Raw genomic sequence first — 57,335 nt, forward strand, 5'->3', positions numbered from 1 at the left:
AAAAGGAAATAAAAAAAAGAGTCCTTGCGGACTCTTGGGACAACTACCGGTCTTTCATGGGAGTATACGTGCGCCGCGGTGCCACGCACTTGTAGGCAGGTCTGATAATCCGGCCGCCGTTTACCAGTTCCTCCAGCCGGTGGGCACTCCAGCCGGAAATCCTGGCCACGGCAAAGATCGGCGTGAACAATTCCGTCGGGATGCCCAGCATTTTGTAGACAAAACCGGAATAGAAATCCACGTTGGCGCTAACGCCTTTGTAAATCTTCCTGACTTTACCGATCACCTCAGGGGCCAGCCTTTCCACTGTTTCGTAGAGCTTGAACTCATCTTCCAAGCCCTTGTCCCTGGCCAGCTGCTCGCACATCCCCTTCAGGATAACCGCCCGCGGGTCGGAAATGGAATACACGGCATGTCCAATGCCATAGATGAGGCCGGTGCGGTCAAAAGCTTCTTTGCTCAGGATCTTATTCAGGTAATCGGCAATTTCCCCTTCATCATCCCAGTTCTTAATGTTCTGCTTCAGGTCATCAAACATCTGAATGACCTTGATGTTGGCTCCGCCGTGCCTCGGGCCTTTCAATGCTCCCAGGGCAGCCGCCATGACCGAGTAAGTATCCGTGTGCGTAGAAGTAATCACGTGGGTGGTGAAGCTGGAGTTGTTACCGCCCCCGTGGTCTGCGTGAAGCACGAGAGCCAAGTCCAATAAGGTAGCTTCCAGCTTCGTAAACTGGTTGTCAGGCCGCAGCATGTGCAGGATGTTCTCCGCCGTACTCAGTTCCGGCTTCGGGCTGTGGATGATCAGGCTGCTGTCGCCGTAGTAGTGGTGGTAAGCCTGGTAGCCGTACACCGCCAGCAGGGGAAAACAAGCGATTAAATGCAGGCACTGCCGCAGCACGTTGGGAATGGAAATATCGTCTGCCTTTTCATCATAGCTGTACAGGGCCAGCACGCTTCGCGCCATGGCGTTCATCAAATCCCGGCTGGGAGCTTTCATGATGATGTCCCGCACAAAACTCCTGGGCAAGCTCCGGTAGCCGGCCAAAAGCTCTGTAAACTCTTGTAGTTCGCTCTTACTGGGCAAGTCACCGAAAAGCAAAAGGTACGTCGTCTCTTCAAAACCAGGCCGCCCGTCATCCAAAAAACCTTTCGTCAAATCATTAATGCTAATCCCGCGATAGTAGAGCTCCCCCGGAATGGGCACTACTTCGTTTTCGTCAATGATATAGGCATGCACTTCCGCGATCTCCGTCAGGCCGGCCAGCACACCCCTGCCGCTTTCATCCCGCAGCCCCCGCTTCACCTGGTACTTGTCGTACAATTCGGGATTAATGGGAACACATTTTTCCGCCAGTTGACTGAGTTTTTCTAACATTACGGCATCATACCTTTCTTCCTTAAATAGTATGGTGCTGGAAAGGACTGATTAATATTAACTTTTATTATATCATTAGGGTGCGCTGGAAATAAACAAAAATTTATTTCATTCTAAAAAAAAAAGATCCAGGGAACGATGGTCCCTGGACCGCAGCAGTACTTAGAAAGGGGGGATGGAGTATCTATCTACGCTAAGCCAGGTGCTTAGCTACTAATTCCGCCAAATCCATGGCTTCCACTTTGCCCTCTTCATCCTTGGCCTTCAGCCCGTCAACCAGCATGATCAAGCAGAAGGGGCAGGCCGTGCCCACAACTTGGGCCCCGGTGGATAAGGCTTGATCCGTCCGGGCTTCGTTAATCTTAGTGCCGAGCCGCTCCTCCAGCCACATCCTTCCGCCGCCGGCACCGCAGCAGAAGCTCTTGTCGTGATGGCGCGGCATTTCCACCAGCCTCGCCCCGGGCAGGGCGGACACGATTTGCCGCGGCTCCCCGTAAATGTCGTTGTAACGTCCCAGATAGCAGGAGTCATGGTAGACCACGGTCTTGCCGAAGTCCCCGCTGAGCTTGATCTTACCGGAGGCAATCAGTTCACTGATGAACTGGGTATGGTGGATAACTTCGAATTCCGCACCCAACTGGGCATAGTCCACCTTAAAGGTCTGGTAACAGTGGGGGCACTGGGTGATGATCTTTTTCACCCCGTAGTTCTTCATGGTTTCAATATTTTCTTCCGCCAGCATCTTGAACAGGTATTCGTTACCTAGGCGGCGGGCGGAATCCCCGCAGCATTTCTCCTCAATGCCCAGAATGCCGAAGCTGACGCCGGCGGCTTGCAGGATCTGCACAATAGCTTTTGAAACCCGCTGGTTCCGGTCGTCAAAAGCACCGGCGCAACCGGGCCAGTACAGGTACTCCACTTCGGGATTTTCCTCCAATGTGGTTACGCCCAAACCTTCCGCCCAGTTGGCCCGCTCGGTATAACCGACACCCCATGGGTTGGCGTTGTTTTCCATATTCCGGAAAGCCAGCTGCATCTCGGCCGGGAACTCACTTTCCGTCAAGGTCAGGTACCGCCTCAGTTCGATGGTCTTATGAATATGCTCGATCATGGCAGGGCACTGCTCCTGGCAAGCCCGGCAGGTGGTGCAGGCCCAGATCTCTTCCTCGGAGACCACATCACGGACGAGGTTCTCTTCAAAAGCGGCGATAGCTTCCGCACCGGCGGCTACTTCCAGTTGCGCGCCCTGCTGCCGCAGCGCTTCCCTGGCCGCCACTAAATGCGGTGCCTTGGCATGCAGGTGGGCCCGCATATTCTGCACCATGCGTTTCGGGGACAGGGGTTTGCCGGTGAGATGAGCAGGACAGTTATCCTGGCACCGGCCGCAGCGGACACAGGCTTCCAGGTCAAAGAGATGCTTCCAGGAAAAACTCTCTATCCTGTCCGTCCCGTAAACCTCCACGTCCTCGTCTTCAAAATCAATGGGCGACAAGGTACCGGGAGGCGTAAGGGGGCTGAAAAACTGGTCCGCCGGGATGAGAATAATGTGTACCAGCTTGGAATAGGGAATGTAAGCGATGAAGGCCATGGCAATCATCATGTGGAACCACCAGAGGAACTTGTGCCAGGCCTGCATCTGTTCCACCGTCATCCCGCTAAACAGCAGGGACACCACATAACCCACCGGCTGCCAGGCTACCCAGGGGTCCCCGGTAGCGGCAATCCGCAGCCCTTCCACGATAAAGCCCGTGAACAAGATAGCGCCGATGAGCAGCAAAGCCCACCCGTCGTCCTTACGGTTATCCAACCGGTCCGGCTTTTGCACATAACGCCGCCAGGCAAAGACCACTATGCCCGCCAGGGCGAAAAAGCCGCCCAAATCCATGAGCAGGGACAGGATTAGGTAAAAATTGCCGTAAAAGATCTGGAGCCCAAAGTCAGCCTGTAACGCCACAATAAATGTGCCAAAGAGCATAATCACAAAGCCCCAAAAGATGACAAAGTGGCTCCACCCGGGCAGCTTATCTCTTAGAATACGGCCGTGGCTGAAGGTCTCCTTAATCACCGTTTTTATGCGCCGGCCGATTTGATCCGTGCGAAGCTCCGCTTGCCCTAAACGCCATAAATTGTATTGCTGGTATACCCCGTGGGCGAAGATAGCCACGGCAATAATGAAAACCGCATACAGCCAAAAATGCCCGGAAATATTCCAGTAGATTTCCCTGGTCGGTACACCCACGTTGGCTAAAGTGATCAACGGGTTTCACCCCTCTCAAAAAGTGTCGCATGGAAGCTGTGGTAAGAGGGGTTGCCGCCCTGCCCGGTGCAGCCGGGCCGGCCGGCAACCCCCTGGACTTTAGGCCGGACGCTCGCTTACCACTTTCTTCAGTTCGTCTCTCAGGACCGGCAGCACTTGGAACAAGTCACCGACGATGCCGAAGTCGGCTACTTTGAAGATATTCGCTTCCGGATCCTTGTTAATGGCCACGATATACCTGGAGGAACCCATGCCCGCCAGGTGCTGGATGGCACCGGAAATACCCACGGCGATGTACAGCACCGGCGACACGGTCTTACCCGTTTGGCCTACCTGGTCACTGTGCTCCCGCCAACCGGAATCCACGGCGGCCCGGGAAGCACCAACGGCAGCGCCGAGGATATCGGCAATTTCCTCCAGCATCTTGAAGTTTTCCGGACCTTTCATGCCCCGGCCGCCGCTGATGATGATTTCCGCTTCCGTCAGTTCCGGGCGGCCCGTAGCTTTCTCGATGACCTCTTTCACAATGACCCGCAAAGCATCGGGACTGATTTCCACCGGTACGTCCACGACTTCCGGATTCTTGCTTCCTTCCGCCGGCACACTGCCCAGGGCATTGGGACGGAAAGTGACGAATAAAGCGGCGCCGTTAGGTTTCACGGTGCTGAATGCTTTACCGGCGTAGATGGGTTTGGTCAGCACCAGTTCACCGTTTTCCACTTTGGCAGCGGTACAATCGCTGGCTAAACCGGCTTCCAGCCTTTGGGCCAACCGCGGCGCCAGGTCTTTACCGGTAGCGGTATGGCTCAAGAACACGTAATCGGGCTGCTCTTTCAGCAGTACTTTGCCCACCACGTCAGTATAAGCGGCGGTGCTGTAATCAGCCAGTTTTTGGTCATCACAGACGAAGATTTTATCTACACCGTAGGCGGCCACTTGGTCTACCAATCCTTTCACATTGTGGCCCGGGATAACAGCCATCAGCTCTGCTCCCAGCTCGTTCGCCAAGCGGCGCCCGGCGCCCAAGAGTTCATGGGTGGCTTTTCTCAAAGCCCCCTTCTTTTGTTCTACGATGACAAAGACCTTGCCCATGGTTTCCCCTCCTCTAGATAACCTTCGCTTCATTAGTCAGGAAATCAATCAGCTGCTTGACTGCGTCCGCAGGTTCGGCTTCCACCTTCTTACCTGCCTGCCTGGCTTCCGGCAGCTGGTACCCAACCACCTGAGCTTTGCTGCCTTCAGCAGCCAGGCCCAAATCCTGCAGGCTGAGCACCTTCAGTTCTTTTTTCTTCGCCTGCATAATCCCCTTCAAGGACGGGTAACGAGGCTCATTCAAACCTTTCTGGGCGGCTATTAAAGCCGGCAGGGGAACTTCCAGCACTTCTACCGCACCGTCACCTTCACGGTGGCAAACGGCTTTGCCGTCGCCCAGTTCCAACTTGGTGACTACCGTCGCTTGGGGCAGCCCTAAGACTTCGGCAAGACGGCCGGGCAGCTGGGCACTTTGATCGTCAATGGCCATCCAACCGGTCAGGATCAAATCGTAGGACATGCCTTCCAGTGCTTTGGCCAGCACTTTGGCCACCACGTAATGGTCGGCACCCGCTAAAGCCGGGTCATTGATGAGGACCGCCTTATCGGCCCCCATGGCCAGGGCTTGCCTTAAAGCTTCCTGGGCCTTATCCCCACCCAGGGAAACGACGGTCACCTCGCCCCCCTTGGCTTCTTTGATGCGGATGGCTTCCTCCACCGCAAACTCATCGTAAGGGTTCATGATCAGATTCACGCCTTGATCGCTGATCTTGCCGTCCGCCGTCAATTGAATTTTGGCTTCGGTATCAAAGGTCTGCTTCACTAAAACGACAATGTTCAAAAGGACTCCCTCCTTAAATTTTAATAATCAAAATAAAAGGTATCGTCTGAAATTTTCCACAAAACCCGAGCGAAAACCCCCTTCCTCTTAAGCAAGCAGCTGCTTGGCAATCACCAGCCTTTGAATTTGGTTAGTACCTTCAAAAATTTGCATTATTTTCGCATCCCGCATGTATTTTTCTACGGGATAATCTCTAATGAAACCGTAACCCCCTAACACCTGTACCGCCTGGGTGGTTACCTCCATGGCCACGTCGGAAGCAAACGCTTTCGCCATGGCCGCCTCCTTGGTAAAAGGCAACCCTTGTTCCAAGGTAAATGCCGCTTTGTACACCAGGTGCCGGGCCGCTTCCACTTTCATCGCCATGTCCGCCAGCATCATCTGGATGGTCTGGAAATCGGCGATGGGTTTGCCAAACTGCCGGCGTTCTTTCGCATAGCGCAGGGCCGTTTCAAAAGCCGCCTGGGCAATCCCCACGGACATGGCCCCTACTCCCGGTCGCGCCAGGTCCAACGCCTCCATGGCCAGCACAAATCCCTGCCCTTCGCGCCCCACCAAATGGCTGGCCGGCACTCGCACGTCTTCCAGCACAATTTCCCTGGTATCGGCCGCCCGGATCCCCATCTTCTTCAGTTTCTTACCCACCTGGAGGCCCGGCGTCCCCTTCGGCACCACAAAGGCGGAAATGCCTTTGGACCCTTTGGACCGGTCGGTGGTAGCAAAGACCAGGTAGAACTCTGCCATCCCGCCGTTGGAAACAAAGGCTTTGGCGCCGTTTAACACATACTCCCTGCCCACGCGGACGGCGGTGGAGGCAATAGAGGCGGCATCGGAGCCGGCTTCCGCTTCCGTCAGGCAGAAAGACGCCAACCCCCCTCCCTCCCCAATGGGAGGCAGGAACTTCTTTTTCTGCTCATCGGTACCCGCTAAAAGCAGCGGGTACGCCGCCAGGGCCGTGGCCGCGGCGGCCACGGCCACGCTGGCACACCCTTTAGCCAGTTCTTCCAGCACGATGCAGATGCCCATGGCATCCAGCCCGGAGCCCCCGTACTCAACCGGGGTGTTCAGGCTCTGCAAGCCGTATTCCGCCAGCCGCTTAATCAAGGAGGGCTCGAATTCTTCCTCTTCATCCATTTTATGGGCCAGGGGGACGATCTCCCGCTGGGCGAATTCCCTGGCCATTTTTTGCAGCGCAAGTTGTTCATCGCTTAATCGGTAATCCAATGATCATCCGGCACCCCCTACCCTGTCTGCCTTATAATAAAGCAAAATTCATGCCATCATGCCCGGCCCATGGCTGTGATTTCGCAAAAGCCCCTCGCCAAGCCAGTGCCCGTGCGGTTTCCTGCCGGAACAATATTATTTTTCCAATTCGAAAAAGATGAAATGTTTTTACTACTCTGACCGGGCAGATGTTGCATAAATAGGACACCGGCTGCCCTGGCTGGGCAAAAAGAAAACAGCACCAAACCCTGGTGCTGTTGATATCACTGGGCCCACCTGTACAAATGAAGCGACAAAATCCCTCTCGGACCTCATGTACACAAAATGAGACATGTGTCCTATTTCGTATACACAAGGCGATTTTTCCCGTCAGTAGTCCAACCCCAGCTGTTTCATTTTCCGGTACAGGAGGGAACGGTGGATCCCTAACAGGCGCGCCGCTGCCACCTTGTTGTGGTTGGTATAGGACAAGGCGTTCCTGATGGCCTCCTTCTCCGCCTGGGCTACCGCTTCCGCCAGCGTCCCGACGGTCACCGCTTCCACCCCACGCCGGGCAGGGGCATCGGAACCTGGAAAGCTCTTGAAGTCTTCCACCTCCAATACCTCGTGCATGGTCAAAGCCATGGCTCTTTCCAGGGTATTGCGGAGTTCCCGCACATTCCCGGGCCAGTCGTAGTTGACCAGCAGCTGCTCCGCTTGCGGGGAAATACCTTTGATTTTCCGGCCTAATTCCTGGTTCAAGGTTTTAATGAAATACTCAATTAACATGGGAATGTCTTCCCGGCGGTCTCTTAAAGGGGGCATGTGCAAGTTGATTACGTTCAGGCGGTAATACAAATCCTCCCGGAATTTTTTCTCCTTCACCATTTGCTCCAGGTCTTTATTGGTGGCGGCAATGACCCGCACATCCACCTTGATGGCCCTGGTCCGCCCTATTTTCTCCACTTCCCGCTCCTGCAGCACCCGCAGGAGTTTAGCCTGCATAGCCAGCTGCATATCCCCTATTTCATCCAGGAAAATGGTGCCCCCGTCCGCCAGTTCAAACTTGCCTAACTTGCCGCCTTTTTTGGCGCCGGTAAAGGAGCCTTCTTCGTAACCGAACAGCTCCGACTCCAGCAAGTGCTCCGGTACGGCGGCACAGTTTACTTTAATAAAGGGAGCATTCCGGCGCGGGCTGGCATAGTGAATGGCATGGGCCAGCAGTTCCTTACCGGTACCGCTCTCACCGCTGATCAAAATGGTGGAATTAGTCCGGGCCGCCACCTGGGCTTCCCTTTTCAGCCACTTAATCCGCTCACCCCGGCCGATGAGGTTGTCAAAAGTATACTGGTCATCCCGGGTGCGGGTGAGTTCCTGCTTGTAATAAGAAAGGGAGCGTCTTGTGCTTTTTTCCAGGGCCTGCAGGGCATCATTGCCGGTGACGATACCGATCACCCGCTGGCCTTCATCCACGATGGGCAGCTTGGAAACCCCATGCCGCAGGGCGATGCTGTAGGCCTGTTCCACCGGGGTGTCGGGACCCACCGTCACTACTCGGGTGTGCATGATCCTTTCCACCGGCGCATCCAGGTCCAGGTTTTTTTCAATGATGTCCAGCAGGTGGGATTTGGTAAACAGCCCCTGGATCACCCCCTGGTCATCGGTGACCGGCAGGCTATAAATCTGGTGCCGGCGGAAAATCTGTACTGCTTCTTTGAGCGTGGTGTTTCTCCGGATGGTTATGACAGGTTGGGTCATGATATCGGACACCAGCATACAAAAACCCCCTTTGCTCCGGAGTATTCTCCATAAAGGGGGTGAAAACCTGCTTTTAAGCTTTTTTCCGCATCACCCGGTCCCATAAACGGGCCAAAGGGCCGCGGGAGTTGAACTGCACCTGGGAGCGGTCACCGGTTTCCGGCACCGGGATAATACCCAACTGGCCGTCTGTGGGACACCTGCCCTGGGTACGCCACAGCTTACCCCCTCGCAAGTAATCCACCGACAGGTAAGGGGTGCCTAAAGACAGCAGCCGGGCCACGTCCCATTTGGTATTCACCGGCTCTTCATTGATGCTGAAAAGCACGTCACCGCTGGCCAGGCCCATTCTCGCCGCCGGGGAACCGGGATAAACATCCAGGATCATCACCCCGCGCTCCGGGGCATGGTAGAGCGGCTTTCCCACCAGCTCCTTTTGCTGCCCTCTAATGATTAAATACTCATGTCCTAAAGGCCCGAATAAGGCCGCCGCCCAAGCCAGCCAGGACCAGTGGGAGGCCAGAATGGACAGCAGGAGCAGCAGCAGGCTGTACACCGCCAGTCTTTCCGCGGACCAGCGGCTCTTGCCTTCCGGGGTATCCGTAAGGGCCAGGTCCCCGTAACCCAGGGCGGCCACCACCGGTACCAGGCTGTACAGCACATCGCTCTCCGCCTCCAGGGGGGAACGGATCAGCGGCCACCAATCGGGCATGGGGATGACGCTGTTACCAAAGCTTTGTAACGAGGCTACCGGTATCACATACATGACGACCAGGGGAATGGGCCAAAACCGCTGCAGGTTGAAACCGCCGACGGTTTTGTCACCCTGGCGGGCATATACCGGCAGTGCCCCCAAGTGCCCGCTGGCCAGGATCAACAAGCTTTCCACCAGGTGCAGAATAGCCACTAAGCCCATCAACTGGGGCACTTCGATGCGGGGAAAACCCGTTAACAGGTAGCTAATGGACAAAAGACCCCCGGCATAGGAAAAACAAAGGTAGCGGGGATTGACCAGGAACAGGACCAGGGCCACAAACCACAAATAGCTGATCCCGATGTTATTCACACTTACCCCGCCCAGGACCATCAAAATGCTCCCCAGCACTCCTCCCCCGAATCCCAGGGCCGTGGCTTTCAGCACATCCTGGACAATACCGCCGTAAGCCTTGCCGGCAACGCCGTACAACTGCCGTTTCGTCTTTTCCAGCCGGATATACATGAGGGCCACCACGGCGACGGCAAACAGGAAATAAAGGAGAAACCCCAGGCTGAAAATATGGCGGAAAATCTGAACAATTAAATACAAGAAAAGTTCCATGGCACTCACCGCCATTGATCACCGGTTTACCTGCCCAGCACTTCCAGGGCTTTGGCCAATTGGGGGTCTTTCTCCACATCGGGGGCGCTCATCAGTGCCGCGTGTTCTTCTTCCGGTGTCAGTTTTACTTCCACATCCGGCTGGATGCCTACCTCGTGGATGTCATGTCTGCCGGGAGTTAAATACTTGGAAGTGGTAAGCTTTACCGCCGCCCCGCCGTGCAGGGGGAACACGGTCTGGACTAATCCCTTGCCGAAAGTAGTCTCCCCAACCAGTTTCCCGCTCCCCGTGTCCTTGATGGCTCCGGCCACGATTTCCGAAGCGCTGGCACTGCCGCCGTTCACCAGCACCACCAGGGGCACCTGGATGCGATGGGGATGGACCGTATGCAAGGTATCACTGCTGTTCTTCCCTTCGATGTATACTACCGGGCCTTCCGGGATGAAGTAAGAAGCTACCTCCAAGGCGGCGGACAAGGACCCCCCCGGATTATTGCGCAAATCCAATACCATCCCTTCTAATGCCCGCTCTTGCTGCAGCTCCATAATTAACCGGCCTAACTCGGTACCTGTGTGTTCCGTAAAATTGGAGATGGAGATATAAGCAATGCCGGGATAATCCTCCAGGTACTGTCCTTCTACCGTGGGCAGCTCAATGATCTCCCTGGTCAGGGTCACTTCCCAGGTGGAGCCTCCCGGCCGGTAAATGAGCAGCACCACTTGGGTCCCAGGTTCTCCCTGCATTAACGCCGCCGCTTCATTCAGGTCTAAATCCGCCGTATCCCGGTCATCGATCCGCAGTATTTGATCCCCCGGCGCGATCCCGGCCCGGTGGGCCGGCGTACCTTTAAAGGGTGATACCACCGTCAGCTTGTGATCTTTATCCATGGTGATCAAAAGCCCCACGCCGCCGTAAGTGCCCTTAATATTCCCTTCCAGACTTTGGTACAGCTCCGGCTCCAGGTAAGCGGAATAGGGATCCTCCAGGGCCTGCACCATCCCGGCGGTGGCCCCTTCAATGAGGGTAGCGAAATCAGGATCCGCCAGCGACTGGCTCTTGATCAGGGCCAGCACTTTCACGGCCCGGCCCAGTCCGTCCAGATTCGAAACAATCACAAAACCCAGGATCCCCGTTACCATGACGGAAAACATGGCAATGATGATCACCAGGTGCTTAAGAAAACCGAGTATCCTTCCCAACCAGAATCCACCTCAATCCCCATTGAATTGTTCGCCTTGACATTAACATATGCAGCCAACCACAGTCCCTTGAATATATTGTCATTATTATTCGCCAAGCACCAGGCATACCCTGCATTCCCTCTAAAGAAAAAATGACGACCTCCGGTCGTCAGAGACTGTTCACAACAGGGCAAACCGAAATCCGCGAGCCCGGCCCTTCCACCCAATCGGCAAAAGGCCACACCTCCTTCCGGTGGGAGACGGCAGCCGTTTCCGTCATTTCAAATACCAGCCAATCAGTGCCCACAGCCCGGGCTTGAAGAACCCCGGCAAAACCGCCGTCACTCCCCGACCGTCAGGCTAGACCCGGAAAGATCGATGCCCACCACTTTCCAGCCGCCCGCAGCTTGCGGATTGCCGACCGCCTTTCATGACAGCACTGCCTCCTCTCCACCTTACCGCCGGCCGGGATTAGTTCCCGGCATCATTTTCTTTAGAGACATGTAAGGCTAACTGGGCCCGTACGCCAGTTAGCCTCCTCCATCTCATTTCAAGTAGGACCATGGATTGACCGGTTCCCCGTCCTTGCGCACTTCAAAGTGCAGGTGCGGTCCCGTACTTAAGCCCGTGGACCCGACTTTCCCCACCTGGTCACCCCGCAGGACTTCGTCCCCTTCCTTGACCGTAATAGCGGACAAATGGGCGTACAAGGTAGCAATGCCGCTGCCGTGGTTAATGATCACCGTATTACCGTATGCCCCGTAATACCCGGCCATCATGACTCGCCCGCTTTCGGCGGCTATGACCTTAGCCCCTGAAGGAGCCGCAATATCGATACCAGTATGCATCCGGTTGGTCTTGAGGATGGGATGCACCCTCATCCCGTAATCGGAGGTGATCCGGGAGTAACCCGGTGCCGGCCAGGCCAGCTTACCGCCGGCGAATTGGCGATCGTCGCTCATCCGGGCCATGATTTCCCTGATCTGGGCGGCAATCCGGCGGGAAGTTTCCTCTTCTTCCGCCAGCGCTCTTTCGATTACCGCTTTTTCCGTTTTCAGGGCATTCACCAGCTTGGCCTTCTCTTCCTGCTGGGCAGCCAGCCGGGCTTTCTTATCCTCTGTTTCCGCCTTCATCTGGGCAATCTTGTCTCTTTCCGACTCCAGCTGGGCTTTTTTCTCTTCCACCGCCGCCCGTTCCGCCTCGATCTCATCCAACAGTTTCATGTCATGTTCCGCAATCTTTTGCAGCAGTTCCATGCGGACCAGGAAATCGGTCATGCTGGTGGATTCCATCAATACTTCCAGGTAGCTGACATCCCCGAGACAATAAATCTCCACCAGCCGTTTCTTAAATATACCCGTTCTTTCCGCCAGCTTGTCCTCAGCTTGCTTGAGTTCCCGCTCCGCCTGCTCCACCCGCTGGGTTGCTTCGCCCAACTGGACCGCCAGCTCGTGCAGGTCCTTTTCCACCGCTCCAATGTTTCTGTTCAAATCTTCCATCTGCTGGGACAGGGATTTAATCTCTTTTTCCTTGCTCTGGATCTCCTGGCGGCGCTGCTGGATCTGCCGTTCTATTTGCTCCTGCCGCTGGCGAAGTTCATCCAACTCGTTCCCAGAAACCGTATACACCGGCAGCCAGGATAAGACCAATACCCCGCAAAGGAGGCATAACGCCACAACCCGCTTCACCCGGTTTCTCCCCCCCTAAACTTTGAGAAATCTGCGCATGGAGATGATACTCCCCAGGGCTCCCACGGCGGCTCCCCCGGCCAGGAGCTTCCACAAGACCTGGTACACCGCTTTAGGATCCTCAATTAAAGCCAGAAAAGATATCTGCAGGGAAACCTTGTCCACCAGGGAAAAATAACCGAAATAGACAGCCAGGCAAGCTAACCCGGCGCCGATGGCCCCCAGGAAGAAACCCTCCAGGAAGAAAGGCCAGCGAATAAACCAGTCCGTGGCACCCACCAGTTTCATAATCTGCAGTTCCCGCCGGCGGGCGAAAACCGTCAGCCGGACAGTGGTGGCAATGAGAAACACCGCGGAACCGATTAACAACAGGATGAGAGCGCTGCCGGCCCAGCGCACCCAGCGCAGCACCTCAAATAACCGTTCCACTTCCTGCTTCCCGTAATCAACCTTGTAGATATGAGGAATCTGGGCCAATTGGGCAGCCACCCTGGTCACCCGTTCCGGGTCCGCAGCCTTCACCACGAAATAATCCGGTAAAGGGTTCTCCCCTCCCAGGGCTCCCAGCAAATCCCGGTCACCGCCAAAACGGGCGTTCATCTTGCTCAACCCTTCTTCTTTAGGCACCAGGGTTACCGAAGCAATACCCGGCAGGGACCGGAGATGCTCCTGCAGCTGCAGCACCTGCGCCCGGGGAACATCCACTTCCACAAAGGCCACGATTTCAATGTCGGATTCCAGCTTGGCCGCCATGAAATTCACATTGAGCACCAGGAGAGCGAACACACCCACCAGGAACGCGGCAATGGCTACCGTACTGACCGCCGCGATACTCATCCAAAGATTGCGCCGCATGGATTTAAAGGCCTGTTTAAAGAAATAGCCAAAGGTTCTAAGCTTCATGGCTGTAGACTCCTCTTTCCTCGTCCCGCACCAGTTCCCCTCTATCCAGGGCGATCAACCTTTTCTTCATGCGGTTAACAATGTCCGCGGCGTGGGTAGCCATGATTACCGTCGTACCCCGGCGGTTGATGTCATTCAGTAGTTCCATTATCCCCCATGCGGTCTCCGGGTCCAGGTTTCCCGTCGGTTCATCAGCCAGCAGAATCTGCGGGTTATTGACAATGGCCCTGGCAATGGCCACTCTCTGCTGTTCTCCCCCCGACAGCTGCCGGGGCAGGCAGTCGGCTTTGTCAGCCAAGCCCACCATTTCCAATACTTCCGGTACTTTCTGCCGGATCGTTTTCCCCGGGTATTCCATCACCTCCAGGGCAAAAGCCACATTATCATAGACGGTCCGGTCGTTCAGCAAGCTGTAATCCTGGAACACCACCCCGATATTCCGCCGTAAGAGAGCCACTTCTTTCCGCTTCAGCCGGTTAATGCTGCGGTTAGCAATTAGGATCTGCCCCCGGGAAGGTTCCTCTTCCTTGAAAATCAGGCGGATAAAGGTTGATTTACCTGCCCCGCTGGAGCCGATCAGAAAGACAAACTCTCCTTTTTCGATTTTGAGGCTGATATCTCGCAAAGCAACAACCCTGTTGTTGTAAATCTTCGTCACGTTGACAAATTGGATCAACATTTACCACTCCGTTGACAATAGTTGCAGCTGCTGCTACTGGTAAAACATTATCTATGTCAGTTCGACAATTACTTCCAGAATCCTTTCCCGGCGGGCAGATTTGCAAAAAAAGGAAGCCTTCCTTCTACGGAAGGCTGCACCAGAGGAAAAAGGCAAGGAGTATTGATGGGAAATACCTAACAAAAAAGGAGGGAATACGGGAGAAAACGGCACTCCCGGGTGCCGGGAGTGCCCAATCAGGGAGAGAGTTTTACAAAATCCTCAACGGATCTAGCCAACCAACCAGGGACATACTCCTATTCACGGCAAGCTGGCCTGGCCGGCAGGCTGTTTCGGCCCGTGCGCTGCCGCCGGCGGCTCGAAAGCCGGTAAGAAGGGGAAAGAGCGCAGCGCCAGGGAAACCACCAGCCCCACCAGCCCAAAGGGTAAGAGGGTTACCGCTATCTCCACCGGGGAAGGAAGATAAGACCAGGTACTCACGAAGACATCCATCCCCGGCTGGAACTCGCCCACAGCCACCGGGTAGCTCCAACCGGCACCGGTACCGGGCACCACCAGGTGCAGGGGTACCTGGTTGAAAGCCGGGAACATCAGCATCAACCGGTGCACAAACACGCCGGCAAAAAGGGTCAAGCAGCCAATCCACAAACCGCCGTAAGACCCGGTTCCCCGGGCGATGAAAAAGTAAACCATGGCCGAAAACAGCAGCACCAGTTCCAGCCCGTATAGGACTCCGTACTCAACAAACAGCTGGGCAAACAGCCCGGCAGCTTCCGGCCCGCCCCACCAGCCGTGGACGATTAAATCCACCGCCAGGAAGAAGAAATGAATCACCAGGGCCCCGGCGATGACACCGTTCAAGATCCGAAAAGCACCTGAATGATGTCTCAGTCCCTCTTTGCCCATGGCCAGCAGCATGATCACCATCACCAGCGCCGTGCCGGAGGCCACCGCCATGGCAATAAAATCCGGGGGCAGGATGGCTGTGTTCCACCAGCCCCGGGATCCCTGAGTAGCAAAAATCAACGCAGTCACGGTGTGAATTAAGACCGCCACCGGCAGCCCCAGGTAGGCCACCGCCCGGGCCCGCCGCTTCGCCCGCTCCTCCAGTTCCGGCCGCCGCTCCGGCAGCAGCTGGAAATAGACGCTGAGGAAGGTGATCGCCAGGTAAGTGCTGAGGACAATCACATCCCAAATTAGAGGAGAAGCGAAGTTGGGATGCAGGAATAATTGGTAGATCCGGTCCACCCGGCCCAGATCAGGCAGGATGATGGCCATGGCTCCCAAAGTAGCGGCAAAAGCCGACAGGGAAGCTATCCTGGTGAAAGGCCGCAGCGGCTCCAAATTAAACAAGTAGACGGATGAAGAGACGATCAAGCCCCCGGCGGCGATCCCTACGAAAAAGGCAAAAACGGCAATGTACAGACCCCAGTTAAAGGGGTTCCGCATCTGGGTCACTACCAGTCCTTGCTGGATTTGATAAAACCAGGCCGCTAAACTGATGCCGATTAACACCAGGGATACCCCGGCAGCCGCATTGGTTCCTCGCATTGTATCACCTCCGCTTATTTAGGCTTGCTGGGACTCAAGTAAAACACTTTCGGGGCTGTACCCAGTTCCTCCAGGAGGCGAAAAGTCTCCTGTTCCCGGATGAGCTTCCCCACCGCTGAGGCCGGGTCGTCCAAATCCCCGAAATGACGGGCTTTAGCCGGGCAAGCCTGCACGCACATGGGGAGTTCTCCTTGGGCGGTGTACTGGGCGCAAAAAGTGCATTTTTCCGTAATCCCCTTCGGCCGGTTGGGGGAATAGACCAGCCGGTCGTTGGGGTCCCGGTGGTCAAAAGGATAACCGTAAGCATAATCTTGGGGATACCCGGCCTTTTCCTTGGCTTTCTCGGGGTCCTCCCAGTTGAACTGGCGGACGCCGTAAGGGCAGGCGCTCATGCAGTAGCGGCAGCCGATGCATCGCTCCAGGTCCACCAGCACCACACCCCGCGCATCGGTGTAAGTGGCCCCGACGGGACAGACTTTCTGGCAGGGAGGGTTATCGCACATCTGACAGGAAACGGGCAAAAAGTACATTTTCGCCCCCCCTGTTTGCTCCGGGGGAATCTGGTGATGACTGCTGCCGGGGGTAAAGACCCGGTTCCACCAGGTACCCGGCGGCTGGGCGTTCACCTGCTTGCACACTACGGCGCAGGTGCGGCAGCCGATGCATTTATATAAATCGATCACCATCCCTAATCTCATGCTTCCTCACCTGCCTTTCGCACATCCACCAGGCATTCGTTCCAAGCGGTATTGGGGGCCCACATCCCCGGCGTGAAATACACTTCATGGGTGGGTTTGATAAAGGGATAAGTCAGGGAATTATAAGAAGTATCCTTCAGGTAGCGGCTCCACCAGCCTTGTTCAAAAATGACCAGCTGCCTGCTCATCCCCGGGTCCAGGACCGCATAACCTTTCACCAACCCCCGGTCGTTGTACACCTCCACCAGGTCCCCCTCTTTAATCCCTTTCCCGCGAGCATCTTCCGGGTGCAGGTAAACCTTTGGCTTACCGTCTTCCAGTTCATTCATCCAGATATTGTTGGAATGGGTAGAATGCACCCGGTAGAGGGAGTTACGGGTGATGTACGCAAAAGTGTATTTTTCCTTGGCCTCCGGTGACAGGCGGTACTCACTGTCTGCAAAGGGAGGCTTGTGCACGGGCAATGCTTCGCCCAGATCCAAGAAGATGTCTTCATCTTTGTAGAACTCGATGCGCCCGCTTTTCACAAACCGGGCCGTGGCCGGCAAGGCGGCCGGGCGGCTTAAAGGCGGGAAGGGCTTTTTGTGAGCCACCTGCTCATAAAAAGGTACCTGCCGGTTATTGGGCCCCTCGGACCACATGCGCACCGGCCCCTTTTTCAACCGGGCCAGGGTTATGCCTTCGGTGGGGGGCCCACCTGTCCGCAAGATGAGTTCAATGGCTTTCTCCGCCGCTGTCTGCTCATCATCCCCGGGGAAGAAATGGCTTTCAAACCGCGGCTCCAGCCTTTTCGCCATTTCCCGGGCGATCCAGAGCTCGCTTCTTCTTTCCCCGAGAGGCGGGATCACCGGCTGCTGGAGCTGCATGTAAGGATGAAGGGGTGTCGTCACCAGTTCCGTCTTTTCATACCAGCTGGCCGCCGGGAAAACCACATCGGCCCAATCACAGCTCGTGGTACGCTGGAAATCCATGGCCACGATTAGTTCCATTTCTCCCCGGGCGGCCATTTCCCGGAGCCGGTTCGCCATGTTGTGCTGGTCAAAGGGGTTGTGCCAGCCGAAGATGAAACCCTTTAGACCGTTTTTGGGATAGGGGGCCACCATGTTTGGCGTCGGCCCGTGGAGGAAGTATAACCAGGGTGTCCAGCGAGCCGCCGCCGGGAACCACCAAGCCTGCACATCCATGCGCACCCGGTACTGGCCGGCGTAGGTGGAAATCCCTGCGCCGGGCTTACCGATATTGCCCGTCAGCACGGGGATTAGAGCTAACGCCCGTCCCTTTAGATCCCCGTGGTACCACTGGTAGTTGCTGGCGCCGTAAATCACATGGAGGGGTTTGCCGGCGGCCATTTCCCGCGCCAACCGCACCACCGTCTCCCATTCCACCCCTGTTTCCTGCGCCACATAGCCGGGGGACATTTGCCTAACCTGCTCCCGCAGGAGCTGGAAAACGGTTTTCACGGCCACCTGACTGCCGTCCTTTAACGGCACTTCCCACTGGCCCTCCAGCTGCACGTCCAAGGGCAGGTCCAGCTTCTCCGGGTGGACGGTGAGCCAGGCACCGTTATAAGCGACATAAGCTTCCCGGTAGTCAGGCACATCCGCCGGCCTGGCCAACCCGGCCACTTCTTGCGCCGTGAGCTTTTTCCCGTTGTCCAGGCGAACCAGCAAGGGCAGATCGGTGTAGGTCACGATAAAGTCCCGATCGTAGAGTCCTTCCTCCAGGATCACTTTCACGATGCCTAACGCCAGGGCGGCATCACTGGAGGGCTTCAGCTGGATCCATTCGTCGGCCTTCGCCGCGGTGGCGGAAAAGACCGGGTCGAACACCACCATTTTACCGCCGTTAAGCCTGTTCTGGGTGAGAAAATCAGCATCCATCAAGCGGGTGACCATGATATTGGAACCGAATACAGCCGTATACTTCGAGTTAAGCCATTCGATGGGCTCCAATTCCTCCGTCTGCACCCCGAAGGTCTGGGGGAAAAACATGGGCAGGTCCCCATTCAGATCATAAGGATGCAGTAAGGTCCAGCCCGCCAGGGTGGACAAGGCAATCCAAGCTCCCTTGTGGACATGGCCCGTACCTCCCACCTGGAAGCTGAAGCCAATGGAATCGGAGCCGTACTTGGCCGCTATTTCTTTGAGCTTTGCCGCCGTGTAATCCAACGCTTCTTCCCAGGATACCTCCTTAAACTTCCCTTCTCCCCGTTCTCCCACCCGGAGAAGGGGTTTCTCCAACCGGTCCGGACCGTAAAGCAAATTGATAAAGGACAAGCCTCTAAGGCAGCCCCGCGGTCCATATTCCGGTTCCGGATAATCATCGGTAGGAGACAAAGTCTTAATCTGCCCGTCCACCACCATCGCTTTGATGCCGCAAGCGGCCGTACAGTTGGGAGAGCAAACGGTGCGGACGAACTTGACCTCCTTGGGCCGGACCGGCTCCCGGCTCCAGGCGGCACCATCCCTGCTTTTATAGATCATGCCGCTGCCGGCCAACAGCCCCCCAACCAGCGCTCCCTGTAAGAAGCGCCGGCGGGTTAACTTCAATCCTTTTTTTAACACGGTCCTCCACCTCCATGGGTCCATTCTCCGTTAACGAGTGCCGAAATACCATGACCTGGATCACAAATAGCCGCAAAGGCCGTTACCCCGCCTGCCGCTGTCCCTTGCCACGCTGGACAACCGGACAGGGTAGTTTAGGATTGATTATATAAACCTGCCGGGAAAAACCGATAAATAGGATTTTGCAATATTCTTAACAATTTGTTACTTGCCTGCCAATCTAGGGGACGAGCGTGGTTGACTTTCGCCAATGCCCCCCGCAGGATACTCATTGTCTTGGCGGCGCCTAACAAAACAGGGAGCCTGTTCGGCCCCCTGCGAGATTGAAATTGAGCTTTTCCTATTACCTTCCTACCAGTAACTCCGCCTGCCGCCGCGTAATATTGATGCTCTTCGCGGCCTCATCCCAGTCTACCTTGGCACCAAGGGCTTCGCTGACAAAGGGCAATGGCACGAAAGCCCGGCCGGCTCGCCCGGTTTCCCCGGCACCGGGCGTTCACCGCGCCGGTCTCCCGCCGATCTCCGGCCGGACGCTCCTTCCGTTCCCGGGTCAAGTCCCCCAGGTGAGCCGGGCCGGCAGTCCTGTGCAATAGATATCCACGCCTCAAGAAAAAAATTGCATGTTCATGTTAAATTTAGTAACATTGTTATTACATTCTTTTATTTTAGAGGGGAGGTAATCCTTGCCGGAAAGATGTCCCAATACTTTATTTGTTCAAAGTTTTTTGTCACCGCCAGCCGTTATGTATAAGCCCAGGGAAAAAAACGAACAATAACACCACAAAGGAGGTAGTACAAAATGCAACTGCAACTCGTGCCGTTGATCATAGTGATCGCCTACTTGATTGGTATGTTAGGAATTGGTTATTTCACCAACAAGTTCTTTATCAAAGGCAGTGAAGACTACCTGGTCGCCGGTAGACGCCTGGGCGTTTTATTTGTCGCCGCCAGCTTGGCTGCTAACAACGTGGGCGGCGGCAGTTCCGTCGGGGTGGCCCAGCGGGCTTTCACTGACCAGTGGGGCTTATCGGCAGGTTGGTATGTTTTGGCTGCCGCTATCGGCGTCATACCCCTGGCATACTTCGCCCCTTACATCCGCAAAGCAGTGGCCATTACCATTCCGGAAATTGTGGAGAGACGTTTCGGTGTGACGGCAGGCTTGATCACGGCTGTCCTCAACGCTACGGCCTTGTTCTGCTTGACGGCTTCCCAGATTCTGGCGTCCGGTACCATTATCAGTGCCCTGGTAGGTTTGGACTTATCCATCGCCATTATCATTGCGGCTATGATCGTCATTGTTTACACCGTCATGGGCGGATTGTTCGCTGATGCAGTTTCCGACTTAATCCAGTGGTTTGTGATCTCCCTTGGTCTTTTAATCAGCTTGCCCTTTGTGATTTCCGGTGCCGGGGGCTGGTCCGCCATCACCGAAGCTTTACCCCCGGGACACCTCAGTTTCACCAAGGTCGGCTTTACCCAAATCTTCAGCTTAATGATCATGTACTTCGTGACCTTCTTATCCGGTCCGGAGATCATCTCCCGTTTTAATGCCGCTGAAAACGAAGCCACCGCCCGCAAATCTGCTCTAGTCGGCGCCGTCCTCATGGGCGTGTACGCCTTTATTCCCGCTTTCATCGGCGTGGTGGCCCGGGCAAAATTCCCGGAAATTGAATCCAGCCAGGCTTTAGTAACAGCGGTGTTCAACCTGGCGCCGGAGTGGATCGGGGGCTTAGTGGCGGCTGCCATCATATCCGCCACCATGTCCAGTGCCGACTCGGACATGCTCTGTGCCTCCTCCATCATCGTGAAGGATATTTATCAAAAATACGTTAACCCCAACATTGAAGACCGCAAAATCATTACTCTTACCAGGTTTTTCAACGTGATCATCGGTTTGGCCGGCATGTCCATCGCCCTGTTCAAGATCAACATTATTACCTTGAACACCTTTTCCTTTGCCTTGCGTTCCGCCGGACCCTTCGCCGCTTTTGGTTTGGGACTGGTTTGGAAAAGCGCCACGAAAAATGCCGGTATCCTCTCCATTATCGGCGGTTCCATCGGCGCCATCGTGTGGCAGGTCCTGGGTGAGCCCTTCGGTATCCTGGCCATTGTCTTCGGTGCCGCCGTCAGCATTGTCGTTTTCGCTTTAGTCACCATCATCGAAAGCAGTATGGGAGTACCGCCGGCACCAAGTGCATACCTGGATGAATTGAAGAAAAAATAAGCCCCGGCTAAAGGGGCTTATTTTTTCTTGGCTATGGCTTCCTTGGCTTTCTGCACAATGTGTTCTTTGGTCAGGCCATAGGCGGCCAGCAGTTCCGCAGGGGTACCCGATTCCCCGAAACGATCCTCCACTCCTACCCGCAGGACGGGCACCGGGCAATGCTCGGCCACGGTCTCCGCCACGGCGGAACCTAAACCGCCGATCACGTTGTGCTCCTCCGCCGTCACCAGGGCCTTGGTGGTTTTCGCCAGTTGGATAAGGGCCTCCTTATCCAGGGGCTTAATGGTGGACATGTTGAGGACCGCCGCTTCGATGCCTTCTTGGGCCAGGAGATCCGCCGCTTCCAGAGCAATAGAGACCATGATGCCTGTCGCCACGATACCTACCTGGGTGCCGGGACGGATGAGATGGGCTTTGCCAATTTCAAAGCGGTAGTTGTCGTCATAGATCACGGGCACGCCGGGTCTCCCCAGCCGGATGTAGACAGGGCCCCGGTGTTCCGCCGCCCGGAAGACCGCTTGCTCCGTCTCCACCGCGTCCGCCGGTACGATCACGGTCATATTGGGCACGGCCCGCATGAGGGCGATATCCTCCAACGCTTGGTGGGAAGCGCCGTCTTCCCCCACGGTTAACCCCGCATGAGAAGCGGCAATTTTTACATTTAAGTTGGGATAGGCCACACTGTTCCGGATCATCTCAAAAGCCCGGCCGGTGGCAAAAATGGCGAAAGTGCTGGCAAAGGGAATCTTGCCGCAGAGGCTCAAACCGGCGGCGGTGCCGATCAAATTCTGTTCCGCGATGCCGACATTAAAGAACCTACTTGGAAAGGCTTCCCTAAATTTAGCCGTCTTGGTGGAACCGGCCAGGTCGGCATCCAGCACCACCACATCCGGGTTAAGCTCTCCCAGTTTGACCAGCGCTTTACCATAGGCATCTCTCGTCGCGATTTTTGTAGTCATCCTGTTATCCCCCTTACTCCAGCTCGGTCAGGGCTTGGGCTACCTGTTCCGGTTTCGGTGCCACGCCATGCCAGCCCACCTGGTTCTCCATAAAGGAAACGCCCTTGCCTTTGACGGTATTGGCTACAATAATGGTCGGCCGTCCCTTGATTTCTTTGGCTTCGGAGATGGCGGACAAGATGGCCTCAATATCGTGGCCGTCAATGGCCAGCACATGCCACCCGAAAGCGCGCCATTTATCAGTTAAAGGTTCGGGAGACATCACTTCCTGCACCGGGCCGTCGATCTGCAGCCCGTTATGATCCAAGAAGGCCGTTAAGTTGTCCAATTTATAATGGGCCGCCGCCATGGCCGCTTCCCAGACCATGCCCTCCTGGCATTCCCCGTCGCCCAGCAGCACATACACCCGGTAATCCTTCCCGTCCAGTTTACCGGCCAGAGCCATCCCGTTGGCTACGGATAAACCTTGCCCCAAGGAGCCGGTGGACATTTCCACTCCCGGCAGCACCTTCATGTCGGGATGCCCCTGCAGCCTACTGCCGAATTTCCGTAAAGTAAGCAGCTCTTCCTTGGGAAAGAAACCCCTTTCCGCCAGCGCAGCGTATAGAACGGGGGCGGCATGTCCCTTGGACAAAACAAAACGGTCCCGGTCCGGCCAATCGGGCTCCCGGGGATTAATCCGCAATTCATGGAAATACAGGGTGGCGACAATATCCGCCGCCGACAAGGACCCGCCCGGGTGGCCGGAACCGGCGGCCCCCGTCATTTGAATGATTGATTTGCGGATTTCCCTGGCCTTAGCCTGCAGCTCTTGAATTAAATCCCGTGACAAAACCATCACCTCCGGAAATACTCACAACGCCGATGAGAACAAAATCTTAAAGCCGGTGTTCCTTGAAACCTTCACCTAAGACCTCCCGCACATCGGTCAAAACCACAAAAGCGCGGGGATCCGTTTCCGCCACCAGCCTTTTTAACTTACTGATTTCCCCCCGGTGCACCACACACAGGATAGTCTCCCTCGACTGCCCGGTAAATAAACCCCGCCCCGCCAGCCCGGTGGCGCCCCGGTCCAACTCCTTGATGATGCGCTGGGCGATGACGTCGCTGTGCTCGGAAATAATCAAAGCGGCTTTCGCATAGCTGAATCCTTCCTGGATCCCGTCAATGATTTTGGTGGTAATAAATAGGGACAGCAGGCCGTAAAGGGCCAGCTCTAAATTGAACACCACACCGGCCACGGCAATGACCGCCGTATCAATGATCATTAATGCTTGCCCAATGGTCAGCTGGGTATAACGGTGGAGCAGCCGCGATGCCAGGTCGGTGCCGCCGGTGGATCCTTCGGAACGGATCACAATAGCAAGGCCCACTCCCACCAGCACACCGCCGTAAACGGCAGACAGCAAAGGGTCTGAAGTAAAGGGCTTCACCACCAGGCTCAGCAGATCCACGGCCATGGAATAAGCCAGGGTACCGTAAAAAGTCCGTAAAACAAAATAAATGCCCATTTCCCTGGCCGCCAGCAAAAACAGGGGCACGTTCAAAGCCAGCATGGTTAAGCCGGTCGGGAAACCCGTCAAATGATAAATGACGGTAGCCATACCGCTCACCCCGCCGGCAGCGATTTTGTTGGGAATCAAAAAAAGCACCAGTCCCAATCCCGCTACAGCTGCCCCCAGGGCAATCCCAAAAAAGCGTATCATATGTTCCCTGGTCATGTTGCTCACTCCAACCTGCCCTTTGCTGCTTATAGTCTATTCATTTTGTTCCCAATCTAACCTCACGTTTCGACGGGACTAAGTAACTTTCTATATGATTCTCCATTATTCCTTTCCAAAAAAGAAAAATCCCGTTAAAGCGGGATCAGGCCGGCGACAAAGGCCATAGGTGCTGACCGGGGATGAGCCGGAGCCACATCAGAAGAGGGGGAGCCCCTAGCGGTGGACGCGGGATCTTATTCTTCCAGGGAGAACTTGTACCCTACCCCCCAAACGGTTTTGAGGTATTTCGGTTTGGAGGGATCCTGTTCAATCTTGGTCCGGATGCGGCGGACAAAGACGCTGATGGAGCCCAGGTCCGCCACGTATTCCTCATTCCAGAGCACTTTAAACAGCTGTTCCCTGGTAAACACCTGCTCCGGGTGGCCGGCCAAAAAAGCCAGCAAATCAAATTCCTTGGCCGTCAGGTCTACTTTTTGGCCGCGCACCACCACCGTGCGCTGCTTGCAGTTAATGGTCAAGTCCGGGTAAGAAATGATGTCGCTGCCGCTCCCTTGGTCTGGGACGGCGGATACGCGCCGCATCAGCGCTTTCACCCGCAGCACCAGTTCAATGGGACTAAAAGGTTTGGTCAGGTAGTCATCCGCGCCCAGGTTAAAACCGACGCTTTTATCGATGATTTCACTCTTGGCCGACAAAAGCATCACCGGCGTATGGGAGGAGGCCTGGCGAATGAGCCGCAGCACATCAAAACCGTCCTTTTCCGGGAGCATAATGTCCAAAATCACCAAATCCGGTTTTTCTCTTTGGAACATTTCCCAGCCCTGCTCCCCGTCCGCTGCGTACAGCACCTCAAACCCTTCCTTCACCAGGGCTTGCTCCACCACTTTCTTGATGTTTTCTTCGTCATCAACCAGCAGGATTCTCGCCATACTCCTCACCTGTACCCCCCTCCACGGGCCTGCCTACCGGCAGCCCTATAGTAAAAGTACTTCCTTTGTTCACTTCACTGGAGACACTGACCCAGCCCCGGTGCATTTCCACCAGTTCCTTGGCCAGCGCCAGCCCCAATCCGGAGCCGCGGTAGCGCCGGGCGTCGGAATTGTCCACTTGACGGAAACGGTCGAAGATGTAAGATAAATCCTCGGCCCTGATCCCAATGCCCGTGTCACTGACGGCAATCAGTACCTCTTCTTTATCCCGGTCATAATCGACGGTGATACGGACTTTCCCTCCCTGGGGCGTAAACTTCACCGCATTATCTGCCAGGTTCAACACGGCGCGGCGAAATTTTTCCGGATCCGCCTTCACCAGGGGCACTTCCGTCAAGAACTCGGTGCTGAATTCAATCTCTTTCTTCCGGGCTAAAGGCGCGATCACTCTTTCCACGGAATCGATCACATCAACCACGTCCATGGTTTCCGGCCGGAGCCGGTAGCGTCCGGCCTCGATTTGGGCTAAGTCCAGCAAATCATTGATGAGCATGAGCAGGTTTTCCCCGTTGGTTTTGATTTCTTCCACGTTTTGCCGGTTAACCTGGTCACCCGCAGGCAACTGCTGCTGCAGCAATTCGGCAAAAGCGATAATGGCCGTCAGAGGGGTGCGCAGTTCATGGCTCATGGTGGCCAGGAAACGGGACTTGTGCTGGTTAAGAGTCTCCAGCTCCTTATTGGCCGTTTCCAAAGCTTGCTGCTTGGCTTTCAGCTCTTGGTTGGCCAGTGTTAATTCTTCCGTTCTCTTGGCCACCTGCGCTTCCAGGTTAGTATAGAGCTCCCTCAACTGGTCTGCCATATCTTGAAACTGCAGGGCCAGGTCTTTAATCTCACCTTCTGCTTCCAACTCGCGCAAGTTCAGGTTCCAATTGCCCCGGCCCAACTGGACGGCAGCCGATTTCAACTGCTGCAGCGGAATGGTCACGGTCCGGTTTAGCAGCAGGTAAATGGCGGTCAAAGTAAAACCCAACACCAGCAGGGTAAAACCGAAATGCCGGTAAGCATTGGAACGGAGACTGCTGATAAAGATGTCCATCGGCATTAAGACACTGATGGCGCCGGCCAGGTCGCCCAGCTGGTAGCCTTCCTTCGGGTAGCCCGCTATATCCGGTTCTCCCGCCGGGGACCCGTGACAAGGCAAGCAAGATTCATTGGCGTGGAGGGGAATCATGTAGCGGAAATAATGCCTCCCGTCAATCACTTCCTGCCCCCAGGCTTCTTTGAGGCCGTCATTGTCCATAAAAGCATGCAAAACCCGCTGCTCAAAATCATCGGGCTGGTTGAGGGGATTCCTGGCCGTTAAACGAGTTTGCTTGATCTTGTAATCGGTCCACTGGCCGAAAATCTCACTGGAGCCCGTCCCCACCGCCGCCGGGTTTAGATGCTTGAATTCAAAGTGCCCGTGGGGGCAATAGTTGATGCGGTCCTGGTTCCTGGCGATGAATTCCCGGGTGGCCAAAAGCTGCAGGGTAATCACACTGGCTTTTTCATGGAGCTCCAGGTAAGCCTGTTTCTGGAGCTGCCGGTAGTCCCAAAAAAAGCTGGCCAGCATCACAAGCACAATAGTAAGAGTCGTAGCCAGCATAAAGCGAAAAGAAAGAGAATGACGCGACAATTCGCTCACCTGCCTTGAAAGAATGCAACCGCATTCACCCCTTCTTTTCGCTAAGGAAAGAATGTTTTCCTGCCGTCAAAGAGTGGAATACAGTGGCACAAAACCGCCCGGCCCGGCTCCTTTCCCGACCGCCGGCACTACGCCGCACCCTTTTTTACCTTTCGCCCCTAAAAATGACGGTTTGCCGGCGGAAACGACGGCAGGACACAGGCTACGGGTCCTGCAGCACCGGTTGGCGGCCGGGTGCGACAGCCCATTTCCCCGGGCTGAAAAGCTTACGACGCTGGATCCGGAGGCTCTTGATCCTTAATTTAAAGTCAATGAAGTCTCCCCGCCCCGGTCCCTTTCCCCGCCCCTTGAATATTATTTTAGAAAGGAGGTACGTCAATGATTGTCATCGATCCGGGCCACGGCGGCTCAGATCCGGGAGCCACCGGCCCTTCCGGTCTGAAAGAAAAAGATGTGACGCTGGCCGTAAGCCTGCGGCTGGCGGATAAATTGAAGCAGTTGGGGGCCCAAGTCCAGCTCACCAGGCGAACGGACCAGGGCCTCCCCCTGGCAGAAAGGGTATATTTAATTAACAGCTTTAAATCCCAGGTTTTCGCCAGTATCCACTGCAATGCTCATTCAAATCCCCAAGCCGGGGGCGTGGAAATCTGGCACAGCTACCGGGGCGATTACGGCAGCATCTACTACCGGGAAGCCATGCGGATTGCCTCCATCGTTCAAGAACAACTGGTACAAGGCACCGGTTTAAAGAACAGGGGGATCAAATACAGGCTGGTGGATACCCAAGGTTCTCCCATTTACGGGCTGGATTACTTTTACCTGCACCGGAAAGCCAAGTGCCCCGGCCTGATTATCGAGCTGGGCTTTATCAGCAACCCGGCCGAGGAAGCTCTGCTGGCGGACCCGGCCTTTCAAGATAAAGCAGCCGCTGCCATCACCGCCGGATTAGCTGCCGCTCTTGGCTTGACGGGTAAACCGCCCTGCCAGCCAGGGCCTCCCGCCCTCAAGGAAACAACGGTCATCTTTAAAGGCACAAGATTACAAGGCTTCATTCTGGACGGCCGGGCCTATGTGGAAGTTCGCAAGCTGGCGGAAACCATGGGCGCTGCGGTGCACTGGGATCCAAACCTGAACCAGGTCGTCATCCAGAAATAAACGGCCTCCTCACGAACACCGGGCCTACGAAAAAGACGGCGGCTGAAGTCCTTCAGTCGCCGTCTTAATCCCTATCCCTTCCGCAGTTCTTTTACCTCCATGTAGCGGTCTCTGGCCCAATTATTGTAAAACGGAGTGCCGTCCTGATTTCTGATGCCGTAATAGAAGTGCCGCAACGCTTCGTTGATGTCACCTTTACGTAAATACAGCTCCCCCAAAATCAGGCATAACAGCTGTTCATGTTCCGGCTCCAGCCTAAGATTAGTGTTACCGTAATAAGCCTGATAGTAATTGTCAAAAGCCAGGTTCCAGGACCGGTGGTAGAGTTCCTCATCCCCTACATCCCGGTAGAGCCAGGACAGGGCCAGGTACAGTTTGCCCAGGGCTAAAGGATTCTCTTTTTCCGCTTCCGCAAAATAAATGGCTAGATAGTAGCTGAGAAAAACCCGGTCAATGGAGAGGGGATCGGCCGGCGGCAAAGAAACCTTGCCCTGCAACTGCAAAGCCTTTTCCCGGTAAGGACGCAGCCTTTCCGGGCTGACATGGCCCAGCTTGTCAAAATCGTTATAGTGTTCACTGTACAAGCAGTAAGGACAAGTGCGAATATTATACCAGAGCGGTTCAAAATCCACATAGATTTCCCTTAAATCATTTTCCCGTTTATTCAGTCTTAACTTGCTCATCCTTGGGTTCTTTGCCACAAACTCACCGTCGCACACCGGGCAAGTAACCCGCTTTTCCAATAAGAAATCCTTATCAGTTTCCCGGGCCAAGATCCCGTAGACCTTATGCCCTTCCGGCAGCAGTCCCAGGCGGTCCAAAGGCTGCGCCTGGTCAACAGGAGACGCCACCGCCGGCTCCCCCGCCAGGGCCTCATTGTTGGCCGCCTGCACCGGTTTGATCTCACAAGCCTCCAACAACCGTGCTTCCAACTGCCTGATGCGGCGGCTTAAGGTGGTCATGATGGCAAAAGCCATTTCCGGCACTTCCCGGATTAAGCGCTGGAAATTCTCTTTCGGGATACTGAGCACGATGACATCGGTCTCGGCAATACCGGAGGCACTACGGGGCAAATTATCCAACATGGCCATTTCCCCGAAGAATTCTCCCCGGCCCAGTACGGCAAATTTTTCCTGGACACACTTAAAGGAATTCCCGTATACCGCGACCTCTCCCGAAAGAATGATAAACATCTCGGTGCCGACATCGCCTTCGTAGCAAATGAAATCTCCCTTGGCAAACCGTTTAACCGTACCCAGTTTTTTCAGTTTTTCCAAAACTTCTAGATTCATTTGATCCCTCCGGTATGCACTTGTTTTCCATCTTGCTAAACCGCCGTCATGATCTATGCTATTCATATTTACGCCGCCATGCCCCGGAATACCTGCATCCCTTGAAAATAATGGGTATATAAAAAAGACGGCACCGGGAATCATCCCGTCACCGTCTCCTGCCGCCAAGCTGACCGTCCCACCTAAATGTGCAAAGCCCCTCGCTTCTGCTTGATCACTTGATAAAGGTCCTCCGCCACCTGCTCGGGATCATCCCCCAGCATCACCTTGCCCCCGGTAAGACCCTCCAGACCGGCGGTGAGGACCCGTACCAGCTCCGGCCCTCCCGTCACCGGCGGCACCGGGGAGAGATGGGTGGTCAGCCCAAAAGCCAGAGCAAAAATACCGTCGATGGTGGCTTTTTGTTCCATCCATTCCGGCGCGCTGACCGCCACGGGCAGGTCTTTGGTGTCCACACCCAGGGCTTCGGCCAGGGCGGTCACCAGCATGGAAATGCGCCCCGTATCGGTACAGGTGCCGAAGCTCAAGACCGGCGGGATCTGCAGAGCCCCGCCAATCTCCTTCAGCCCGGGACCGGCGTAGGCCAGGGCCTCCAGATTAGCCAGTCCGGCTACTTCCAGGCCGTGATTGCCGCAGCCCCCGGCAATGACCAGGATATCCCTTTTGATCAGTTCTTTCGCCAGGTTCACGGTCATCCAGTCTTGCGGGCCGTTTTTTAAAGTGGCACAGTTGACGATGGCCACCACGCCCTGGATTTTACCCTGCTTGATCACCTCCAGCAGTGGGTCCAGCTTGCCGCCTAAGGCTTGCAAAACCGCCTCCGTGGAGAAGCCGGCGACGGCCTTTTGCCGGCGGGACGGCACGTAGGGCTTGACCTTCTGCTTGCGCAGGGGATAATTGGCCAGGGCCCACTCCAGGAGCTGCCGGGCCATTTCCACCGCTTCCGGGGGCTTGTAATCCAGGTTTTTCTCCACTTTAGGCAGGCGCACCAGGTCATTCACCGACGCCAGGGTCACCTGGTATTTCTCCGCATATGGATGAAGATTGGGCGGTGAACAATTCTCATCCATGGCGAACAAATCCACCGCCCCGGTGGCCAGCAGGGGCTCAATGGAGAGCCAGTTCCCGGTATGGCCTACAAAGACCTCATCCATGGGAAAACGCTGCAGCATTTCCTGCCCCGTTTCGATGGAACCGACAATCCTAATCCCTTTAGCGCCTATTTGCCTTGCTCTCTCCTGCCACTCCGGTTTTTTGGCTTCCATGAGGGTAGCAATACCCAGCCAGGGTTCGTGGCCGTTAAAAACAATATTCACGTAATCCGGGTCCAGGATGCCCAGGTCCATGTTCACTTCATGAGGGGCCGGGGTGCCGAAGAGGATATCCTGCACCATTTCCAGGGGAATCTGGGCCCCGTAGATGCAGGCAATGCTCAACCGGAGGGCCTTGCGCGCCAGGGAAATATAATCACCATCCACGTTGGTCAAGCAGCTGGCGGTGGCATCCTTGATTTCATGGAGCACCCCCGCGGGAAAGATGGCTAAATCCTGCCACACTTTTTGCCTGGCGATAGGAGCAAAAGCGGTAATGGTTTTCGACGGCTCCCGGTAATCGGCGGACAGCTCCGCCAAGAAAAAGTCCGCCAGTCTTTCCGCTTGCTCCTCTACGGTACCGGCGGTGCTTAAGCCCAGTTTTTCCAGCATATAAGTCAACTTACCGGTATCCGTGATCTGAAAAGGCGTTTTCCCCTGGGCCGTAGCTTTCAAAGTGCTGAAGGCCATGTAGGCATGATGGGAATAGGTGGCGGTGCCCATCACATTCCGCAGCAAGAAATCCCGCATGGCCATAGCATCGGGGCTGATGCCGCACACCCCCAGTTCCGCCCCTGCTTTGGGCGAAATCCGGCAGGGCCCGTTGCTGCAGAGCTGGCAGCTCACTCCTTCCGTGCAGAAGTTGCAGCGGATCTTGGCTTGCGGGTCAAACCGGTCAAAGACGGTGCTCATCCCGTCGGGCTTCAGCCTTTTTTCATACATTTCCTGTACGGAATCATGGTAGCTGACCCGCCCGTCAATACGGAAAGTACTTTCTTTGCCCATATCCAGCCTCCCAAGAATCATGTTTTCTGTATTATGCCCGTTATATGGGAAAACATGATTTGGGAGGGGCGGGAATCTTCCCCTTCTCCATGGCAATCCGCATCATCTGTTCTTTCTTGTTCACAGGAGGCACATAAATCTCTTGCCGCCGCACCAGAGCGATGGCACCATGCTTGCATCCCCGGATGCAGGCACCGCAGCCTAAGCATCTCTCCTGGTTTAAAACGGCTTTCCTGCTCTTCTTGTCACCCGGCACCCTTTCTTCCACTTTTATGGCACGGACATGGCACCGCTTGGCACAGCTGCCGCAGCCGGTACACAAGTCTTCGTTAATACGCGGGATAAAATTGCTGGGATGAGCGGCCAGAATGCCGTATTCATTAGTCTTCCGCAATGCTTCACAGCAGCAGCCGCAGCAGTGGCAAATGTAGGCCGGCTTCTTCTGCACATTATCGGCCAAGTGCACTAAACCCAGTTCCTCCGTCTTGTCCAGCACCCGCAGCAGTTCATCCACGGTGGCCCGGCGGGCAAAGCCCCTTCTGATGAGCCATTCAGCGGCATTGCCCAGGGAGGTGCACACATCTTCAATGGGGGCATCGCAGTTAGTCCCCAAATGCTGGGCCTTGTGCCGGCAGTAGCACATAGTCAGGGCGCCGCCCCCCGCATCCCGGATCATTTCCGAAGCCTTCTCATAGGATAGGACTTCCGTCTCCACCTCCTCGGGCATCAGGCTTTCGTAAGCCCAGGTCTGAAATAATTTGGTCTGGGAATTGAACAGCTCCTTAACCACTACCGGATCTTGGAAATAAGCATGGAACAGCTCCGCCAGTTCCTGCAGCGGGAGCTTGTCAGTCACCCGCATGAAAGTATACTCAAAGAAGCCGATGACCAGGGGGCTGAGCATGTAATAGACGGTATCGTCACGGGGAATGTCGATTACCAATCCCTTGTTGGCCATGTCGTCCAAATGCTGCCGCAATTCCTCTGGGTCCAGGCCCATGATGTCCACCAGCTTTTCAAACCTGACCAGGCCCTGCGGGAATTTGGCGCCGATCATGGCCTGGACTTCCGTATACATGATGTGTAGTATGCGCATCAGAGTCTCATTGAGCGGCGCCCCCACCGGGTTTTGATCGAGTCTTTGGGCCAGTGCCTTAAACACATCTTGTTTCGCCACGCTTAAATGTCCCATGTAAAACTCCCCCTTAATTGTCCCGGCAGCCGGAGGCTGCAGGAAAAGTTAAGAAATTACCGAATTATACAAATATATTTAACATTGATGACTGAATACCTGCTCAGTAAAGAAAAAATCCCCGGCGGGGACCCGTTTTTTTAGACAGGAGGTCCCAAGACAGGGCACAGGCAGGCAGCGTCCTGCCCTGTCATGGCAAACAGTTTTTTGCCGCCCCGGGTCCGGGGGGGATCAACAACACCCGGTTTAGCTCCTGACAATGGCCTCCACGGGGCAAACCTGGACACAGGAGCCGCACCCGTTGCAGGCACCGGTAATATGATAACCTTGCCACACGGATGAGATCAGGGCAGGTCCGGTGTAGCCGTCGTCAACGGCCTGCTGGGGGCAGATGACACTGCAGCTGCCGCAGGAAATGCAGTCACCGGTAATGCGGTAAGACATGGCAGGGCCTCCTTACCCAGAATACCTGTCCTTATAACTGTTCCCCAAAAGAATAATCTTCATGTACCCTTGTCAATTTTTGCCTAGGGATAATATAATGGAGGCAAGGTCATTAAATCCAAGGGGGAGTAGACGTTGATGTGGAAAGAGAAATACCGTCTCGGAGTACAGAACATCGATGAACAGCATGAAGAACTCTTCCGCAGGGTGTCTGAATTTGTCCTAGCTCTTCGCCAGGATGGATCTTGGGAAGAAAAATTGCCAAAAGTCAAAGAAACCCTGGCCTTCATGCAAAGCTACGTCATCACTCACTTCGCCGACGAAGAAGCCTACCAGAGAGAAATGCAGTACCCTGGTTATGAAGAGCACCGCCGGATACATGAGGACTTTAAAGCGGAAGTCCATGAGTTCGCCAGGCGGTTTGAAGAGGAAGGCTATTTGGAAGACACCGTGCAGCAGTTTGCCGGTAAGCTTCTTGCCTGGTTAATCAACCACGTGGCGGCCACTGACCAGCAGATAGCCCATTTTGTTTCGGGACAAGGGAGGTCAAATAATGAAGGCTGAGTATGTCAATCCTTTTTATCAAGCGACTATTAATGTTTTCAAGCTGATGCTTGATATAGATGTGATGCGGGATACGTCCAAAGCGCTGCAGCAGATGCTGGGGAAACAGGAAGTAGGCGTGATCATTGAAGTGGAAGGGGACTTGTCCGGGTACATTCTCTATCGCTTCCCGGATACCATGATTCTGGAAATGGTGAAAATCATGTCCGGCCTGGAATTCGATCAGGTCGACAGCTTCGTCACCTCGGCCCTGGCCGAAGTATCAAATATCATCAGCGGCAACGCGGTTTCCAGTTTGTTTAACCAAAACTACCGCTGCAACATCAAACCCCCGCGGATTGTTTTGGAAGACAGCAAACCCATATGCCTGGAATGCCCACCGGGCGAACCGGTACTCAGGCTGCCCTTGCAGACCCCCATCGGTAAGCTGGAGATCGACATGGCCCTCAAGGAAACCAGCCAACGGGTGCAGTAAGCGGGCGCCCACAGGATCCAGCTATTTCGTCCAAACCAACCCATGCAGGGTGAACTGCCCCTGCCCTCCCGCCAACCGGTCAAACGCCACTTTCACCGGCAGGTTGTCCAGAGGCAGTTGGAAACTGGTATTACCGGTGAGCTTTTCCTGCAGTTCCAACCCCGGAACAAAGCTTCCCACCTGAATTCTTTCCGGCACGAGCCTGATGGTGCCGGGCTGTTCCAGGACGAGAGTTCCGGCCAACAACAAAGGCAGTTTCTGCCCGGCCACCGTGAAGGAGGCGGTCAGTTGCAGCTTATTGCCCGCAATGGATACTGCTAAATTTTGCAGAGGCAGGTTCAGCCGCCCGGACAAATACTCGGCAAGATTTTCCTCCGTTACCATGACCCGGATGGCGCCGGGCTCCTGAAAAGAATAATTAAAACCACCGTGAAGCCAAGCGGCCCACCAGCTGAACTCCACCCGGCACAATTCTCCCTGCAGTTCCGCCAGGGTTAGGTCGTTCAGCCGGACATGCTTGGCTTTTATATGCAGCGTATCGATCCTTCCCTGCAGCAGTTCCCAAGGAGGAAAAGTTTCCACCCGTACCTCCACCTCTGCGGCGGGCCACTGGGCGGCCGCTCTGGTCAAGGCTCGCTCCGCCAAAGGAATCAAGGTCAGCTGGGCCAGAACACCCAGCAGCACAGCCACCAGCCCGAACCTGCCCACCCACTTGAACCACAAAAAAACCACCCCCCACCATTCTATGACCGGTGGAGAGCGGTCATGTCTAAATTAGCGCCAGGCGTCTCTTACCCGCCGGCGGCAGGCAACCGGATCATAGTTTTCCCCGGGCCTGCTCTTTCAGGTAGGCCCTGATGAAAGGCATGATTTCACCGTCCATCACCGCCTGAACATTACCGGTTTCCACGTTGGTCCGGTGATCTTTCACCAGAGAATAGGGATGAAACACGTAAGAGCGGATTTGGCTACCCCAGGCGATTTCCCGCTGCTCGCCCCGCAGTTGGGCCAGTTCTTCCTCCTTCTTCCGCATCTCCAGTTCCCACAGCTTGGCCTTCAACATGGCCATCGCCATCAAGCGGTTAGCGTGCTGGGAACGCTCATTCTGGCACTGGACCACGATGCCCGTGGGCAGGTGGGTAATCCGCACGGCGGAGTCAGTTTTGTTCACATGCTGCCCGCCGGCACCGCCGGAACGGTAAGTATCGATTTTCAGATCCCCCGGGTCGATGGTGATCTCCGCCGTATCATCTACCTCCGGCATGCATTCTACGGAAGCAAAGGAGGTATGCCTGCGTCCGGACGCATCGAAGGGCGAAATCCGGACCAGCCGGTGGACACCTTTTTCCGCTTTTAAATACCCATAGGCATAGTTCCCTTTCACCAGCAAGGTGGCGCTTTTAATCCCCGCTTCATCGCAGGGCAGGATGTCCACCACCTGCACTTGAAAGCCGTTTTGCTCGGCAAACCGCATGTACATGCGCATCAGCATCTGGGCCCAGTCCTGGGCCTCGGTGCCGCCGGCACCGGCATGAAGGGTCAAGAAAGCATTATTGCGATCATACTCGCCGGAAAGCAGCGTCTCCAGTTCCATGTCTTCCACGGCTCTTTCCAGCTGCCCCAGATTGCCGGCCAGCTCCTTCTCCATGGCCTGGTCATCTTCCGCCAGGGCCAGTTCCAAAAGCTCCCGGATATCTTCCCAGTCATGCTCCAGGGCATAAAAGGCGGTTAATACTTCCCGGTGAAAACTCAAGCTTTGGGTCACCTGCTGGGCCAACTCCCGGTTATCCCAAAAGGTGTCCGCCAGCATCTGGTTTTCCAGTTCTTTTACCTTGGCTTCCCGGTTTTCGATGTCAAAGAGAAACCCTCAATTCTTCTATTCTTTGCTTTAATTCCCCCAACTTGGGCCTTAAATCAACCAGCATCCGATCAGCTCCTCCCGGTTATGCATTTTTACCACAGCACTTCTTGTATTTCTTGCCGCTGCCGCAGGGGCAGGGGTCGTTGCGCCCCACTTCTTGTTTCTTGCGGATGGGCTGCTTGGCCCCTTCCTCCGCGTACTTGTTTTCCACCAGATTCGTGGGCCCGGTTCTTTGCTCCACCACCCGCACCCGGAAAATGAGGCGGGTAACGTCTTCTTGAATATCGGCGATCATGGCGTTAAACATCTCATAGCCTTCATAGCGGTATTCCACCAGGGGATCCCGCTGGCCGTAAGCCCTCAGACCGATCCCCTGCCGCAGCTGGTCCATGGCATCGATGTGATCCATCCACTTGGTGTCCACCACCCGCAAGATGATCATGCGCTCCAGCTGCCGCATGGTTTCGGCCCCGATTTCCTGTTCCCGGGCTTCGTAAAGCTCCCGGGCCTTGGCGTGAAACATTTCCCTGATCTCTTCTTTTTCCATCTTCGCCAAGTCATCGGGGGTCAAGGTATGCCCCGGCAGGAAAGTCTGCTCCGCATACTGGAGCAGGGAGGCTAAATCCCATTCTTCCGGGTACTCGCTCACCACGGCAAACCGGTCCACGGTCCGGTCGATAACCGTATCGATCATGTCCAGCACGCTGTCTTTCAGGTTTTCCCCTTCCAGCACCCGGCGCCGCTGGGCGTAAATGACTTCCCGCTGCTGGTTCATCACGTCGTCATACTGCAGGACGTGCTTGCGGATTTCGAAGTTGCGGGCTTCTACTTTCTTCTGGGCTGACTCGATGGATTTAGAAATCAGCGGGTGATCGATGGGGGTATCATCATCCATGCCCAGCTTATCCATCAGCCCGGCAATGTTGTCCGAGCCAAATAATCTCATCAAGTCGTCTTCCAGGGAAATGTAGAACCGGCTGGAACCGGGGTCCCCCTGCCGGCCCGCCCGGCCCCGGAGCTGGTTGTCAATGCGGCGGGATTCGTGGCGCTCCGTGCCAATGATGTGCAGGCCGCCCAGCTCCACCACCCCTTCGCCGAGGACAATATCGGTGCCGCGGCCGGCCATGTTAGTGGCGATGGTCACCTGGCCCTTTTGCCCGGCCCGGGCGACGATTTCCGCTTCCTGCTCATGGTACTTGGCATTAAGCACCTGGTGAGGAATACCCTTCTTCTTGAGGGCCTCGCTCAGCATTTCCGATTTCTCAATGGACACGGTACCCACCAGCACCGGCCGCCCGATGCGGTAGCAATCCTCGATTTCCCGGATCACCGCGTCAAACTTGCCTTTTTCCGTCCGGTAAACCACATCGGGATGATCAATCCGGATCATGGGTTTGTTGGTGGGGATGACCACCACGTCCATGCCGTAGATCTTGATGAATTCCTGCTCCTCCGTTTTCGCGGTACCGGTCATCCCGGCCAGCTTTTTGTACATGCGGAAATAATTTTGGAAAGTAATGGTCGCTAAAGTCTGGGTTTCCCTTTCAATCTTGACCCCTTCCTTGGCTTCAATGGCCTGGTGCAGCCCCTCGCTGTACCGGCGGCCGTACATCAGCCGCCCGGTGAATTCATCCACAATGATGACCTGCCCGTCTTTGACCACGTAATCCCGGTCTCTCTTCATGAGCACGTGGGCTTTCAAGGCATTGTTCACATGATGGCTCAGTTCCGTGTTGGTATCATCGTAGAGGTTCTCAACGCCCAGCATCTGTTCCACCCGGGCCACCCCTTGTTCCGTCAAGGTGACTACCCGGGCTTTTTCATCGACGGTGTAATCGTCCCCGGCTCTGAGCCTGGGGATGATCCTGGACACGGTGTAGTACAGCTGGGTAGGTTTATCCGCTTGACCGGAAATAATTAAAGGGGTGCGGGCTTCGTCAATTAAAATGCTGTCCACTTCGTCCACGATGGCGTAGTGCAGGTCCCGCTGTACCACCTGGTCCAGGGACAAGGCCATGTTATCCCTCAAATAGTCGAAACCGAATTCATTGTTGGTCCCGTAAGTAATGTCGGCCGCATAAGCTTGTTTTCGCTCTTGGAAGCTCAAGCCGTGCACAATCAAGCCCACTTCCATGCCCAAAAACCGGTAGATCTGGCCCATCCATTCACTGTCCCGGCGGGCCAGGTAATCGTTCACGGTAACAATGTGGACTCCCTTGCCGGTTAAAGCATTCAGGTAAGCGGGCAAAGTAGCCACCAGGGTTTTACCTTCCCCGGTCTTCATTTCCGCAATCCGGCCTTGATGCAGGACCATGCCGCCCATGAGCTGTACATCAAAATGGCGCATGTTCAGCACCCGCCGGGCTGCTTCCCGGACCACGGCAAAGGCTTCCGGGAGAAGAGCATCCAAGGTTTCTCCCCGGTCCAGGCGCCCGCGAAATTCTTGTGTTTTATTCCTCAGGGCCTCGTCAGACAGCTGGCTGATCTCCGGCTCCAGCGCGTTGATCTGCTCCACCGTTCTATTCAGGCGTTTGATTTCCTTCGTGTTATCGTCCAGCAGGTTCTTGAAAAACTTGAGCATTGCATATATGCCCCCTTGTAAAAAGAGAAGGAACCTATCAGGTTCCCCTAATTTGCATTACATTATTTTATCACTAATATCCTTTAATTACAACTCACCGGCCGGGCCCGGCTTTACTGGCACCCCGAGGACTGCTTCTTGGCGCTTTGCTCCTCTATCTGCTTGAGTTTACCGGTCAACACCTCAAAGGCCTTCCGGTCCCGGTGATCCAAAGCCTGGTCGATCATGGCCAGCAGCATCTCCCGGGTCAACTCCTGCCTGGCCTGGGTATTTTCCTCCACCGTTTGCTCCCTGGCGGCGCAGAATTGGCAGAAAAAGGACCGGTTAATAGAAAGATATAACTGCAGCGTATCCCACTCTTCCGTTTCCAATAGTTCCAAAGCTTTTTCCACTTCGTATATGACCTGCCCGTTTAAGCGCAGGACAAAAGGATACGTGTAAGTCCCCCTGGCGGCCACCAGCAGGAGATTGCCCTGGAGAGGTACCTGGTTGACAGGCACGGTCCTTTCCAACAAGGCATCGCTGGATAATAAACGGCGCAGGATCATTTCCGCACCTGGAGCCGCCAACCGGTGACTGTCCAGAAACCAATAGATTAACTCTCTTTTCTCGGCAATGGAATGACCCACAGAGTTCACCACCTTCAACTATATTCTAGAGGGTTTCTCCCTGCCGGGCAATGGAATGTTCCAGTACCAACACCACTTTTTTCAGTTTATTCTAAAGTATTGCCAAATGCCCGGCCCGGACAAGCCGGCCAACTCAGAAACAGCTTTTACCGCCGCCTGCCGGAAGGATTGGAGACTTGTGTAATTAATCACACAATCCGCCAAATAAGAAGCCCTCCGGCCGGTAGCCGCCGGCCCGGGGGGCTGAACACATCAACTGACGGTCCAGAAACCTAAATCAAACCCTTCCTCTTTTTTGTAGCGGTTAAAGAGGTAGTGCCGGAACCGGACATATTCCCGCAAATCACAGTCAATCCCTATTTCCGCCATTTTCTCGATGAATGTTTCGATCTTGGGCGGGCAGCCCGGGATTTTGACTGCATGGTTGATATGAGGATTGTCCTTGTTCAAGTGGACGGCGCATTTGCCGAATAAGACGGAATGATCAAAGCCCGGTGAGGCCAGCTGCTTCTTGCCGGTCACCACCTCCAGGTTGGGAAAGGGCTTCCCTTTGTAGGCGGAAGACAAGAGAATCAGCATGGGATTATACTGGACCGAGCAACCGGTACACAAGGTATCATCATATTTCCGCACCGCAAGCCCCGTAATCCCCTGCCGGGCAAACCCCTTCGGGCCCGTATTCTCCTCCGTCCATTCCCAGTCGTAATTGATGAATTGCCGGTGCCGCTCCAATTTCTCCCCGGCCAGGTCGTAATCACTGATCGCCAGGCTGTACCCGCGGCGCCGGGCATAAGACACTAAATATTCCACTTCTCCGGGATCATAACCCAGGATCAGTGTCCCCACCAGGTCGCAAGCAAATGGGTCCTTGGAAGCTATCAAAAGATCCTTGCGATAAGCTTTGCCGGTGGGAGCCGGCCCTTTTTCCAGGACAAAAATACCGTCAATGACGGTCAATGCCACCGGCAGTTTTTCGATAATCCGGGGAAAGGTCCGGTGCAAGTCTGCCGGACCCTCCCCGTGACAGAATTGTTTGGAAATTTGGTCAAGGCAACCCTTAAGGTTTTTGATGCCCAGGGAGACTTTCGCCTGGTTATGGGTTTTCAGTACCGGTACATTGATGATTTTGTCTGCCTCCAGAGCGTGCCTGGCGATATTGAAGCGAAAGCCGTCGCCGTAATCCACGGTCACAAATTCCTCTTCATTGAAATCCACCAGCTTCACCCCGTAGCGTTCCGCCAGCTTCTCGTAGCCCAAGGCCCGGTAAATGTCCCGCCCCTTGGGGGATAGCTGGGGCAAGGGGCCCTCGCCGATGGTGATATCCCGAAAACCTTCCTCCGCCAGGATGCGCACCAGCGCCGCCATCACGGCACTGGTGGTGACCACGCCGAAGGGAGGAAAGGGCAGGTCAAAATCCCAGCTGACAATATTGGGCTTAATCAAGATCCTGTCGCCGGGTTTAAACCCGCCGAGCCCATCACACAGGATTAGACTCTCCCGCAGGGACCGGTAAACGTCCTCTACTTTCACGATGGAGACCACCGGTTTTGCCATGTCGTTCACTCCGTTTCTCGTACTGTTACCGGATACTATTCTCCCTGTTTACTTAATTTCCCTGCCGTTCCTCCGTTCCCGCGGCGCTCTCCATCTTGGCTTTTTCCTCCTCCACCAGCAAGCGGCGCAGCAGTTTGCCCACGGCGGTGCGAGGCAGGGAGTCTCTAAATTCCACATAGCGGGGGACTTTATACGCAGCCAGTTTGGAGCGGCAGTAAGCAATGAATTCCTCTTCCGTCGCCTCGGCACCGGGTTGGAGCACGATATAAGCCTTAACCGTTTCACCCCGTTTCGGGTCGGGGATCCCGGCCACCGCCGCTTCTTTCACTTTAGGATGCTCGTACAAGACTTCTTCAATCTCCCGGGGATAGACATTGAAACCGGAGGCCAAAATCATGTCTTTTTTCCGGTCGACAATGTAGAAATAGCCATCTTCATCCATCTTGGCAATATCACCGGTATAAAGCCAGCCGTTTCGCAGGGCAATGGCTGTTTCTTCCGGGTTGTTCCAGTAACCCTTCATCACTTGCGGGCCCCGGATACACAATTCGCCTATCTCTCCCGGGGGAAGGGGTTTGGTGCCCGTCTCCAGGTCCATGATGGCGCACTCCGTATCAGGCAAGGGCAGCCCAATGGAACCGGGGCGGCTGGGACGATCCAGGGGATTGCAGTGGGTCACCGGGGACGCTTCCGACAAACCGTAACCCTCGGCGATATCTACCCTGCCCTTAGTGAATTTCTTGAACTGCTCGGCTACTTCCACCGGCAGGGGAGCGGAACCGCTGATGCAGTGCTTGATTTCCGCCAGGGCATCGGCGTATGCTGCCGCCCGGGGGTGATTGTTGATGGCGATATACATGGCCGGCGCCCCCGGGAAAGAAGTGGGCCGGTAATGCTCGATGGCCTGCAGGATTTCCTCCACCTCAAAGCGGGGCACGATGATCTGGGTCGCGCCAATTGCCACCGCATAATTGACGCACATGCTCATCCCATACACGTGGAAGATGGGCAGGGCGGTCAAAACCCGCTCCTTGGCAAATTCCGTGTCGATGGACCAGGCCAGGATCTGGTAGCAGTTGGCCACTAAATTGCGGTGGGTCAGCATCACCCCTTTGGAAACCCCGGTGGTCCCTCCCGTGTACTGCAGGACGGCGATGTCTTCGGCCGGGTCAATCTCCACTTGGGGCGGGCCGGCTTCCGCCTGGGCGATCAAGGTATCAAAATCGTAGACGCCCTCTTCTTCAATCTTTTGCCCCTGGAAGCTAAAGGTGACCGCAAACCGGAGACCCGTCTCCTCCCGGACGTTCTTCACCCGTGGGTAAAGGGCATCCATCACCACGATGCCGGCGGCTCCCGCATCTTTCATCTGGAAGGATAATTCCCTTTCCAGGTACATGGGGCTGGTCTGCACCACAATAGCACCCAGTTTCAGGATGGCAAAGTAGGCAATTTCCCACTGGGGGCAGTTCGGCCCCATGACGGCAATGCGGTCTCCTTTTTGCACTCCCAGCTTGGCCAGGGCATTGGCAAAGCGATTCACCAGCCCTCCAAACAGGCCGTAAGTGATTTCCCGGCCGGCAAAAATCATGGCCACATGTTCGGGCACTTTGGCCACCGTTTGATCCAGCAATTGTCCCAAGGACATCTCAGGATACTCGATGGCCGGCCTGACACCGGCAGGATAGCTTTTCACCCAAACCTTGTTCTCCATGAACAGTCCCCCTTTTCTTAAAATGCATGTCTCAATGCCAAGATATTAGATCTCCCCGGTAAATTATGCCTCAGGCAACCCGCGCAAAGCCCTCAATTGTTTCCTGACCACCCCCAATGCCAGCGGTCACCGGCCCCCACCGGACATCCCGCCGCTAAACTTCCCTGATGCCTGCCTTCCTAAATTCGTAAGTGGAAAAGCCATTTCCGGTCTTCCGGCCCCCTCGTTTTTCACAAACTTTTCCACCACCGGGGGAAAAGCTTATCCCCCGGACTCCTGCTTTCCTGATAACCCTCCATGGCGATATAGTAAGCCGGGTCAATACCGGTCAAATCTATGGGAACGTTTTTCATCAGACAATTCCGAATATTATGTAAAGAACCCTGCCGCCGGCTTCTTAGAGGTTGCGCCTTAAGGCCTTCCCTCCGGTCCTGTTTTCTTCCCCTCACCGGCGGCTCCCCTGTCCCTGCTACCGGCCCCTGAACTGGGGCTTCCTCTTTTCCACGAAAGCTCTCATGCCTTCTTTCTGATCTTCCGTAGCAAAAAGCAGGCTGAAACACTGGTGCTCGTACCGGAGACCGGCCTCCAAATCCATGCGCAGGCCTTCATTGATGGCGGCCTTGGCCATCCGCAGGGCAATGGCTCCCCGCTCGGCGATGCGCTTCGCCAGCTTCTCCGCTTCCGTGAAGAGTTCTTCCAGGGGCACCACTTTGTTCACCAGCCCGATGCGCCAGGCTTCCTCAGCGCTGAGGAAATCCCCGGTGAAGATCAACTCCTTCGCTAATCCGGCTCCGATTAAACGGGGCAGCCGCTGGGTGCCTCCCGCTCCGGGAATAATGCCCAGTTTGATTTCCGGCAACCCCAACTGGGCGTTATCCGCCGCGATCCGGATATCCGCCGCCAGGGCAAGCTCCAGCCCGCCACCGAGGGCATACCCGGCCATGACGGCAATCACCGGCTTGGGCAGGTTTTCAATGATGGCCAAGGCCCGGTGGGAAGGCTTATCCGCCATGGCCATCTCCACGGCCCCGGTTTCCACCATTTGCTTGATATCGGCCCCGGCAGCAAAAACCTTCGGGCCGCCGGTGATCAGCACCACCCGTACTTCCTCCCGGGCTCCCAGACTTGTTGCCGCCTCCGCCAGCTCTTGAAAGACCTGGTTGTTCAGGGCGTTGAGCACTTCAGGGCGGTTTAAGGTAATGATGCCGAGCCCTTCCTTGATATCCACTTTAATGGTCTGAAAATGCATCTTCTCTCCCTCCTCCGGCGCCTTACTCTTTTTTTCTGGTTTCACGAGCCGAATCCCTTCTGTCCCTCCCACAAATTTTGCATTTCTTACCAGCCGGTCCATGATCAAAAAACGGAGGGCATCCCGGGCACCGGTGGTCTCGGCTCAGGGGACGACAGTCATCCGGCCGGCCAAAAGCCGGCGCTAGATCACGCGCCGCCAGGCAACGCGGAGCACTAACCAGGTAAGCCAGGTGCTGCCTGCAGCGTAAATAATCCCGCCCAAGGCCCTGACCAGGAGATAGGGCCTGATCAGACCGGCGACGGTGCCGAACTCTAACCCGGCCACCCGGTGCAGGTATACCTGTAAAGCTCCGGCGGCTGCCAAGCCTCCTCCCATCACCAACAGCCCACCGTTGACCAGCAAAAACGACAGCCACAGGCCTTGCTGTTCTCTTTTGCTCACCTGCTGACCTTGCAGCATGATGTAAAGGCAAAGGCTCAGGGACAGCAAGCCGAACACCCCCGCTAGGGCCAGGTGGGAATGGGCCGAGGTGAGATAAGTGCCATGAAGCCAGCGATTGATACCCGGCACCGCCAGCACAAACCCCATGCACCCGGCGCCGGTGACATGATAAAAGGCACTAGCTCCCAAAAACGCCAAAGCGAGCCGTCCATTGGTGGGTAACTCCCGGAAGCCGCTCACCGCCAGGGTCTTCACGGTGGAGATGACTAAGAGAAGGATCGGGATCAGTTGGCCCCCGCTGAACACCAGCCCAATCGTGAGCCAGTAGGAGGGCAGGCCGATCCAGTAGTAATGATGGCCGGTGCTGAAGATACCGGTCATGACTACCAGAGCCAGCTCCAGGTAAATAACGGCCGCCAGGGTTTCCCGCCGCACCCGGGTCATGGTTAACAATAAAGCCGCGATGACGCCGGTGCCGGCCAATTCCAAGCTCATTTCCTCCCATAAATGCACCACCCAAAAACGCACCAAGTCATCCCGGGTTTGGTGTCCATATGATAATAAATTCGGGAAATAAAGGGGAACTAAAGAGCCGGTGCCCAGCAAAATGCTGATCAAGGTAGGACGTAATTTCGGCACCCCGGGGCCCAGGTAAGTGCGCAGGAGATTGTAAAACATAAGGGCAATGGTCACCAGCAGACCGGCTCTCAAAGGGCGCCAGGCTTCAAAATACTCCCTGCCTTCATTAATCCCCAAGGCCAGCGTGCCTAAAATAGCCAGGGAAACCACCGCCGTCAGCCAGAACTGGCCCCGGGCCAGCTTTTCGCTGTACAAATCCCGCCCGGCTTCCCCCGGGAAAAAGTAATAGACACCTCCCATCAATCCCAGTAAAGGCCAGAGCAGGCTTAGATTCAAGTGGATTGCTCTCCCGTTGGGAAAGGAGATGGGGCTGGGCAGGTCAGGAAATACCACATCCAAGGCCCCGGCGGTGGCCACCAACCCCTGCAACCCGAACAGCAGGACAGCCAGTAAGCAAAAAGGATACCCGGCTTTAGCCGTCTCATACCGGGGCACCTGGGATAATTGCGGTACGGGATGCCGTTTTTTCCGCCGCCACCTGCGGAGCAGCCAGGTCAACACAATACCCACCCCACGTTCACTTACCTGCGGGGGAAAGCAAAGGGGGCTGTAACGGCCAATTACCGGTCCTTTTGATCCCGGCCACAAACCGGAGAAAATGGGCGAGCAATTCCGTCTCCCTTTCACTCAAGTTCAGGTGCCTTTTTTCAACGGCTGCCGGCAGCAAGGGCGGGTCCCGGAAAAAGTCCTGCAGCCCCTCCGCACCGTACTTGATCCAAGCCTTGGTTAAATCAGGCCCGAAATAGCCCCCGTGTCCTAACACGGTGTGGCACTCCACACAAGCCTTTTCCTGCCATACCTGCTTGCCCAGCCGTACCGTCTCCGGAACGCCGGCCGGGTCCAGCTCATGCAGGGAATGGACCACCAGGCCGCCAAAGGCAGCAACGGTCACTGCCAATACCACCAGGAACAGAGTTAAGGAACCCCGCATCCACTTGCCTCCCCCGCCATGGATTGACTTCAGGTTACATTATTCCCTAAAGCAGGCAATTAATGCGGCCGCCAACTTTCGCAGACTGTGATTGAAATCACTGCCAACCCGGCCAAAAACAGGTATAATCTACTTAAGTATAGGAGGTGCGGAGGATGAATTTAATTGGTAACTGCCAGACCACGGCCATGGGCATCCTGCCCCATACGGATGTGCAGCAGGCGCTGGCGTTGGCCCTGTCCCTGGATATTCCTTTTTGGCCCCAACTGCCCCGGGTCAGCTACCTGGAAGACATGTACGTCCAAGCAGCCCACGGCTTTCCCGGGATTAGAATTGATGCAGCCGCCCGGACGGTGACCGTCGACACCGACGCCTTTTACGCGGAATTAGAGCACTATGTGGCCCACTTTGAAGACCCCGACTATTTCCGGTTGACTGAGGAGCAATCATTGGTCTACCATGCCTTCTTGGCCCAGGACTTGTCTAAATACACCTACATCCGGGGGCAGCTCATCGGCCCGGTGAGCTTTGGTTTGAAAATTATCGACCCTACTTTTACCCCTCTCATTTATCACGATGAAATGCGGCAGTTCTTATTCGACTTCTTTGCCAAAAAGATCACAGTACAGGTGGAAGAATTGCGCCGCCTTCATCCCCGGGCTTTCGTCTGGGTGGATGAACCGGGACTGGAAATGGTTTTTTCCGCTTACACCGGCTACCCGGCGGAACGAGCGAAACAAGATTACCTGGAGTTCTTGGCCAACATCCCCGGACCCAAAGGAGTGCACCTGTGCGGCAACCCGGACTGGTCCTTCCTCTTTGACCTGGACCTGGACATTATCTCCGCCGATTTCCTCCAGTGGGGCCACGTCATCACCCGCTACGCCGGGGAATTCCGCCGCTTCTTAGACCGGGGCGGCATTATCAGTTGGGGGATCACCCCCACTTTGACGGAGGAGTTAGAGGAACTGGACACTACCGTACTGCTGGACAAATTGGAAGAGATGTTTCACTACTTAGAAAGCAAGGGCATCGACCGGCAGCAGCTCCTGCGCCAGTCCTGGCTGGCTCCCGCCCGCTGCTGCCTCATCAACTTGGACGGCTATGCCACCGTGGAACGTTCCTTTGCCTGGTTGAAAGAATTGTCAGCCAGACTGCGGGATACCTACGGGCTGGCATAAAAAAACGCCCCGCTGTTGGGGCGTTTTGCTTTACGGGTGTCCCGTCAAGTGGCGCAGGGGTAAAAGGACGGCGTACTCCTCCAGGGTCAAAACCGTCTCCCAGCGACCGGTAGCCTTGGCCACCCCGATAGCCAGCAGGAAGAAACCTACCACCAGCCCGCCGAAAAGCCATGGGCGCACCGGTCTCCTCCTCCACCAGCGCACTTCCAGGCAGCCCTCCACCGGGCACGCCGCCACGCAGTCCAAGCAGCCGGTACATTCCGGGGACCTGACCGCTTGTTGGCCTGATACCTTTATGTCATAGGTACAAGCCCGGTCGCACTTGCCGCAGTGGATACAGCGCTCCCCATCCCGGTGAACCGCGGCTGGGCTGAACCAGCTGATGATGCCCAATAGGGCCCCGTAGGGGCAGAGAAACCGGCACCAGAAGTTCTTGATGAACAAGGACAGGATCAATAGAACCAGCAGCACTTTCGCCGTCAAAGGGCTTATACTTAAGAAAAAGTCCAGCATTTTAGCGTCGGCAATTTTGTAATAGGGACTGTTGATGAAACCCACTAAAGCCATCACCGGCATGTCGATGATAATAATTTTCACAAAAAAGAGCAGCAGCAAGTACTTGAGACCCAAGAGCGGGTAAGCCAACCACCGGGGTAGCCGCCACTGGGGCACGAACTGTTCCCCCACCCGGTGCACCCCTTCACAAATGGTCCCAATGGGACAGATCCAGCTGCAGAATGCTTTGCGAAACAACAAGGCTGTCAAAAGGACCGTGATGAAAATAGACAAGGCCGCCGGGTGAATGGGATCAAAAAAGCCCGTGGTCAACCACAACTTAAATGACACCAGTGCCCCGATGGGTAGGAAAGCTTCCACGATGGGAGGCCGGGGATGGAAGGGAGCCGTCCCCAGGGTGTCAAAATGCTGCACAAACAGGTAAAAACGATAACCGGCTGCTAAGAGAATAAGCCCCAGGCTAACCTGGACGGCATTGCGCACCAGCCTGAGCTGCCGCCTGTCCCAATCCTTTAACCTTTGCATGACCAAACCTCCTGCCGTTCTTACATAGCTCAGGCTCATTATAGACCACTTTTTTCCCGCAAGCTGTGTCCTGGATCACAGCCGGCGGGTTTCGGACAGGCCGGCGTCACCCGCCGGGCACACCACAGCCGGCGTCATCACCAGGTAATGCCGTAGCGCCGCATCTTCCGCAGCAGGGTGGTGCGATGTACCCCCAGGGCCCGGGCGCAGGTCTCCGGATCACCGTATTTCTTCAGGCTCCGGGTGAGAAATTCTTTTTCAAAACGGCTGACGGCTTGATTTAAACTGCCGTTTTCCCAGATATCAACCGGTTCCCACAAGGCGCCGCTTCCGGCCAGCTCCGTTTCCACTTGCCGGGGAGTAATCTGGACGGAGTCATAAAGGACGACGAGGCGTTCAATCACGTTCTTCAATTCCCGGATGTTGCCCGGCCATCCGTAATGGCGCAGCACCCGCAGCGCCTCCGGGGAAAATGTTTTGCCGGTCTTGTACTGCCCGTTGGCCTTTTCTAAAAAATAGCCGCTTAGGGCCTCAATATCCTCTACCCGGTCCCGCAAGGGAGGAATATGAATATGAAACACATTAAGGCGGTAAAAGAGATCGCGACGAAAAGTGCCCTCCCTGACCATTTGGGCCAGGTTCCTGTTGGTAGCAGCAATCACCCGCACATCCACTCTTTCGGCCCGGTGGCCTCCCAGGGGAATGATCTCTTTTTGCTCCAAGAGCCTTAGCAGTTTGACCTGGGAACCAAAGGGCAATTCCCCTATTTCATCTAAAAAGAGGGTGCCTCCGGCGGCGGTTTTCACCAACCCCGCCTTTCCCTTGGGATCCGCTCCGGTATAGGCACCCCCGGTATATCCAAACAATTGGGACTCCACCAGGTTTTCCGGCATCGCCCCCAGGTTAACCACCACAAAGGGCCCGTCTTTCCGCGGGCTCAACTCATGGATAGTGTGGGCGATTAACTCTTTCCCGACGCCGGATTCTCCCGTCACGATGACATTGGCCTCGCTGGCGGCGATCTTGGCCACCTTATCGACGACCTCTCCCATGACCGGGCTGTTAAAAACCATCTTTCCGAAGGTTCTATACTTGGGTTTGGCCGGGGACATGGCCCGCAGGCAATAACCATGTTCCTCCAGCAGCCGGACCAGAGTAATAACCATGGTAATTTTCCCGTCCTGGTTGTAGATGGGATTGCCGGTAACCAAGAGCTTCTTATTACTCCGCAGCAGCTGCTGGACAGTGGTCACCGGCTTTTTCTGCTCCAAAACCCTTAACGTCACTGACGGTCTAAAAAAGATGTTCTCCAATTCCCTCATGTGCCTACCCTTGACGTCCACCAGGGATATTCCCGTCAAATGCTCGTATTCTTTATTGACCCCTAAAGTATAAGCCTCGCCGTTGGTGAAATACATAGCCATGACCGGGTCGCTGCCGCCCTGTCCCTGCCCATGCGGAGCCAGATCCATCTTGTCCACCCCCTACCGCCTGCCCCAAATAAGTTTCGCCTTTGTCCACCACCGGGAAACACTTGGTAATCCCATCATAGCACCGGGTTTGCAGCCTTGTCAATTTAACTGTCCGAATATTCTTGCATAATGCAAGTTTGCTCTCCCGCTGTGCAAAAGTGCACAGGAGACGACGTAACCAGGCGCCCTTGCCGTGCCGGTTCCGGCCGCAAAGTTAAGCTTTCCCCGGGTTCCGGGCTCAGGCACGGCTTTTGCTATGTCCGGGTGAAAAACAGCAAGGAGGCATGCCCCATGTTGACAGCTCAGGAGTACTTGGAAAGCTTACGCCGATTAAAACCGGCGGTCTACCTGTTTGGCGAAAAGGTCGAGAATGTGGTAGACCATCCCATGATCCGGCCTTCCATTAACGCGGTAGCCAAAACCTACGAACTGGCGCAACAGCCGGAATACGAAGAACTAATGACGGTCGTTTCCAACCTCACCGGCAAACAAATCAACCGGTTTACCCACCTGCATCAAAGCACGGAAGACCTGGTCAAAAAAGTAAAAATGCTCCGGCTCATGGGACAAAAAACCGCTTCCTGTTTCCAGCGCTGCGTCGGCTTCGACGCTTTCAACGCCGTAGACAGCGTTACCAGGGAGATGGACGATCACTTGGGCACCGGTTATCACCGGCGTTTTCGCGCCTTCCTGCAATACGTGCAAGAACAAGACCTGGTGGTTGACGGCGCCATGACCGATCCCAAGGGGGACCGGAGCAAAAGACCCTCCCAGCAGGAAGATCCCGACTTGTACTTGCATGTGGTGGACCGGAATGACCGGGGCATTGTGGTGCGCGGCGCCAAAGTGCACCAGACCGGCGCTCTCAGTTCCCATGAGATCTTGGTCATGCCCACCGGAGCCATGCGGGAAGAAGACAGAGACTATGCGGTCTCCTTTGCCGTCCCCGCCGACAGCCCCGGCATCATCTATATCTACGGCCGGCAATCCTCGGATACGCGGAAGCTGGAAGGCGGCACCATCGACGTGGGAAACTGCCGCTACGGCGGCCATGAGTGCATGGTGGTTTTTGACGAGGTCTTTGTACCCTGGGAGAGAGTTTTCATGTGCGGGGAGTACCAGTTTGCGGGCCTAATGGTGGAGCGTTTTGCCGGGTACCACCGCCAGAGCTACGGCGGGTGCAAGGTCGGGGTCGGCGATGTACTGATCGGTGCTGCCGCCCAGGTGGCGGAGTACAACGGCACCGCTCAGGCGTCCCACATTAAAGAGAAATTGATTGAGATGATTCATTTAAATGAAACCCTCTACGCCTGCGGCATCGCCTGCTCCTGCCTCGGCCGGCCCACGGCCTCCGGCACCTATCTCATTGATTTGCTGCTGGCTAATGTATGCAAGCAAAACGTCACCCGCTTCCCCTATGAAATCGCCCGGCTGGCGGAAGATATTGCCGGCGGCTTAATGGTCACCATGCCTTCGGAAAAAGACCTGCGGCACCCGGAAGTGGGCAAGTATGTTGAAAAATACCTTAAAGGAGTATCCGGCGTACCCACGGAACACCGGCTCCGGATGCTGCGGCTGATTGAGAATATCACCCTCGGCACGGCAGCGGTGGGTTACCGCACGGAATCCATGCACGGAGCCGGGTCCCCCCAAGCCCAGCGGATCATGATTGCTCGCCAGTCGAACCTGGAACACAAAAAGCAATTGGCCCGGATCCTGGCGGGAATTGAAAAAGAATAACGGCATATGACAGGAAATTGTGGAAAGGTGGGATGTCCAGTGACCTGGAGAACTGAGTATGAAGCCAAGAAAGTGCCTGCCTCCCAGGCCTTGGAAGTGGTGCAATCAGGCCACCGGGTGGTCCTGGCTCATGCTTGCGGGGAATCCCCCACCCTGAGCGAGGCACTGTTTCAGAGAGGCCTCCGACTGGAGAACGTAGAGGTGGTCCACATGGTCGCCATGGGACCCGCCAAGTACTGCCGGCCGGAAGTAGCACAGCATTTTTTCCATAACTCCCTTTTTGCCGGCAGCACCACCCGCCAGGCCATCAATGAAGGACGGGCCAGCTTGGTTCCCTGCCATTTCTCGGAAATACCCAGGCTGTTCCGGGAAGGATATTTGCCGGTGGACGTGGCGCTGGTGCAGCTCTCCCCCCCTGACCGGCACGGTTTTATGAGCTTCGGCGTTTCGGTAGATTATACCAAGGTGGCAGCCCAGCATGCCAAGACCGTCATTGCCGCCGTCAACCCCAAGATGCCGCGCACCATGGGAGACGCCTTCATCCATGTATCCCAGGTGGACTACATTGTGGAGACGGAGGATGACTTGATTGAGCTGAGCCCCCCCGCCATCGGCCCGGTGGAAGAAGCCATCGGCCAACATGTGGCCTCCCTCATCCCGGACGGGGCTACGCTACAGCTCGGCATCGGCGCCATCCCCGATGCGGTACTCAAATTCCTGGCGAACAAACATGATTTAGGCATCCACACGGAGATGTTTTCCGACGGGGTGGTCCACCTAGTCGAAGCCGGCGTGATCACCAACCGGCGCAAGACCATCCACCGGGGGAAAATGATTGCCACCTTCCTCATGGGCACCCGCAAGCTTTACGACTTCGTGGACGACAACCCCATGGTGGAAATGCACACGGTGGATTATACCAACGATCCTCTGATCATTGCTCAAAACGACCAGATGATATCCATTAACTCCGCTCTCCAGGTAGACCTGACCGGGCAAGTCTGCGCCGATACCATTGGTTTTAGGCAGTACAGCGCCGTGGGGGGGCAGGTGGATTTCATCCGGGGCGCCAGCCGCTCCAGAGGAGGTAAGGGCATCATTGCCCTGCCCTCCACCGCCGCCGGCGGCCAGGTATCCCGCATCGTCAACAGCCTGACCGAAGGGGCCGCCGTCACCACTTCCCGCAACGATGTCCACTACGTGGTGACAGAATACGGGGTGGCGGATTTACGGGGCAAGAATCTCCGCCAGCGGGCCGAGGCCCTCATCAGTATCGCCCATCCCGACTTTCGGAAGGAACTCAGGGAGGAGGTGAAACAGAGGAGATATATTATCTTAAGCGCTTGATGTGGTTTGAAAACACGGAGGAATCATTAGAAAAAAAGGAGGAAAGGGTTTATGGAACTGTACTTTTTCGAATGCGGTATTTTGAAGAGCCAAAAACAGTACTTTACCGCCGGCCGCGGCCTCTTGGAGCCTTTCGATGTCCCGGTCCCCTTTTTCCTCATCAAACACCCGCAAGGCAACGTGCTCTTTGATACGGGCAATGCCCTGGAAGTAGCCATCGATAAACATAAGCACTGGGGCAGCATCGTGGCCGCCTATGACCCGGTGATGACGGAGGACCAGTGGGTAGTGAACCAGATCAAGAAAGCCGGCGTCCAACCGGAAGATATTAGCTGGGTGATCCTCTCCCATCTCCACTTGGACCATGCCGGCGGTGTAGGCCATTTCCCCAATGCCAAGTACGTGGTCCAGCGGGATGAATTGCATTTCGCCTATGTACCTGATTTCTACATGAAGGGCGCCTACATCCGGGCGGATTTTGACAAGGACGTGGATTGGTTTATCCTGGAAGGCTGGCGGGATGACAAGTTTGACCTCTTCGGAGACGGTAAAATCGTGATCTACTTCACCCCGGGACACACCCCAGGGCATCAATCCTTGCTGGTCAACCTGGAAGAAACGGGTCCCATGTTCCTCACCGGGGATTCCTGCTACACTTTGGAAAACCTCAATGAAGACGTGCTCCCCGGTCTGTGCTGGGGACCGACGGAGGCCGTCAACTCCATCCGCCGCATGCGTTACCTCCGGGACCAACTGGGAGTGAAAATTGTCACCGGCCATGACCCGGTAGGCTGGCAAGAGTTCAAGAAAGCACCGGAGTTTTACAAATAGCTTTTCCGGTCCATCCCGGCCCCACCGCCATAACAGAAAGGGCTGACTTCGGGTCAGCCTATTTTCCTTCCGCCGCCCTTCAGCCGGCATCGGTCTTCCCCAGCACCTATTACATTGGCAACAACATCATGATCAAAGGCATGCTCACCACACTGAGAGCCGTGGTGGCCACCACCGCCATCACGGCAAACTCGTAATCCTTGTCGTATCTCTGGGACAAAATGGCGCTCATGACCGCCGCCGGGCTGGCCGCCATGATCACTAGCACTCCCCTGACTTGCGGGGAAAGGGGCAGCAAACTCGTCATGCTCAAAACAATACACGGCAGCAGCACCAACCGGAGACCGATCACCAGCAGCAGTTTCTTGAGACGTTGGTACTGGCGGAAACCGCTCAAAACCATAAACTGCCCGATGGTGAACATGGCCAGCGCGGAAGTGGCATCCCCGAGCATCTTCACCGGCTGCAGCACGGGGCCGGGAATCTCGATGCCGGACAAAAGGACCAGCAACCCGGCCATAAAACCCACCAGGGGCGGTTCTTTGAACCGGCTGACCAGCGTCTCCCAGAAATTCTTACCTTTCACCCCGAGGAGACTGACGCCCACCGTATACATATACAGATTATGTACCTGGTCGTACAGGGCGCTCATCACCACCCCCGTGTTGCCAAAAACCATGTAGCTTAAGGGAATCCCCATAAAACCGGTATTCCCGAAAATAGAGGAGAAAACAACGACCCCGCCGGTCTTATCCCCCGGCGGTGTTTTACGCAAAAAGAAAAAAGCTACCAGGCAGGCTAAACCGCAATAGACAAATGCCACGCCGGCCATCACCAGGGCTTGCCGCAACACTTCCATCCCCGGCCCGGCAGCCAGGGAAGTAAAGATAAGGCAAGGTGAAGTCACGTTATATAACAAGGAAGAAAGTACCCCGTTGGTGTCAGCCGGCATCAGCCTGGCTTGCTTGGCTCCATAGCTCAAGATTAAAATACCAAACATTGCGACAATACTGGCGCTTAACTGTTCCATCTAAGTCATCCCGTCCCTGCTCCGTTGCCGTGATATGTTTAAACCGATTTCTATTCTATAGCAATTCCCTTGTTACCACAAGCCACATTTCTCCAGGATGCGGTATGCCGGCCGGGGGAAGGAGATGTACCAAAATGAAAAAGATTGTCTCAAAGGGACACCGGTGACTGGATCCCGGCAGGCAGTTTGCCGGCCGTACACCTTTCCCGTGCGCCAATTTCACACCAACCCGGGGATTGGCATGGGTTTTGCTTTGATGTTTGATCCAGCGCGACCGGTAAGACAACGGCAGCCGCTGCATCCTGTTAAGCCTCACCCGGCAAGGGATGAAGTAGGTATAACCGGTAGAGAGAGGAGGGGTAGGATGACGTCGCAGCTCAAGTCCGTAACGGTAAAAATGCCGGCGGTCATGTTGGAGCAAATCAAATTGATCGCCGGCAAAAGGGGCGAAACTCTATCGGAAACCATCCGGTACTTGATCAACCGAGGCTTGGAGGAGAGGATTTACGAACAGAATACGGCGCTCTTGCAACAGATCGTCCGCCGGGAAGTAGAAGCGGCAATCAAGTCTTATGTAATTTTCCCGTCTTTGGACAACACGGAAAAAACCCTGAGGGTGGTGGACCAGGTTTTCGACCGCCGCGTCAGCCTCAGCCGGGCCCGCAATCGCCAACCGGAGTACTAATAAAGGCCGCACCGCGCCATCCCCTACGAAGAAAGGCCCCGGGATGCTTTCCCAGGGCCTTTAGCTAAGCCTTATCCAATCACCGCCACGGCTTCAATTTCTACTCTTGCCCCCTTCGGCAAGTTGGCGGCTTGCACCGCAGACCGGGCCGGCGGCACGCCCTTAAAGAAGCCGGCATATACTTCGTTCATAGCCGCAAACTCGTTGATATCGGCCAGGAAGACCGTCGTCTTCACTACCCGGTCCAGGCCGCTGCCGGCGGCCTCCAGCACGCTTTGCAAGTTCAGCAGCGCCTGCCGGGTTTGGGCTTTGATGTCCCCTTCCAGGTTACCCGTTTGGGGATCTATGCCTAACTGCCCGGAAGTAAAGACAAAGTTGCCTACCTTCACCGCTTGGGAGTAAGGGCCGATAGCAGCCGGGGCCTTATCAGATATCACCGGTTGTTGCATCTTATTCCACCTCTTTTCCCGTTATTTATATCCCTAACCATTTTATTCTATCATTTTGATCCGATATTAGTAAAGAAAGGGAACATCCAGTGCCGGCTTTCCAGGTTTATGATGTCTTTCGGGCCGGCGTCAAATTCTGCCGGTTCCCGCCAACCGGCAGGTATTTTAAGGAAAGGTCGAGAATTTGTTTAGCTGGATAAATCAACGTTTAACGGTGATGACATGGAGTTTTTGATCACTACTTTTCAGCGCGCACTGGCTTTGCTGCTGCAGCCCTCCCCGGACATCTGGGCCGCTTGCTTAGTCAGCCTGCTGGTGGCTGCGGCAGCCATCGGGCTGGCCCTGGTTATCGGGGCTCCTTTGGGCGCCTATCTAGCCCTAAAGGTATGGCCCCGGCAAAACAAGACCAGAACAACCATACTGGGGAGCGCCATCGGGTGCCCGCCGGTTTTAATCGGCCTGGTGATCAGCCTCCTGTGCTGGCCCGGGCAGGGCCTTTTAGGCCAGGTGCCCCTGTTCCATACCCCTGCGGCCCTGGTGATCACCCACACCCTGGTTTGCTTGCCCATCATCGCCGGGTTTACCATGGCCGGCATTGACCGGCTCAGCCACCAGCTGGTCTTAAAGGGCCTGGCCTTGGGCGCCTCTCCGGGACAACTGGTACGGCTCATCTTGTGGGAAATCAGGTATGTCCTGGCGATGGCCGTCTTAGTCTCCGCCGGGCGCATCCTCTCCGAAGTAGGAGCCGCTTTGATGACCGGTGGGAGCATCCCCGGCTACACCCAGACCATGGCCACCGGCATCGCCCTGGCAACGGTGCAGGGAGACCCGGCAGTCGCCCTGGCCCTGGGAATGGTGCTCTTCCTTGCCGTCCTTTTATTCAGTGGCCTGCTCACCTGCATCAACCGCCGAGGGGTGAGACTATGAAGACAGTGATGGAAGTAAAGGACCTGCTGCTCCTGCAAGACCGGGATCCCCTGTTAAATATCCCCCACTTCCGGCTACAAGCCGGGGAAGTGCTGGGGATCATGGGGCCAAGCGGTTCAGGCAAGAGTATATTAATCAAAACCTTGGGACTGTTACATCCGCCTACCCAGGGCTCTATCATCCTTTTCGGGGAGACGGTGAATTACCGGCCTGCCCAACTGCTCCCTTTAAGGCGCAGGCTGGCCCTGGTGTTTCAAGAGCCGCTCCTCTTCGATGCAACGGTCTGGGACAATGTAGCCCTGGGGCTCAAACTGCGCAAGACCCCCAAAAGCTTGATCCGGGATAAAGTAGAAGAGTATTTGACCCTCTTAGGCATCGGCTCCCTGGCCCAGCGGCACCCGCAAAGCCTGTCCACCCTGGAAACTTGCCGGGTGAACCTGGCCCAGGGGCTGGTGCTGGAACCGGACATACTGCTTTTGGATGATCCCCTGGCTCCTCTGGATCAGGCTTCCCGGCTGAAATTGCTGGAAGAACTGGCGGAAATCATCCATCAAAAGCACCTCACCACCATCTACGCTACCAGTGACTACAGCGAGCTGTTTCTCATGGCCCATCGCGCCATGCTCCTTTACCGGGGCTCCGTTATTCAAGAGGGAACCGTGGGGGAGGTGATGGATTCCCCCCGGAGCGCCCAAGCAGCGTCCCTGGTGGGGGTGGACAATATCATCCCCGGTTACGTGGGCACCGTGTCGGAGGACGAGGTGGAGTTTCGGCCGCTGGGTACCGAACTGCGGCTGTACGGCACCCCCAGGGACTCCGGTCTGGACGAAGCCTACGCCCTCATTCGCTCCGAGGAAATCGAGCTGGACGTTTTTCCCGGTCCCCAGTGGAATGCTGTCGGCGGCACCGTCACCAGGGTGCACCCCCAAGGTACCCAGACCAAGATCCACCTGGACTGCGGGTTTCCCCTGGTAGTCACCCTGCCCAACCGGAAATTCTATTTCAAAAGGTACCAGCCGGGGCAGGAAGTGACCGCTGTTTTCGATCCCGCCCGTACCCTCATCGTGCGCAAGACCCCGAAATAAGGGGTCTTGCAGCGTGTTTACAAACTGGTCCTCTGGCGTTCGGTGTTAATCGCCGGCTGCAAGGAGCCCTATTTGGGGATGAGCTCGGTCGCTCTCGGACGCCTCCCATTCGCACCTTAAGGTGCTCAGAGGTCGGCGTTCTTCCTCGAGCTCCCTCGCTCT

At 55.7% G+C, this 57,335-nt stretch carries 48 protein-coding genes; 11 read left to right on the top strand and 37 right to left on the bottom strand.

The window, feature by feature from the left end; all coding sequences use genetic code 11:
- Window positions 1-43: 43 nt before the first annotated feature.
- From GXX34_08870 to GXX34_08940, 15 genes are all read right to left on the bottom strand, one after another.
- Window positions 44-1,375, bottom strand: a complete 1,332-nt coding sequence (locus GXX34_08870; GenBank protein ID HHW07619.1) for a citrate/2-methylcitrate synthase — start codon at window positions 1,373-1,375, stop codon at window positions 44-46.
- 193 nt (window positions 1,376-1,568) lie between these two features.
- On the bottom strand, window positions 1,569-3,614 hold the full coding sequence (locus GXX34_08875) for a 4Fe-4S dicluster domain-containing protein (protein ID HHW07620.1): 2,046 nt from the start codon (window positions 3,612-3,614) through the stop codon (window positions 1,569-1,571).
- Between the two features lie 117 nt (window positions 3,615-3,731).
- Window positions 3,732-4,724: an electron transfer flavoprotein subunit alpha/FixB family protein gene (locus tag GXX34_08880; protein ID HHW07621.1), complete on the bottom strand. Its 993-nt coding sequence runs from the start codon at window positions 4,722-4,724 to the stop codon at window positions 3,732-3,734.
- A 13-nt stretch (window positions 4,725-4,737) separates the two neighbouring features.
- The gene (locus tag GXX34_08885; GenBank protein HHW07622.1) at window positions 4,738-5,505 is read right to left on the bottom strand and encodes an electron transfer flavoprotein subunit beta/FixA family protein; all 768 of its coding nucleotides are present in this window, start codon (window positions 5,503-5,505) and stop codon (window positions 4,738-4,740) included.
- Window positions 5,506-5,592: 87 nt separating this feature from the next.
- Complete coding sequence (locus GXX34_08890) at window positions 5,593-6,729, bottom strand: acyl-CoA dehydrogenase (GenBank protein HHW07623.1); 1,137 nt, start codon at window positions 6,727-6,729, stop codon at window positions 5,593-5,595.
- A 369-nt stretch (window positions 6,730-7,098) separates the two neighbouring features.
- Window positions 7,099-8,484: a sigma 54-interacting transcriptional regulator gene (locus GXX34_08895; protein HHW07624.1), complete on the bottom strand. Its 1,386-nt coding sequence runs from the start codon at window positions 8,482-8,484 to the stop codon at window positions 7,099-7,101.
- Between the two features lie 55 nt (window positions 8,485-8,539).
- Window positions 8,540-9,772: a PDZ domain-containing protein gene (locus tag GXX34_08900; GenBank protein HHW07625.1), complete on the bottom strand. Its 1,233-nt coding sequence runs from the start codon at window positions 9,770-9,772 to the stop codon at window positions 8,540-8,542.
- A 38-nt stretch (window positions 9,773-9,810) separates the two neighbouring features.
- Window positions 9,811-10,935: a S41 family peptidase gene (locus tag GXX34_08905; protein ID HHW07626.1), complete on the bottom strand. Its 1,125-nt coding sequence runs from the start codon at window positions 10,933-10,935 to the stop codon at window positions 9,811-9,813.
- Window positions 10,936-11,510: 575 nt separating this feature from the next.
- Window positions 11,511-12,653 (bottom strand): peptidoglycan DD-metalloendopeptidase family protein, encoded by a 1,143-nt coding sequence (locus tag GXX34_08910; protein HHW07627.1) that lies wholly within the window; start codon window positions 12,651-12,653, stop codon window positions 11,511-11,513.
- 15 nt (window positions 12,654-12,668) lie between these two features.
- The gene (locus GXX34_08915; protein ID HHW07628.1) at window positions 12,669-13,556 is read right to left on the bottom strand and encodes an ABC transporter permease; all 888 of its coding nucleotides are present in this window, start codon (window positions 13,554-13,556) and stop codon (window positions 12,669-12,671) included.
- On the bottom strand, window positions 13,546-14,232 hold the full coding sequence (gene ftsE, locus GXX34_08920) for a cell division ATP-binding protein FtsE (GenBank protein ID HHW07629.1): 687 nt from the start codon (window positions 14,230-14,232) through the stop codon (window positions 13,546-13,548). Before ftsE ends, GXX34_08915 begins: the two co-directional genes overlap by 11 nt.
- A gap of 303 nt (window positions 14,233-14,535) precedes the next feature.
- Window positions 14,536-15,786: a polysulfide reductase NrfD gene (nrfD, locus tag GXX34_08925; GenBank protein ID HHW07630.1), complete on the bottom strand. Its 1,251-nt coding sequence runs from the start codon at window positions 15,784-15,786 to the stop codon at window positions 14,536-14,538.
- Window positions 15,787-15,800: 14 nt separating this feature from the next.
- Window positions 15,801-16,484 (bottom strand): 4Fe-4S dicluster domain-containing protein, encoded by a 684-nt coding sequence (locus GXX34_08930; protein ID HHW07631.1) that lies wholly within the window; start codon window positions 16,482-16,484, stop codon window positions 15,801-15,803.
- Complete coding sequence (locus tag GXX34_08935; GenBank protein HHW07632.1) at window positions 16,481-19,072, bottom strand: molybdopterin-dependent oxidoreductase; 2,592 nt, start codon at window positions 19,070-19,072, stop codon at window positions 16,481-16,483. Before GXX34_08935 ends, GXX34_08930 begins: the two co-directional genes overlap by 4 nt.
- 319 nt (window positions 19,073-19,391) lie before the next feature.
- The gene (locus tag GXX34_08940) at window positions 19,392-19,502 is read right to left on the bottom strand and encodes a hypothetical protein (GenBank protein ID HHW07633.1); all 111 of its coding nucleotides are present in this window, start codon (window positions 19,500-19,502) and stop codon (window positions 19,392-19,394) included.
- 345 nt (window positions 19,503-19,847) lie between these two features.
- Here GXX34_08940 and GXX34_08945 point away from each other — a divergent pair, with 345 nt between their 5' ends.
- Entirely contained in the window at window positions 19,848-21,272 is a 1,425-nt protein-coding gene (locus GXX34_08945; GenBank protein HHW07634.1) for a sodium:solute symporter family protein, read from the top strand.
- Between the two features lie 17 nt (window positions 21,273-21,289).
- Here the strand turns inward: GXX34_08945 and GXX34_08950 are convergent, their stop codons facing one another.
- The 5 genes from GXX34_08950 to GXX34_08970 all read right to left on the bottom strand — a co-directional run bounded on the left by GXX34_08950 (window position 21,290) and on the right by GXX34_08970 (window position 26,559).
- Window positions 21,290-22,231: a transketolase family protein gene (locus tag GXX34_08950; protein HHW07635.1), complete on the bottom strand. Its 942-nt coding sequence runs from the start codon at window positions 22,229-22,231 to the stop codon at window positions 21,290-21,292.
- Window positions 22,232-22,244: 13 nt separating this feature from the next.
- Window positions 22,245-23,069 carry a transketolase gene (locus tag GXX34_08955; GenBank protein HHW07636.1) on the bottom strand — a complete coding sequence of 275 codons (825 nt, stop codon included), beginning with the start codon at window positions 23,067-23,069 and terminating at the stop codon, window positions 22,245-22,247.
- A gap of 40 nt (window positions 23,070-23,109) precedes the next feature.
- Window positions 23,110-23,952, bottom strand: coding sequence for a YitT family protein (locus GXX34_08960; protein ID HHW07637.1), 843 nt, complete (start codon window positions 23,950-23,952; stop codon window positions 23,110-23,112).
- A 236-nt stretch (window positions 23,953-24,188) separates the two neighbouring features.
- Window positions 24,189-24,893, bottom strand: coding sequence for a response regulator transcription factor (locus GXX34_08965; protein ID HHW07638.1), 705 nt, complete (start codon window positions 24,891-24,893; stop codon window positions 24,189-24,191).
- Window positions 24,862-26,559, bottom strand: a complete 1,698-nt coding sequence (locus GXX34_08970) for a DUF3365 domain-containing protein (protein HHW07639.1) — start codon at window positions 26,557-26,559, stop codon at window positions 24,862-24,864. The genes GXX34_08965 and GXX34_08970 overlap by 32 nt, the downstream gene beginning before the upstream one ends.
- A 387-nt stretch (window positions 26,560-26,946) precedes the next feature.
- Here GXX34_08970 and GXX34_08975 point away from each other — a divergent pair, with 387 nt between their 5' ends.
- Window positions 26,947-27,723: an N-acetylmuramoyl-L-alanine amidase gene (locus GXX34_08975; protein ID HHW07640.1), complete on the top strand. Its 777-nt coding sequence runs from the start codon at window positions 26,947-26,949 to the stop codon at window positions 27,721-27,723.
- A gap of 71 nt (window positions 27,724-27,794) precedes the next feature.
- Here the strand turns inward: GXX34_08975 and GXX34_08980 are convergent, their stop codons facing one another.
- From GXX34_08980 to GXX34_08995, 4 genes are all read right to left on the bottom strand, one after another.
- Entirely contained in the window at window positions 27,795-29,015 is a 1,221-nt protein-coding gene (locus GXX34_08980) for a DUF2225 domain-containing protein (protein HHW07641.1), read from the bottom strand.
- 182 nt (window positions 29,016-29,197) lie between these two features.
- The gene (gene cooS, locus GXX34_08985) at window positions 29,198-31,111 is read right to left on the bottom strand and encodes an anaerobic carbon-monoxide dehydrogenase catalytic subunit (protein ID HHW07642.1); all 1,914 of its coding nucleotides are present in this window, start codon (window positions 31,109-31,111) and stop codon (window positions 29,198-29,200) included.
- Between the two features lie 40 nt (window positions 31,112-31,151).
- A complete protein-coding gene (locus GXX34_08990; protein ID HHW07643.1) occupies window positions 31,152-32,303 on the bottom strand; it encodes a 4Fe-4S binding protein in 1,152 nt (383 codons plus the stop codon).
- Window positions 32,304-32,549: 246 nt separating this feature from the next.
- Window positions 32,550-32,747, bottom strand: a complete 198-nt coding sequence (locus GXX34_08995) for a 4Fe-4S binding protein (protein ID HHW07644.1) — start codon at window positions 32,745-32,747, stop codon at window positions 32,550-32,552.
- 135 nt (window positions 32,748-32,882) lie between these two features.
- Between GXX34_08995 and GXX34_09000 the strand changes: the two genes are divergently transcribed.
- Together GXX34_09000 and GXX34_09005 are read left to right on the top strand one after the other, a co-directional pair.
- Window positions 32,883-33,311, top strand: a complete 429-nt coding sequence (locus GXX34_09000) for a hemerythrin family protein (protein ID HHW07645.1) — start codon at window positions 32,883-32,885, stop codon at window positions 33,309-33,311.
- Window positions 33,301-33,786 carry a chemotaxis protein CheX gene (locus GXX34_09005; GenBank protein HHW07646.1) on the top strand — a complete coding sequence of 162 codons (486 nt, stop codon included), beginning with the start codon at window positions 33,301-33,303 and terminating at the stop codon, window positions 33,784-33,786. The genes GXX34_09000 and GXX34_09005 overlap by 11 nt, the downstream gene beginning before the upstream one ends.
- Window positions 33,787-33,807: 21 nt before the next feature.
- Here the strand turns inward: GXX34_09005 and GXX34_09010 are convergent, their stop codons facing one another.
- The 9 genes from GXX34_09010 to GXX34_09050 form a co-directional block, all read right to left on the bottom strand.
- Entirely contained in the window at window positions 33,808-34,509 is a 702-nt protein-coding gene (locus GXX34_09010) for a DUF2993 domain-containing protein (protein ID HHW07647.1), read from the bottom strand.
- Between the two features lie 94 nt (window positions 34,510-34,603).
- Window positions 34,604-35,711, bottom strand: a protein-coding gene (locus GXX34_09015) for a peptide chain release factor 2 (GenBank protein HHW07648.1) whose coding sequence is annotated in 2 segments (ribosomal slippage) — window positions 34,604-35,641 and window positions 35,643-35,711 — 1,107 coding nt in all. Because the reading frame shifts where the segments join, the coding sequence is not laid out codon by codon here.
- Window positions 35,712-35,729: 18 nt separating this feature from the next.
- The gene (gene secA, locus GXX34_09020) at window positions 35,730-38,228 is read right to left on the bottom strand and encodes a preprotein translocase subunit SecA (GenBank protein ID HHW07649.1); all 2,499 of its coding nucleotides are present in this window, start codon (window positions 38,226-38,228) and stop codon (window positions 35,730-35,732) included.
- Between the two features lie 113 nt (window positions 38,229-38,341).
- Window positions 38,342-38,875 (bottom strand): IDEAL domain-containing protein, encoded by a 534-nt coding sequence (locus tag GXX34_09025; protein ID HHW07650.1) that lies wholly within the window; start codon window positions 38,873-38,875, stop codon window positions 38,342-38,344.
- 234 nt (window positions 38,876-39,109) lie between these two features.
- Window positions 39,110-40,411, bottom strand: a complete 1,302-nt coding sequence (locus GXX34_09030; GenBank protein HHW07651.1) for a DUF362 domain-containing protein — start codon at window positions 40,409-40,411, stop codon at window positions 39,110-39,112.
- Window positions 40,412-40,463: 52 nt separating this feature from the next.
- A complete protein-coding gene (locus GXX34_09035; GenBank protein HHW07652.1) occupies window positions 40,464-42,122 on the bottom strand; it encodes a long-chain fatty acid--CoA ligase in 1,659 nt (552 codons plus the stop codon).
- 469 nt (window positions 42,123-42,591) lie between these two features.
- Window positions 42,592-43,371: an enoyl-CoA hydratase/isomerase family protein gene (locus GXX34_09040; protein ID HHW07653.1), complete on the bottom strand. Its 780-nt coding sequence runs from the start codon at window positions 43,369-43,371 to the stop codon at window positions 42,592-42,594.
- Window positions 43,372-43,554: 183 nt separating this feature from the next.
- Window positions 43,555-44,964 (bottom strand): nitric-oxide reductase, encoded by a 1,410-nt coding sequence (locus GXX34_09045; protein HHW07654.1) that lies wholly within the window; start codon window positions 44,962-44,964, stop codon window positions 43,555-43,557.
- 7 nt (window positions 44,965-44,971) lie between these two features.
- Window positions 44,972-45,385, bottom strand: a complete 414-nt coding sequence (locus GXX34_09050) for a cytochrome C (protein ID HHW07655.1) — start codon at window positions 45,383-45,385, stop codon at window positions 44,972-44,974.
- Window positions 45,386-45,540: 155 nt separating this feature from the next.
- Here GXX34_09050 and GXX34_09055 point away from each other — a divergent pair, with 155 nt between their 5' ends.
- A complete protein-coding gene (locus tag GXX34_09055; GenBank protein ID HHW07656.1) occupies window positions 45,541-46,566 on the top strand; it encodes a hypothetical protein in 1,026 nt (341 codons plus the stop codon).
- A gap of 30 nt (window positions 46,567-46,596) precedes the next feature.
- Here GXX34_09055 and GXX34_09060 read toward each other — a convergent pair whose 3' ends face one another.
- Window positions 46,597-47,607, bottom strand: a complete 1,011-nt coding sequence (locus GXX34_09060; GenBank protein HHW07657.1) for a 4Fe-4S binding protein — start codon at window positions 47,605-47,607, stop codon at window positions 46,597-46,599.
- Between the two features lie 137 nt (window positions 47,608-47,744).
- A complete protein-coding gene (locus GXX34_09065) occupies window positions 47,745-49,079 on the bottom strand; it encodes a sigma 54-interacting transcriptional regulator (GenBank protein ID HHW07658.1) in 1,335 nt (444 codons plus the stop codon).
- Window positions 49,080-49,370: 291 nt separating this feature from the next.
- Between GXX34_09065 and GXX34_09070 the strand changes: the two genes are divergently transcribed.
- Genes GXX34_09070 through GXX34_09080 form a run of 3 tightly spaced genes read left to right on the top strand, consistent with a single transcriptional unit; the run spans window position 49,371 to window position 52,997 of the window.
- Window positions 49,371-50,819, top strand: coding sequence for a 4-hydroxybutyryl-CoA dehydratase (locus tag GXX34_09070; GenBank protein HHW07659.1), 1,449 nt, complete (start codon window positions 49,371-49,373; stop codon window positions 50,817-50,819).
- Window positions 50,820-50,825: 6 nt separating this feature from the next.
- Window positions 50,826-52,166 (top strand): acetyl-CoA hydrolase/transferase family protein, encoded by a 1,341-nt coding sequence (locus GXX34_09075; protein ID HHW07660.1) that lies wholly within the window; start codon window positions 50,826-50,828, stop codon window positions 52,164-52,166.
- A gap of 51 nt (window positions 52,167-52,217) precedes the next feature.
- Window positions 52,218-52,997 carry an N-acyl homoserine lactonase family protein gene (locus tag GXX34_09080; GenBank protein ID HHW07661.1) on the top strand — a complete coding sequence of 260 codons (780 nt, stop codon included), beginning with the start codon at window positions 52,218-52,220 and terminating at the stop codon, window positions 52,995-52,997.
- Window positions 52,998-53,106: 109 nt separating this feature from the next.
- Here the strand turns inward: GXX34_09080 and GXX34_09085 are convergent, their stop codons facing one another.
- Window positions 53,107-54,027, bottom strand: a complete 921-nt coding sequence (locus GXX34_09085) for an AEC family transporter (GenBank protein ID HHW07662.1) — start codon at window positions 54,025-54,027, stop codon at window positions 53,107-53,109.
- 364 nt (window positions 54,028-54,391) lie between these two features.
- On the opposite strand from GXX34_09085, the gene GXX34_09090 reads away from it, so the two are divergent.
- Window positions 54,392-54,712, top strand: a complete 321-nt coding sequence (locus GXX34_09090; GenBank protein ID HHW07663.1) for a hypothetical protein — start codon at window positions 54,392-54,394, stop codon at window positions 54,710-54,712.
- Between the two features lie 71 nt (window positions 54,713-54,783).
- Here GXX34_09090 and GXX34_09095 read toward each other — a convergent pair whose 3' ends face one another.
- Window positions 54,784-55,161 (bottom strand): RidA family protein, encoded by a 378-nt coding sequence (locus GXX34_09095; protein ID HHW07664.1) that lies wholly within the window; start codon window positions 55,159-55,161, stop codon window positions 54,784-54,786.
- Between the two features lie 222 nt (window positions 55,162-55,383).
- On the opposite strand from GXX34_09095, the gene GXX34_09100 reads away from it, so the two are divergent.
- Both GXX34_09100 and GXX34_09105 read left to right on the top strand, forming a co-directional pair.
- A complete protein-coding gene (locus GXX34_09100; GenBank protein HHW07665.1) occupies window positions 55,384-56,088 on the top strand; it encodes an ABC transporter permease in 705 nt (234 codons plus the stop codon).
- Window positions 56,085-57,173: an ATP-binding cassette domain-containing protein gene (locus GXX34_09105; protein ID HHW07666.1), complete on the top strand. Its 1,089-nt coding sequence runs from the start codon at window positions 56,085-56,087 to the stop codon at window positions 57,171-57,173. Before GXX34_09100 ends, GXX34_09105 begins: the two co-directional genes overlap by 4 nt.
- The last annotated feature ends 162 nt before the right edge of the window (window positions 57,174-57,335 follow it).

Source organism: Clostridia bacterium (assembly GCA_012840125.1).
Classification (GTDB): Bacteria; Bacillota; DULZ01; order DULZ01; family DULZ01; genus DULZ01.

Bases quoted from the DNA above. Each gene is read 5' to 3' on its own strand.
- GXX34_09050 (HHW07655.1), bottom strand. From the start codon at position 45,385: ATGCGGGGTTCCTTAACTCTGTTCCTGGTGGTATTGGCAGTGACCGTT.
- GXX34_08995 (HHW07644.1), bottom strand. From the start codon at position 32,747: ATGTCTTACCGCATTACCGGTGACTGCATTTCCTGCGGCAGCTGCAGT.
- GXX34_08930 (HHW07631.1), bottom strand. From the start codon at position 16,484: ATGAGATTAGGGATGGTGATCGATTTATATAAATGCATCGGCTGCCGC.
- GXX34_08870 (HHW07619.1), bottom strand. From the start codon at position 1,375: ATGTTAGAAAAACTCAGTCAACTGGCGGAAAAATGTGTTCCCATTAAT.
- GXX34_08915 (HHW07628.1), bottom strand. From the start codon at position 13,556: ATGAAGCTTAGAACCTTTGGCTATTTCTTTAAACAGGCCTTTAAATCC.
- GXX34_09095 (HHW07664.1), bottom strand. From the start codon at position 55,161: ATGCAACAACCGGTGATATCTGATAAGGCCCCGGCTGCTATCGGCCCT.
- GXX34_09085 (HHW07662.1), bottom strand. From the start codon at position 54,027: ATGGAACAGTTAAGCGCCAGTATTGTCGCAATGTTTGGTATTTTAATC.
- GXX34_08955 (HHW07636.1), bottom strand. From the start codon at position 23,069: ATGGTTTTGTCACGGGATTTAATTCAAGAGCTGCAGGCTAAGGCCAGG.
- nrfD (HHW07630.1), bottom strand. From the start codon at position 15,786: ATGCGAGGAACCAATGCGGCTGCCGGGGTATCCCTGGTGTTAATCGGC.
- GXX34_08945 (HHW07634.1), top strand. From the start codon at position 19,848: ATGCAACTGCAACTCGTGCCGTTGATCATAGTGATCGCCTACTTGATT.
- GXX34_09080 (HHW07661.1), top strand. From the start codon at position 52,218: ATGGAACTGTACTTTTTCGAATGCGGTATTTTGAAGAGCCAAAAACAG.
- GXX34_09070 (HHW07659.1), top strand. From the start codon at position 49,371: ATGTTGACAGCTCAGGAGTACTTGGAAAGCTTACGCCGATTAAAACCG.
- GXX34_09090 (HHW07663.1), top strand. From the start codon at position 54,392: ATGACGTCGCAGCTCAAGTCCGTAACGGTAAAAATGCCGGCGGTCATG.
- GXX34_09060 (HHW07657.1), bottom strand. From the start codon at position 47,607: ATGCAAAGGTTAAAGGATTGGGACAGGCGGCAGCTCAGGCTGGTGCGC.
- GXX34_09075 (HHW07660.1), top strand. From the start codon at position 50,826: ATGACAGGAAATTGTGGAAAGGTGGGATGTCCAGTGACCTGGAGAACT.
- GXX34_08990 (HHW07643.1), bottom strand. From the start codon at position 32,303: ATGGGACATTTAAGCGTGGCGAAACAAGATGTGTTTAAGGCACTGGCC.
- GXX34_09100 (HHW07665.1), top strand. From the start codon at position 55,384: ATGGAGTTTTTGATCACTACTTTTCAGCGCGCACTGGCTTTGCTGCTG.
- GXX34_08960 (HHW07637.1), bottom strand. From the start codon at position 23,952: ATGACCAGGGAACATATGATACGCTTTTTTGGGATTGCCCTGGGGGCA.
- GXX34_08980 (HHW07641.1), bottom strand. From the start codon at position 29,015: ATGAATCTAGAAGTTTTGGAAAAACTGAAAAAACTGGGTACGGTTAAA.
- GXX34_09005 (HHW07646.1), top strand. From the start codon at position 33,301: ATGAAGGCTGAGTATGTCAATCCTTTTTATCAAGCGACTATTAATGTT.
- GXX34_09040 (HHW07653.1), bottom strand. From the start codon at position 43,371: ATGCATTTTCAGACCATTAAAGTGGATATCAAGGAAGGGCTCGGCATC.
- GXX34_09065 (HHW07658.1), bottom strand. From the start codon at position 49,079: ATGGATCTGGCTCCGCATGGGCAGGGACAGGGCGGCAGCGACCCGGTC.
- GXX34_08975 (HHW07640.1), top strand. From the start codon at position 26,947: ATGATTGTCATCGATCCGGGCCACGGCGGCTCAGATCCGGGAGCCACC.
- GXX34_08950 (HHW07635.1), bottom strand. From the start codon at position 22,231: ATGACTACAAAAATCGCGACGAGAGATGCCTATGGTAAAGCGCTGGTC.
- cooS (HHW07642.1), bottom strand. From the start codon at position 31,111: ATGGGCAAAGAAAGTACTTTCCGTATTGACGGGCGGGTCAGCTACCAT.
- GXX34_08880 (HHW07621.1), bottom strand. From the start codon at position 4,724: ATGGGCAAGGTCTTTGTCATCGTAGAACAAAAGAAGGGGGCTTTGAGA.
- GXX34_08905 (HHW07626.1), bottom strand. From the start codon at position 10,935: ATGTTTTCCGTCATGGTAACGGGGATCCTGGGTTTTGTGATTGTTTCG.
- GXX34_09035 (HHW07652.1), bottom strand. From the start codon at position 42,122: ATGGAGAACAAGGTTTGGGTGAAAAGCTATCCTGCCGGTGTCAGGCCG.
- GXX34_08935 (HHW07632.1), bottom strand. From the start codon at position 19,072: ATGGACCCATGGAGGTGGAGGACCGTGTTAAAAAAAGGATTGAAGTTA.
- GXX34_09105 (HHW07666.1), top strand. From the start codon at position 56,085: ATGAAGACAGTGATGGAAGTAAAGGACCTGCTGCTCCTGCAAGACCGG.
- secA (HHW07649.1), bottom strand. From the start codon at position 38,228: ATGCTCAAGTTTTTCAAGAACCTGCTGGACGATAACACGAAGGAAATC.
- GXX34_08895 (HHW07624.1), bottom strand. From the start codon at position 8,484: ATGCTGGTGTCCGATATCATGACCCAACCTGTCATAACCATCCGGAGA.
- GXX34_09030 (HHW07651.1), bottom strand. From the start codon at position 40,411: ATGGCAAAACCGGTGGTCTCCATCGTGAAAGTAGAGGACGTTTACCGG.
- GXX34_09055 (HHW07656.1), top strand. From the start codon at position 45,541: ATGAATTTAATTGGTAACTGCCAGACCACGGCCATGGGCATCCTGCCC.